This window comes from Paraburkholderia sp. WS6 (genome assembly GCF_030464835.1).
Classification (GTDB): domain Bacteria; phylum Pseudomonadota; class Gammaproteobacteria; order Burkholderiales; family Burkholderiaceae; genus Paraburkholderia; species Paraburkholderia madseniana.
Genome location: NZ_JALQCK010000010.1, coordinates 1 through 55,365 on the forward strand (window position 1 = coordinate 1; position 55,365 = coordinate 55,365).

At 62.1% G+C, this 55,365-nt stretch carries 55 protein-coding genes and 1 other RNA gene; 37 read left to right on the forward strand and 19 right to left on the reverse strand.

Annotation, left to right across the window (positions count from 1 at the left end; genetic code table 11):
- From M0D64_RS14170 to M0D64_RS14180, 3 genes are all read right to left on the reverse strand, one after another.
- On the reverse strand, positions 1 to 948 hold a 948-nt coding region (locus M0D64_RS14170), incomplete at its 3' end, for a 2Fe-2S iron-sulfur cluster-binding protein (protein ID WP_266258157.1).
- A gap of 14 nt (positions 949 to 962) precedes the next feature.
- Positions 963 to 2,534, reverse strand: a complete 1,572-nt coding sequence (locus M0D64_RS14175; protein ID WP_266258158.1) for an NADH-quinone oxidoreductase subunit NuoF — start codon at positions 2,532 to 2,534, stop codon at positions 963 to 965.
- Positions 2,531 to 3,016 (reverse strand): NAD(P)H-dependent oxidoreductase subunit E, encoded by a 486-nt coding sequence (locus M0D64_RS14180; RefSeq protein WP_266258159.1) that lies wholly within the window; start codon positions 3,014 to 3,016, stop codon positions 2,531 to 2,533. The genes M0D64_RS14175 and M0D64_RS14180 overlap by 4 nt, the downstream gene beginning before the upstream one ends.
- Positions 3,017 to 3,150: 134 nt before the next feature.
- Between M0D64_RS14180 and M0D64_RS14185 the strand changes: the two genes are divergently transcribed.
- Positions 3,151 to 4,230, forward strand: coding sequence for a substrate-binding domain-containing protein (locus M0D64_RS14185; protein WP_266258161.1), 1,080 nt, complete (start codon positions 3,151 to 3,153; stop codon positions 4,228 to 4,230).
- A gap of 109 nt (positions 4,231 to 4,339) precedes the next feature.
- Complete coding sequence (locus M0D64_RS14190) at positions 4,340 to 4,606, forward strand: hypothetical protein (protein WP_154566299.1); 267 nt, start codon at positions 4,340 to 4,342, stop codon at positions 4,604 to 4,606.
- 122 nt (positions 4,607 to 4,728) lie between these two features.
- On the opposite strand, the gene M0D64_RS14195 is transcribed toward M0D64_RS14190, so the two are convergent.
- The 5 genes from M0D64_RS14195 to ompA all read right to left on the reverse strand — a co-directional run bounded on the left by M0D64_RS14195 (position 4,729) and on the right by ompA (position 8,218).
- Positions 4,729 to 5,097: a hypothetical protein gene (locus M0D64_RS14195; RefSeq protein ID WP_154566300.1), complete on the reverse strand. Its 369-nt coding sequence runs from the start codon at positions 5,095 to 5,097 to the stop codon at positions 4,729 to 4,731.
- A gap of 245 nt (positions 5,098 to 5,342) precedes the next feature.
- Positions 5,343 to 5,712, reverse strand: a transfer-messenger RNA (tmRNA) gene (gene ssrA, locus M0D64_RS14200).
- A gap of 190 nt (positions 5,713 to 5,902) precedes the next feature.
- Positions 5,903 to 6,616: an HAD family hydrolase gene (locus M0D64_RS14205; RefSeq protein WP_154566301.1), complete on the reverse strand. Its 714-nt coding sequence runs from the start codon at positions 6,614 to 6,616 to the stop codon at positions 5,903 to 5,905.
- A 33-nt stretch (positions 6,617 to 6,649) separates the two neighbouring features.
- Positions 6,650 to 7,348: a bifunctional 2-polyprenyl-6-hydroxyphenol methylase/3-demethylubiquinol 3-O-methyltransferase UbiG gene (gene ubiG / locus M0D64_RS14210; protein WP_154566320.1), complete on the reverse strand. Its 699-nt coding sequence runs from the start codon at positions 7,346 to 7,348 to the stop codon at positions 6,650 to 6,652.
- 219 nt (positions 7,349 to 7,567) lie between these two features.
- Positions 7,568 to 8,218 carry an outer membrane protein OmpA gene (gene ompA / locus M0D64_RS14215; protein ID WP_097390093.1) on the reverse strand — a complete coding sequence of 217 codons (651 nt, stop codon included), beginning with the start codon at positions 8,216 to 8,218 and terminating at the stop codon, positions 7,568 to 7,570.
- A gap of 546 nt (positions 8,219 to 8,764) precedes the next feature.
- Here ompA and gyrA point away from each other — a divergent pair.
- Positions 8,765 to 11,353 (forward strand): DNA gyrase subunit A, encoded by a 2,589-nt coding sequence (gene gyrA / locus M0D64_RS14220; RefSeq protein ID WP_233468707.1) that lies wholly within the window; start codon positions 8,765 to 8,767, stop codon positions 11,351 to 11,353.
- A gap of 123 nt (positions 11,354 to 11,476) precedes the next feature.
- Positions 11,477 to 12,079, forward strand: coding sequence for a DUF2059 domain-containing protein (locus tag M0D64_RS14225; protein ID WP_154566303.1), 603 nt, complete (start codon positions 11,477 to 11,479; stop codon positions 12,077 to 12,079).
- An 18-nt stretch (positions 12,080 to 12,097) separates the two neighbouring features.
- Here M0D64_RS14225 and M0D64_RS14230 read toward each other — a convergent pair whose 3' ends face one another.
- Complete coding sequence (locus tag M0D64_RS14230; protein ID WP_266258303.1) at positions 12,098 to 12,610, reverse strand: hypothetical protein; 513 nt, start codon at positions 12,608 to 12,610, stop codon at positions 12,098 to 12,100.
- Between M0D64_RS14230 and serC the strand changes: the two genes are divergently transcribed.
- The 15 genes from serC (at position 12,500) to cysM (ending at position 28,398) form a co-directional block, all read left to right on the forward strand.
- On the forward strand, positions 12,500 to 13,546 hold the full coding sequence (gene serC, locus M0D64_RS14235; protein ID WP_266258291.1) for a 3-phosphoserine/phosphohydroxythreonine transaminase: 1,047 nt from the start codon (positions 12,500 to 12,502) through the stop codon (positions 13,544 to 13,546). The genes M0D64_RS14230 and serC overlap by 111 nt on opposite strands.
- A gap of 78 nt (positions 13,547 to 13,624) precedes the next feature.
- Positions 13,625 to 14,707, forward strand: a complete 1,083-nt coding sequence (gene pheA, locus M0D64_RS14240; protein WP_154566304.1) for a prephenate dehydratase — start codon at positions 13,625 to 13,627, stop codon at positions 14,705 to 14,707.
- 81 nt (positions 14,708 to 14,788) lie between these two features.
- Positions 14,789 to 15,901 carry a histidinol-phosphate transaminase gene (gene hisC, locus M0D64_RS14245; protein ID WP_266258163.1) on the forward strand — a complete coding sequence of 371 codons (1,113 nt, stop codon included), beginning with the start codon at positions 14,789 to 14,791 and terminating at the stop codon, positions 15,899 to 15,901.
- Between the two features lie 51 nt (positions 15,902 to 15,952).
- The gene (locus M0D64_RS14250; protein ID WP_266258165.1) at positions 15,953 to 16,894 is read left to right on the forward strand and encodes a prephenate dehydrogenase/arogenate dehydrogenase family protein; all 942 of its coding nucleotides are present in this window, start codon (positions 15,953 to 15,955) and stop codon (positions 16,892 to 16,894) included.
- Positions 16,895 to 16,912: 18 nt separating this feature from the next.
- Positions 16,913 to 18,217, forward strand: coding sequence for a 3-phosphoshikimate 1-carboxyvinyltransferase (gene aroA, locus M0D64_RS14255; RefSeq protein WP_266258166.1), 1,305 nt, complete (start codon positions 16,913 to 16,915; stop codon positions 18,215 to 18,217).
- 35 nt (positions 18,218 to 18,252) lie between these two features.
- Entirely contained in the window at positions 18,253 to 18,939 is a 687-nt protein-coding gene (cmk, locus tag M0D64_RS14260) for a (d)CMP kinase (protein ID WP_266258168.1), read from the forward strand.
- Positions 18,940 to 19,098: 159 nt separating this feature from the next.
- Positions 19,099 to 20,832, forward strand: a complete 1,734-nt coding sequence (gene rpsA / locus M0D64_RS14265) for a 30S ribosomal protein S1 (protein ID WP_063496917.1) — start codon at positions 19,099 to 19,101, stop codon at positions 20,830 to 20,832.
- A gap of 104 nt (positions 20,833 to 20,936) precedes the next feature.
- Complete coding sequence (locus M0D64_RS14270; protein ID WP_028200079.1) at positions 20,937 to 21,263, forward strand: integration host factor subunit beta; 327 nt, start codon at positions 20,937 to 20,939, stop codon at positions 21,261 to 21,263.
- A gap of 349 nt (positions 21,264 to 21,612) precedes the next feature.
- Entirely contained in the window at positions 21,613 to 21,906 is a 294-nt protein-coding gene (locus M0D64_RS14275; RefSeq protein ID WP_266258170.1) for a lipopolysaccharide assembly LapA domain-containing protein, read from the forward strand.
- 69 nt (positions 21,907 to 21,975) lie between these two features.
- A complete protein-coding gene (gene lapB / locus M0D64_RS14280; RefSeq protein WP_154566308.1) occupies positions 21,976 to 23,151 on the forward strand; it encodes a lipopolysaccharide assembly protein LapB in 1,176 nt (391 codons plus the stop codon).
- A 126-nt stretch (positions 23,152 to 23,277) separates the two neighbouring features.
- Positions 23,278 to 24,693, forward strand: a complete 1,416-nt coding sequence (locus M0D64_RS14285; protein WP_154566309.1) for a UDP-glucose/GDP-mannose dehydrogenase family protein — start codon at positions 23,278 to 23,280, stop codon at positions 24,691 to 24,693.
- Positions 24,647 to 25,654 (forward strand): D-glycero-beta-D-manno-heptose-7-phosphate kinase, encoded by a 1,008-nt coding sequence (gene rfaE1, locus M0D64_RS14290; protein ID WP_301717526.1) that lies wholly within the window; start codon positions 24,647 to 24,649, stop codon positions 25,652 to 25,654. Before M0D64_RS14285 ends, rfaE1 begins: the two co-directional genes overlap by 47 nt.
- 96 nt (positions 25,655 to 25,750) lie before the next feature.
- Positions 25,751 to 26,743, forward strand: a complete 993-nt coding sequence (gene rfaD / locus M0D64_RS14295; protein ID WP_266258171.1) for an ADP-glyceromanno-heptose 6-epimerase — start codon at positions 25,751 to 25,753, stop codon at positions 26,741 to 26,743.
- Between the two features lie 77 nt (positions 26,744 to 26,820).
- Entirely contained in the window at positions 26,821 to 27,219 is a 399-nt protein-coding gene (locus tag M0D64_RS14300; protein ID WP_266258172.1) for a helix-hairpin-helix domain-containing protein, read from the forward strand.
- Between the two features lie 276 nt (positions 27,220 to 27,495).
- Positions 27,496 to 28,398: a cysteine synthase CysM gene (gene cysM, locus M0D64_RS14305; RefSeq protein WP_154566313.1), complete on the forward strand. Its 903-nt coding sequence runs from the start codon at positions 27,496 to 27,498 to the stop codon at positions 28,396 to 28,398.
- A 162-nt stretch (positions 28,399 to 28,560) separates the two neighbouring features.
- Here the strand turns inward: cysM and mltB are convergent, their stop codons facing one another.
- Complete coding sequence (mltB, locus tag M0D64_RS14310; protein ID WP_266258174.1) at positions 28,561 to 29,709, reverse strand: lytic murein transglycosylase B; 1,149 nt, start codon at positions 29,707 to 29,709, stop codon at positions 28,561 to 28,563.
- A 281-nt stretch (positions 29,710 to 29,990) separates the two neighbouring features.
- On the opposite strand from mltB, the gene M0D64_RS14315 reads away from it, so the two are divergent.
- Positions 29,991 to 30,914 (forward strand): histone deacetylase family protein, encoded by a 924-nt coding sequence (locus M0D64_RS14315; RefSeq protein ID WP_266258175.1) that lies wholly within the window; start codon positions 29,991 to 29,993, stop codon positions 30,912 to 30,914.
- Positions 30,915 to 30,977: 63 nt separating this feature from the next.
- The gene (locus M0D64_RS14320; RefSeq protein ID WP_266258177.1) at positions 30,978 to 31,778 is read left to right on the forward strand and encodes an enoyl-CoA hydratase; all 801 of its coding nucleotides are present in this window, start codon (positions 30,978 to 30,980) and stop codon (positions 31,776 to 31,778) included.
- Positions 31,779 to 31,930: 152 nt separating this feature from the next.
- On the opposite strand, the gene M0D64_RS14325 is transcribed toward M0D64_RS14320, so the two are convergent.
- The gene (locus M0D64_RS14325) at positions 31,931 to 32,833 is read right to left on the reverse strand and encodes an alpha/beta hydrolase (protein WP_266258179.1); all 903 of its coding nucleotides are present in this window, start codon (positions 32,831 to 32,833) and stop codon (positions 31,931 to 31,933) included.
- A gap of 251 nt (positions 32,834 to 33,084) precedes the next feature.
- Here M0D64_RS14325 and M0D64_RS14330 point away from each other — a divergent pair, with 251 nt between their 5' ends.
- The 6 genes from M0D64_RS14330 (at position 33,085) to M0D64_RS14355 (ending at position 39,439) form a co-directional block, all read left to right on the forward strand.
- Positions 33,085 to 34,119 carry a methionine ABC transporter ATP-binding protein gene (locus M0D64_RS14330; RefSeq protein WP_154566318.1) on the forward strand — a complete coding sequence of 345 codons (1,035 nt, stop codon included), beginning with the start codon at positions 33,085 to 33,087 and terminating at the stop codon, positions 34,117 to 34,119.
- The gene (locus M0D64_RS14335; protein ID WP_054037200.1) at positions 34,109 to 34,762 is read left to right on the forward strand and encodes a methionine ABC transporter permease; all 654 of its coding nucleotides are present in this window, start codon (positions 34,109 to 34,111) and stop codon (positions 34,760 to 34,762) included. The genes M0D64_RS14330 and M0D64_RS14335 overlap by 11 nt, the downstream gene beginning before the upstream one ends.
- A gap of 34 nt (positions 34,763 to 34,796) precedes the next feature.
- Positions 34,797 to 35,597, forward strand: a complete 801-nt coding sequence (locus tag M0D64_RS14340) for a MetQ/NlpA family ABC transporter substrate-binding protein (RefSeq protein ID WP_266258181.1) — start codon at positions 34,797 to 34,799, stop codon at positions 35,595 to 35,597.
- A gap of 249 nt (positions 35,598 to 35,846) precedes the next feature.
- A complete protein-coding gene (locus tag M0D64_RS14345; protein WP_171925366.1) occupies positions 35,847 to 36,596 on the forward strand; it encodes an electron transfer flavoprotein subunit beta/FixA family protein in 750 nt (249 codons plus the stop codon).
- 13 nt (positions 36,597 to 36,609) lie between these two features.
- Positions 36,610 to 37,545 (forward strand): electron transfer flavoprotein subunit alpha/FixB family protein, encoded by a 936-nt coding sequence (locus M0D64_RS14350; RefSeq protein ID WP_266258182.1) that lies wholly within the window; start codon positions 36,610 to 36,612, stop codon positions 37,543 to 37,545.
- A 103-nt stretch (positions 37,546 to 37,648) separates the two neighbouring features.
- Positions 37,649 to 39,439, forward strand: coding sequence for an acyl-CoA dehydrogenase (locus M0D64_RS14355; protein WP_266258183.1), 1,791 nt, complete (start codon positions 37,649 to 37,651; stop codon positions 39,437 to 39,439).
- 152 nt (positions 39,440 to 39,591) lie between these two features.
- Here the strand turns inward: M0D64_RS14355 and M0D64_RS14360 are convergent, their stop codons facing one another.
- Positions 39,592 to 40,878, reverse strand: a complete 1,287-nt coding sequence (locus tag M0D64_RS14360; RefSeq protein ID WP_266258184.1) for a D-amino acid dehydrogenase — start codon at positions 40,876 to 40,878, stop codon at positions 39,592 to 39,594.
- 169 nt (positions 40,879 to 41,047) lie between these two features.
- Here M0D64_RS14360 and M0D64_RS14365 point away from each other — a divergent pair, with 169 nt between their 5' ends.
- Together M0D64_RS14365 and M0D64_RS14370 are read left to right on the forward strand one after the other, a co-directional pair.
- Complete coding sequence (locus M0D64_RS14365; protein WP_054036112.1) at positions 41,048 to 41,536, forward strand: Lrp/AsnC ligand binding domain-containing protein; 489 nt, start codon at positions 41,048 to 41,050, stop codon at positions 41,534 to 41,536.
- Positions 41,537 to 41,634: 98 nt separating this feature from the next.
- Positions 41,635 to 42,780, forward strand: a complete 1,146-nt coding sequence (locus M0D64_RS14370) for a PA0069 family radical SAM protein (protein ID WP_266258185.1) — start codon at positions 41,635 to 41,637, stop codon at positions 42,778 to 42,780.
- 16 nt (positions 42,781 to 42,796) lie between these two features.
- On the opposite strand, the gene M0D64_RS14375 is transcribed toward M0D64_RS14370, so the two are convergent.
- Both M0D64_RS14375 and M0D64_RS14380 read right to left on the reverse strand, forming a co-directional pair.
- Positions 42,797 to 43,264, reverse strand: a complete 468-nt coding sequence (locus tag M0D64_RS14375; protein WP_266258186.1) for a TM2 domain-containing protein — start codon at positions 43,262 to 43,264, stop codon at positions 42,797 to 42,799.
- A gap of 93 nt (positions 43,265 to 43,357) precedes the next feature.
- Complete coding sequence (locus M0D64_RS14380) at positions 43,358 to 44,422, reverse strand: sorbosone dehydrogenase family protein (RefSeq protein WP_266258294.1); 1,065 nt, start codon at positions 44,420 to 44,422, stop codon at positions 43,358 to 43,360.
- Positions 44,423 to 44,738: 316 nt separating this feature from the next.
- Here M0D64_RS14380 and rpsP point away from each other — a divergent pair, with 316 nt between their 5' ends.
- The 6 genes from rpsP (at position 44,739) to M0D64_RS14410 (ending at position 49,036) form a co-directional block, all read left to right on the forward strand.
- Positions 44,739 to 44,993, forward strand: coding sequence for a 30S ribosomal protein S16 (gene rpsP / locus M0D64_RS14385; RefSeq protein WP_006476550.1), 255 nt, complete (start codon positions 44,739 to 44,741; stop codon positions 44,991 to 44,993).
- 117 nt (positions 44,994 to 45,110) lie between these two features.
- Positions 45,111 to 45,845, forward strand: a complete 735-nt coding sequence (gene rimM, locus M0D64_RS14390; RefSeq protein ID WP_200564642.1) for a ribosome maturation factor RimM — start codon at positions 45,111 to 45,113, stop codon at positions 45,843 to 45,845.
- A gap of 24 nt (positions 45,846 to 45,869) precedes the next feature.
- A complete protein-coding gene (gene trmD, locus M0D64_RS14395; protein ID WP_266258187.1) occupies positions 45,870 to 46,637 on the forward strand; it encodes a tRNA (guanosine(37)-N1)-methyltransferase TrmD in 768 nt (255 codons plus the stop codon).
- A gap of 145 nt (positions 46,638 to 46,782) precedes the next feature.
- On the forward strand, positions 46,783 to 47,172 hold the full coding sequence (gene rplS, locus M0D64_RS14400) for a 50S ribosomal protein L19 (protein ID WP_012433948.1): 390 nt from the start codon (positions 46,783 to 46,785) through the stop codon (positions 47,170 to 47,172).
- Between the two features lie 93 nt (positions 47,173 to 47,265).
- The gene (locus M0D64_RS14405; protein ID WP_266258188.1) at positions 47,266 to 47,982 is read left to right on the forward strand and encodes a CoA pyrophosphatase; all 717 of its coding nucleotides are present in this window, start codon (positions 47,266 to 47,268) and stop codon (positions 47,980 to 47,982) included.
- Between the two features lie 115 nt (positions 47,983 to 48,097).
- Positions 48,098 to 49,036, forward strand: coding sequence for a CobD/CbiB family protein (locus M0D64_RS14410; protein WP_154560604.1), 939 nt, complete (start codon positions 48,098 to 48,100; stop codon positions 49,034 to 49,036).
- Between the two features lie 15 nt (positions 49,037 to 49,051).
- Here the strand turns inward: M0D64_RS14410 and M0D64_RS14415 are convergent, their stop codons facing one another.
- Genes M0D64_RS14415 through M0D64_RS14425 form a run of 3 tightly spaced genes read right to left on the reverse strand, consistent with a single transcriptional unit; the run spans position 49,052 to position 51,600 of the window.
- Positions 49,052 to 49,372 carry a DUF2007 domain-containing protein gene (locus M0D64_RS14415; protein WP_093640613.1) on the reverse strand — a complete coding sequence of 107 codons (321 nt, stop codon included), beginning with the start codon at positions 49,370 to 49,372 and terminating at the stop codon, positions 49,052 to 49,054.
- Between the two features lie 30 nt (positions 49,373 to 49,402).
- Positions 49,403 to 50,344, reverse strand: a complete 942-nt coding sequence (gene rsgA, locus M0D64_RS14420) for a ribosome small subunit-dependent GTPase A (protein ID WP_266258190.1) — start codon at positions 50,342 to 50,344, stop codon at positions 49,403 to 49,405.
- Positions 50,341 to 51,600: a M48 family metallopeptidase gene (locus M0D64_RS14425; RefSeq protein ID WP_171925363.1), complete on the reverse strand. Its 1,260-nt coding sequence runs from the start codon at positions 51,598 to 51,600 to the stop codon at positions 50,341 to 50,343. Before M0D64_RS14425 ends, rsgA begins: the two co-directional genes overlap by 4 nt.
- Before the next feature lie 190 nt (positions 51,601 to 51,790).
- Between M0D64_RS14425 and orn the strand changes: the two genes are divergently transcribed.
- Positions 51,791 to 52,408 (forward strand): oligoribonuclease, encoded by a 618-nt coding sequence (gene orn, locus M0D64_RS14430; RefSeq protein WP_154560607.1) that lies wholly within the window; start codon positions 51,791 to 51,793, stop codon positions 52,406 to 52,408.
- A 22-nt stretch (positions 52,409 to 52,430) separates the two neighbouring features.
- Here the strand turns inward: orn and mog are convergent, their stop codons facing one another.
- Together mog and yjgA are read right to left on the reverse strand one after the other, a co-directional pair.
- Positions 52,431 to 53,087 carry a molybdopterin adenylyltransferase gene (gene mog, locus M0D64_RS14435; RefSeq protein ID WP_266258191.1) on the reverse strand — a complete coding sequence of 219 codons (657 nt, stop codon included), beginning with the start codon at positions 53,085 to 53,087 and terminating at the stop codon, positions 52,431 to 52,433.
- Positions 53,068 to 53,679: a ribosome biogenesis factor YjgA gene (gene yjgA / locus M0D64_RS14440; protein ID WP_266258192.1), complete on the reverse strand. Its 612-nt coding sequence runs from the start codon at positions 53,677 to 53,679 to the stop codon at positions 53,068 to 53,070. Before yjgA ends, mog begins: the two co-directional genes overlap by 20 nt.
- A 234-nt stretch (positions 53,680 to 53,913) precedes the next feature.
- On the opposite strand from yjgA, the gene pmbA reads away from it, so the two are divergent.
- The gene (gene pmbA / locus M0D64_RS14445; RefSeq protein ID WP_054036131.1) at positions 53,914 to 55,284 is read left to right on the forward strand and encodes a metalloprotease PmbA; all 1,371 of its coding nucleotides are present in this window, start codon (positions 53,914 to 53,916) and stop codon (positions 55,282 to 55,284) included.
- Positions 55,285 to 55,365: the final 81 nt, after the last annotated feature.

Here is a 55,365-nt window from a genome sequence, read left to right on the forward strand (position 1 = left end):
CGCGTGGCCTTCGTTGGCCTGGCCGTTCTTGTGCGGCACCATCCGCACGACCTCGTTGCCCTTCATCTCAGCCTTGAACGAGCAGCCGACGCCGCAATACGCGCACGTCGTGACCACCGAATGCTCGGCCTGGCCGAGCATGATGACGGTCTTCTCCTGCAAGGTCGCGGTCGGACACGCGGCGACGCACGCGCCGCACGATACGCATTCCGATTCCATGAACGGCTTGTTTTCGCTTGCCGCCACGCGCGATTCGAAACCGCGCCCTGCGATGGTCAGTGCGAACGTGCCTTGCGTTTCTTCGCACGCGCGTACGCAGCGATTGCAGACGATGCACTTCGACGGATCGTACGTGAAGTACGGATTCGATTCGTCCCTCTTGTCCTTCAGATGGTTCGCGCCATCGAAGCCGTAGCGTACTTCGCGCAGGCCGGTGACACCTGCCATGTCCTGCAATTCGCAGTCGCCGTTGGCGGGACAAGTGAGGCAGTCGAGCGGGTGATCGGAGATGTACAGCTCCATCACGTTACGGCGCAGCGATTGCAGACGATCGGTTTGCGTGCGGACCTTCATGCCGGCTTCGACAGGCGTCGTGCACGAAGCGGGGTAGCCGCGCTTGCCTTCGATCTCGACCAGGCACAAACGGCACGAGCCGAACGGTTCGAGCGAATCGGTCGCGCAGAGCTTGGGCACGTTGACGCCGGCTTCGACGGCGGCGCGCATCACGGAAGTGCCGGCCGGAACCGTCACCGCCTGGCCGTCGATTTCCAGCGTGACGTCGACGTCGGCATGACGCGCGGGTGTGCCGTAGTCGGTGTCGTCAAAGAACGAGCGGGGCGCACGTTGCGCTTGTGCTTGCGATTTGCACGCGCAGTTACCGGAGCCGCAGCCGCCACCCAAGGGGACTTCCTTCGGGGCGCCAGCAGGGGAGTTGAGCACATCGGACATGTGAGGCTCCTGGGTCAGGCCGCAGCCGCTTTGGGCGCGTGGTCGTGTACGTTGTCGAGACCGAAGTCTTCGGGGAAATGGTCGAGCGCGGACAATACCGGGAACGGCGTCATGCCGCCCATCGCGCAGAGCGAACCGGACACCATCGTGTCGCACAGATCGCGCAGCAACTGCACTTGCCGCGTGGACGTATCGCCGTTGCGGATCCGTCCGATCACTTCGACGCCGCGCGTCGAGCCGATCCGGCACGGCGTGCATTTGCCGCACGATTCCAGCGCGCAGAAGTGCATCGCGTATTGCGCGAGTTCGGCGAGATTCGACGTGTCGTCATGCACGACGATGCCGCCGTGGCCGACCACCGCGCCGACGGCCGCGTACGCTTCGTAGTCCATGGGGATGTCCCACTGGCTTTCCGGCAAATACGTGCCGAGCGGGCCGCCGACCTGCACGGCGCGTGCCGGGCGTCCGCTTGCCGTGCCACCGCCGTAGTCGTAGAGCAGTTCGCGCAGCGTGACGCCGAACGCCAGCTCGACCAGGCCGCCTTGCTTCACATTGCCGGCGAGCTGGAACGGCAGCGTGCCGCGCGAGCGGCCCATGCCGAAGTCTTTATAGAACGCCGCACCGCGCGCGAAGATGATCGGCACCGTCGCGAGTGTGATGACGTTGTTGATCACCGTCGGCTGGCCGTAAAGGCCGACTAGCGCCGGCACCGGCGGCTTCGCGCGCACGATGCCGCGTTTGCCTTCGAGCGATTCGAGCAGCGCGGTTTCTTCGCCGCAGACATAAGCGCCTGCGCCTTTCGCCACGAACAGTTCGAAGCGGTGCGCCGCCGAGCCGAGCACGCTGTCGCCCAGCCAACCGGCGGCGCGCGCTTTGGCGATCGCGGCTTCGAGCGTCGCGATCGAGTGCGGATATTCGCTGCGCACGTAGATATAGCCGACTGTCGCACCGGTCACGACGCCCGCAATGATCATCCCTTCGATCAGCACGTACGGGTCGCTTTCCATCACGAGACGGTCGGAGAAGGTGCCTGAGTCGCCTTCATCCGCATTGCAGACGATGTATTTCTGCGCCGCTTTCGCGCCGCGTACCGTGCGCCATTTGATGCCGGCGGGGAAAGCTGCACCGCCGCGGCCGCGCAGGCCGGATTCGATCAGCGCTTCACAGGCGGCGTCGCCGTCGGTTTTCAATGCTTGCTTGAGACCTTCGAGGCCGCCGTGGGCGACGTAGTCGTCGACGGAAAGCGGATCGGTGATGCCGATGCGCGCAAAGGTCAGGCGCTGCTGCTTCTTCAGATACGGTATGTCATCGACCACACCGACACGGCGGGCGTGCTCGCCACCTTCGATGAAGCCGGCGTCGAACAGCGCGGCAACGTCGCTCTCTTCGACGTTCGCATAGCCAACTCGGCCTTCAGCCGTCGCAACTTCGACGAGCGGTTCGAGCCACAGCAAACCGCGTGAACCGTTGCGAACCAGTTCGATTGCAATGCCGCGGCGTGCGGCTTCGGATTCGATCGCTTGAGCCAGAGCATCGGCGCCGAGCGCGAGCGCCGACGAATCGCAGGGAACGTAAATGCGCGTCATGCCGTCACCTCCACGCATTTGTTGGCGGCGGCGAAGAGCGCGTCGAACTTTTGCGGTGTCACTTTCGCGTGCAGCGTGCCGTTGACCATCATCGCCGGCGACAGTGCGCATTGTCCGAGGCAGTAGACCGATTCCAGTTCGACCGTCGCGTCATGCCGATGCTCCGCATCAAAACGGCAGCCAGTCTGCGCCTCGATATGCTGTGCGAGCGCCTCGGTGCCCATGCTGCGGCATGCTTCGGCGCGGCACAGTTGCACCGTGACGGGTGCGGCGGGTTGCGTGCGGAAGTGATGGTAGTAGGTGATGACACCGTGCACTTCCGCGCGCGACAGGTTCATGGCACGTGCGAGAGGCGCAACCGTGTCGGGCGGCACGTAGCCGAGTTCGTCCTGAATGGCGTGCAGTACCGCTAGCAGCGACCTGCCCGGCTGCGCGTGACGCTGCACCAACTGCTCCGGCGCGACGGCGATGGAATCGTCCAAGTGGGGGCTCCTCCAAAGTCATATATGCACTTGTCATTCATAATGCGCGCACATATGCTTCGTATATTCGATATGGGATAGCCGAACAATAGGCGGGTGATACGCCTCGTGCAATAGGAAAGAGTTGAACATATATGATCAGGATCGAGTGCCAGGCGCAACTGGTTGTGAAGGGCCCGGATGGCCGTGAGGCAAGCCTGTCGGACGTCGTGCCGCTGCTGGCGCTGGTGGACGAATCCGGCAGCATCGCGCAGGCGGCGACGCTTAAGGGTTTGTCCTACCGCCACGCGTGGGGTTTGTTGCGCAGCATCGAGGAGCGTTTGGGTGGCCCGCTGATCGCGAAGGAGCGTGGGCGAGGTTCGGTGCTGTCCGAGCTCGGTCAGGCCGTGCTGCGCGCGCAGCGCCTGTGCGGCGAGCGGCTCGACGGCAACATGCAGGCGCTGGCGAGCGAAGTCGCCAGCGACCTGAACCGCTGGCTCGCGCCGGCCGCCGACGACGTGCGGATCTACGCGTCGCACGGTTACGCCGTGGCGGCGCTGGTGACGGCGCTGGTCGCAAACGACTTGCCGGTCGATATCAAATACCGCGACAGCGCGGACGCGGTGAGCGCGCTCGCCCGCGGCGAATGTGATCTGGCCGGCTTTCACTTGCCGCTAGGCGAGTTTCGCGCGGCATGCGCCGATACCTATCGGCGCTGGCTCGATCCGCAGCGTCACGTGCTCGTGCATCTGACGAAGCGCAAGCAGGGCCTCTTTCTCGGCAAGGGGAATCCAAAGGGCATCGGCGCCCTGAGCGATCTCGCGCGCGACGACATTCGCTTCGTCAATCGTCAGCCCGGTTCTGGGACGCGCATGCTGCTCGATCTCGCGCTACGAAAAGTCGGAGTCGATCCGGATCGGGTCAACGGCTATGCGTCGGCGGAACTCACGCACTCGGCGATCGCGGCGTTCGTGGCAAGCGGCATGGCAGACGTGGGTTTTGGCGTCGAGCCGGCGGCGCATCACTTCGGGCTCGACTTCATTCCGATCGTCGACGAAGACTATTACTTCGCCTGCGACCGCGCCCGCCTGGAGCGCGCGCCGCTCGCAACGGTGATCGGTTTGCTGCGCGGCGCGGCGTTTCGGCATGGCGTCGAACAGCTCGAAGGTTACGATCCACGCGACTGCGGCAAGCTGCTCGATCTCGATGTGGGACTTGGTCCAGGTGCGGTGTAAGCAACTGTAAACAAATTGGTGCCGTCGCCGCTGCGACGGGCGTTTGTTTGGGATAATCTCTATCCTTCCGCTTACGCCTTAACCGCGCGCTATGCCGCGCTGAACCGATATGAAAGTTCTTCTTCACGCATGTGCTGCGGCAGCGACGGCCGGGGTGCTTCTCGCCACCGCTTCGGTTGCTTTCGCACAGAATTCGCCGGGTGTGCCGGGCGGTATCCTGCAAGATCAGTTCCGTCTTGCCGAGCATCCGCAGATGCCATTTGCGGCGTCCGCGCCCTCGGACAAATTCCAGTCCAACAAAAAGTCAGCCATGCGCAAGCGCGGCGACAATGGCGATCCGAACGGGTGTAATTTGCAGTGTCCTAAAGACGAATAAGCGAATCAGCGCTTTCGTGTTCCGTTTTGTATTCGTTCGAGACGCCGGCTTGCAGCCGGCGTTTTCGATTGAGTGTTTTTACAAAGTCTCTCGGTTCTGGCCCGTCGTTCAGCGGCTATCGGTTATGGCTTTGCCGTGTGCCACATGTCCTTGAAGCCGTCCCCCTTCATGTCGCCCGCTTGCTTGTCGGCCGCGTAGCGATACAGTGGATGGCCTTTATAAGCCCATTGCTGTTTGCCGTCGGCCGACGGAATCACGGTCCAGTCGCCTGACGGCTTGTCCGACGAGCTCGCTACCGCAGCAGGCCAATAGCTCGTGCAGCCGCCGGTGCAGGCGCTCGTGCCGGGCGTGGTGTCTTTGTCGAAGGTATAGAGCGTCATGCCGTCCGCCGTGACGAAGCGGCCATCGACGATCTTCGGGGCTTCGGCAAAAGCAGTCTGCTGCAGTGCGAGGAGAGTCAGCGTGGAGAGGCAGAAGAGAGTCTTGCGCATGATGTCGGCTCCTGATTTTGGTGTTGGTCTCGCGCGGAACGCAGCGTGCGGTCGCGCGTGGGGAATAAACGATTGAAGGGATGCGTTTATTCCCTTGGCTTCACGCAGCTTTGATACGCGCCAGCAAAAAGGCCCGCTCGATGAGCGTGCCTTCTGTTTTATAGGTAGCCAACAAAAAACCCGCAAGCAGCAGGCCGCTTACGGGTTTTGAGTGAGTCTTGATGGTGCAGCTTCAAACGATGTTCTGGTGGAGGCGGCGGGAATCGAACCCGCGTCCAGAAGCACTCTACGACTAGTTCTACATACTTAGTTCTGTCATTTGATTTAACCACCACGACGCGGACGAACACGCTGCGTGACGGCGATTCACTAGATTTTCGACCTTGGCGTCGTGACGCCGCCAAGACTTAACTGACGTATATGACCTCTGTCGGTATTGCTACCGGTCTTGCGACTCTAGCCCGTCAGTGAACTAGGCAGAGGACGGCGGCCCTTAGGCTGCCAGTGCGAACGTTTCGTCGTTTGCAGTTACGTTTTTCCCATTGATTAACGAGGTGACGGGTCCTCGGTATGCCCTAGCCGCTTCGCAACCCCTGTCGAAACCAGGTCGCCCCCGCGGTTCGTTGCCCAAAATGTCTGGGCCAGACGGAGATTTTACAATAGTTTGACGGCCACGTCCTGGCTGATTGCCTTGATGTCTTGTCGTCCTGGTAGGCTGCTGCGCTGTCGTGGCGAAGCGGCAACGCGCCGCATTGCGTACGCCATGTCTGCCGCGTTCACTGTATGCGCTCAGCCGCTCAGCCCTTCACTCGATGTCGCGTAGCAGCTTCTGCAATTCCGAGGGCGAGTGCACGACATGCTGCGCGTGCCATTGCGTCGGCGGAATGTCGTTGCCGCAGTAACCGTAAGCGGCCGCGATGGTCTTCATGCCGGCCGCAAAACCCGCCTGCACATCGCGTAAGTCGTCGCCGACGTAGACGATGCGCTCCGGCACCACATCCAGCTCACGTGCGGCGTGCAACAGGGGCGCGGGGTGCGGCTTCGAATGCGGGGTCGTGTCGCCGCTCACCACGCAGCCGGCGCGCTCTTCGAGGCCGAGTTGCGCGATCAGCGGCTCGGTGAGCCTTGCTACTTTGTTCGTCACGATGCCCCAGCGCACGCCCCGCGCGTCGAGATCGTCGAGCAATTCGGGAATGCCGGGAAACAGCGTGGTCTCGATACACAAGTCTGCTTCATAGTTGGCGAGAAACTCCTCGCGCATCGACGCGAACTCGTGATCCTCGGGGCCGATGCCGAACGCCCCGCCGATCAGCCCGCGCGCACCCGCGGACGCGAGCGGCCGCAGGTCTTCGAGCGGCACCATCTGGAGGCTGCGATCATGGCGCATTTTGTTGACGGCGGCCGCAAGATCCGGCGCGGTATCGGCCAGTGTGCCGTCGAGGTCGAACAGGACAGCCTGGCAAAGACCGAGCGCGTCGTCGTTGTCTTCGCGTTGAGGCAGGGGCGTGGGATCGCTCATTGATTGGGTTGAGTCCGGGCAGGTCGGGGCGGATCAGACGTCGCGGCGGCAGGCGAGCATGTAGTTCACGCTCGTGTCGGCGGACAGCGTGAAATGCTTGCTGAGCGGGTTGTAAACGATACCTTTGATGTCGACCGTGCGCAGGCCGGCGGTGCGCACGAAGCTCGCCAATTCCGACGGACGGATGAAGCGCGCGTAGTCGTGCGTCCCCTTGGGCAGCATCCGCGCGATATATTCGGCGCCGATCACCGCAAACAGATACGACTTCACATTGCGGTTCAGCGTGGAGAAAAACACCCAGCCACCGGGTTTCACGAGCGTTTTGCATGCTTCGACAATGGCGGCCGGTTGGGGCACGTGCTCGAGCATTTCCATGCAGGTGACGACGTCGTAAGTGCCCGGTTCGCGGGCGGCCAGTGCTTCGGCGGCGATTTCTTCGTAACTGACGGTTACACCACTTTCAAGGCTGTGAAGATCCGCCACGCCGAGCGCCTGGGTCGACAGGTCGATTCCCTTCACATGCGCCCCCAATCCCGCCATCGACTCCGACAGAATGCCGCCGCCGCAGCCGATATCCAACACGGTTTTGCCGGCGAGATGCGCGTGTGCGTCGATCCAGCTCAGGCGAATCGGGTTGAGTTCATGCAGCGGTTTGAATTCGGCATTCGGGTCCCACCAACGATGCGCGAGGTCGCTAAATTTCTGCAGTTCGTGGGGATCGGCGTTGGTCATGGCGGAAGCTGCCTCGATGAGAGCGTTGAGCGGGCGCTCGAGGATAAACCCTGAGTATATAGGCCGAGCGACGGGGCGGCAAAATGCCGCCCCGTGGCTGGCGCATCCTGTTCCGGCAGCTCGGGCGCGTGCTCGGAGGAGAAGGCAAGCAGCGCCCATAGCAGCGGCATAAAAAAAGCCCCGCCGAAGCGGGGCTTTGATACTGCGGTAATTTGTAGCTTACTGCTTCGAAGTACCGACAACTTCGACTTCCACGCGACGATCCGGTGCGAGGCAAGCGACGAGTTGCTTGTGGTTCTTCTGGTTGCAACCGGTCGTGACCGGGTTGCGCTTGCCCTTGCCTTCCGTATAGATACGGTTGGATTCGATGCCCTTGCTCACGAGGTACGACTTCACAGCTTGAGCGCGGCGCAGCGACAGGCGGTCGTTGTACTTGTCCGAACCGATACGGTCCGTGTAACCCGTTGCAACGATGACTTCCAGGTTCAGCGAGCCGACCTTCGATGCCAGATCGTCCAGCTTTTCCTTGCCAGCCGGCTTCAGGATGGCCTTGTCGAAGTCGAACAGAGCGTCAGCTTGATACGTAATCTTTTGGCTCGTAATAGCCGGTGCAGGAGGTGCAACCGGAGCCGGCGGGGTCGGAGCCTGGGCAACCAGGGCGCCATCGCACTTAGCGTTGGCCGTTGCCGGCGTCCAGAATGCATCGCGCCAGCAAAGCTCGTTCGTGCCGTTCATCCACACGTATTCGCCGGTACCATTCACCCAGTTGTCGTTCGTAGCTTGTCGCGACGCCGGCACCGATTGCGCCATGGCGGATGCAGCCATAACTGCGGTAGCTGCAATGAACGCGAGCTTTGAAAGTTTATTCATATTTCTCCTCTCGAAATTGAGATTACCGCAGGTTTACTGCGAGCCTGTTGACGAAGACAAGTCATACATTGCTCGAAGTATAACATCGGTGTAGAACAAAAAACGTGCTGTGTAGACTTCGAGCAGTGTCTAACTCTTTGTGCGTTGGCATTTTGCCATATCGTTCCCTTCCAACGATAAAAAAATCTGCCCCCAATCAAATCACCCTCCAATTGTGGTGCATGCGCAACAGAAGCAATCCGCTGTAGGCGCCGCCAGTCATGGCTGAGCGGCGAATTGCCCCACGCACAAATCGAGCCTGCCCTGATTTCATCATGGGGCGTTCAGGCGCCGTTTCCGCTCGTCTGCTAATAGGTATACGTACCCCAGTCGGGGGCGGATGCGCGGCATGTTAGAATCGCGTGATGCGTTGCGCCTGCAATGCTTACGCGAAGGCGCGGCGAGTTGGGCTTCAAGCGAGCTTCACGCCGTCGCCTTGGCACGTAAAAGATACGGATAATGGATCAATTCGCCAAAGAGACTCTGCCAATCTCCCTAGAGGAGGAAATGCGCCGTTCGTATCTCGATTACGCGATGAGCGTGATCGTGGGGCGTGCGCTTCCCGATGTTCGCGATGGCCTGAAGCCGGTGCACCGGCGCGTGCTGTACGCGATGCACGAACTGAACAACGACTGGAACCGGGCGTACAAGAAGTCGGCGCGTATTGTCGGCGACGTCATCGGTAAATATCACCCGCACGGCGACACGGCTGTTTACGACACCATCGTCCGGATGGCGCAGAATTTCTCGCTGCGCTACATGCTGGTGGACGGTCAGGGCAACTTCGGTTCGGTCGACGGCGACAACGCCGCGGCAATGCGGTACACCGAAATCCGCATGGCAAAGATCGGCCACGAGCTGCTGGCCGATATCGACAAGGAAACCGTCGACTTCACGCCGAACTACGACGGCAGCGAAAACGAACCGGCCATCCTGCCGGCGCGTATTCCCAATCTGCTGATCAATGGCTCGTCCGGTATTGCGGTCGGAATGGCGACCAACATCCCGCCGCATAACCTCAACGAGGTTGTCGACGCATGTCAGCATCTGCTGAAAAACCCGGAAGCCACGATCGACGAACTGATCGAGATTATTCCGGCGCCTGACTTCCCGACCGCCGGCATCATCTACGGCGTGGCCGGCGTTCGCGACGGCTATCGCACCGGCCGCGGCCGCGTGGTGATGCGCGCGCTCACCCACTTCGAGGAAATCGACCGCGGTCAGCGCATGTCGATCATCGTCGACGAATTGCCGTACCAGGTGAACAAGCGCTCACTTCTGGAGCGCATCGCCGAACTGGTCAACGAGAAGAAGCTCGAAGGCATCTCCGACATCCGCGACGAATCCGACAAGAGCGGCATGCGCGTCGTGATCGAGTTGAAGCGCGGCGAAGTGCCGGAAGTGGTTCTCAACAATCTGTATAAGGCGACCCAGCTTCAGGACACCTTCGGCATGAACATGGTCGCGCTGGTCGACGGCCAGCCGAAGCTGCTGAACCTGAAGGAAATGCTGGCGTGCTTCCTGTCGCACCGCCGGGAAGTGCTGACGCGGCGCACTGTATACGAACTGCGCAAGGCCCGCGAACGCGGCCACGTGCTCGAAGGTCTGGCCGTCGCGCTCGCCAACATCGACGAGTTCATCGCGATCATCAAGGCCGCGCCGACACCGCCGATCGCCAAGCAGGAATTGATGGCGCGTCCGTGGGATTCGTCGCTGGTGCGCGAAATGTTGTCGCGCGCCGAGACGGAAAACGCGTCGGCCGGTGGTCGCGAGGCTTATCGCCCTGACGGTTTGAATCCGTCGTTCGGTATGCAGTCCGACGGCCTCTACCGCTTGTCCGACACCCAGGCTCAGGAAATCTTGCAGATGCGTCTGCAACGCCTGACGGGTCTGGAGCAGGACAAGATCATCGGCGAGTACCGCGAAGTGATGGCGCAAATCGCCGACCTGCTGGACATTCTGGCTCGCCCGGAACGCATTACGGCGATCATCGTCGAGGAACTGACGTCGATCAAAGCCGAATTCGGCGACGCGCGCCGCTCGAAGATCGAGCTGAACGCAACCGAGCTGAACACCGAAGACCTGATTACGCCGCAAGAGATGGTCGTGACCATGTCGCACGCCGGCTATGTGAAATCGCAGCCGCTGTCTGAATATAGTGCGCAGAAGCGGGGTGGTCGCGGCAAACAGGCCACGGCGATGAAAGAAGACGACTGGATCGATACGCTGTTCATCGCGAACACGCACGATCACATCCTGTGCTTCTCGAATCGTGGTCGCGTCTACAGCGTGAAGGTCTATGAGGTGCCGCAAGGTTCGCGGAACTCGCGCGGCCGTCCGATCGTCAATATCTTCCCGCTTCAGGACGGCGAGAAGATTACGGTTGTCTTGCCGGTAAAGGAATTTTCGGCTGACAAATTCGTCTTTATGGGCACCGCGCTAGGAACCGTAAAAAAGACGCCGTTGGAAGCCTTCAGCCGCGTGTTGCGCAAGGGTATTATTGCGGTCGGTCTGGATGACGGCGATTACCTGATCGGTGCCGCCATTACAGACGGCCAGCACGACGTGATGCTGTTCTCGGATTCGGGCAAGGCAGTTCGCTTCGACGAGAACGACGTGCGCCCGATGGGCCGCGAGGCGCGCGGCGTACGCGGCATGCAACTCGAAGACACCCAGAGCGTGATTGCGTTGCTGGTGGCCGGCGACGAGCAGCAGTCGGTGTTGACCGCGACCGAAAACGGCTACGGCAAGCGCACGCCGATCACTGAGTACACGCGTCACGGGCGCGGCACGAAGGGAATGATCGCGATCCAGACGTCGGAGCGTAACGGCAAGGTCGTCGCCGCCACGCTGGTGGATCAGGAAGCGCAGATCATGCTGATCACCAATACGGGCGTGCTGATTCGTACGCGCGTATCGGAAATTCGGGAAATGGGGCGCGCAACCCAAGGTGTTACACTCATCAGCCTTGACGAAGGGACCAAGCTTTCAGGTCTGCAACAGGTTGCTGAGGCGGAGGCCGATATCGATGTGGAAGGCGACACCGAAGGTCCTGCCGAAGGCGACAACGGCGGTGAAGACGGTGGTGCGGCCTGATTCGCGTCGGCAGCTTTCAGTCTCAGTTATTGGTTGAAAGCTGCGCAGGGAACAATGGCGTGTCGGGCCGATACGCATCCCGCGCAGCTTGCAGTTCAAGTTAATTTCTCTTAGGGAGTAATGATGCAAAAACGATTCAAACAACTGATGTTGCTGGCTGCTCTCGTGCCGACTTTCGCTATGGCTCAAGCTCTGCAGAGCTCGGCTCCGGCGGCCCCGGCTGCTGCCGCAGCACCGGTTGATCCGGCCAAGCAGGCTGCAATCAAGGACCTGCTGGATGCAATCGACGCACAGAAACTCGTCGGCGCGATCGGCAACAGTGCCCAGATGCAAGCCAAGCAGCTGGTTCCGGCTATCCTGTCGGACGCCCTGAGCGAAAACAAGACGATGACGGACAAGCAGAAGCAGGCTTCCGTCCCGACGCTGCAAAAGAACGCAGTGCCGAAGCTGGTTGATGGCGCAGGTCAAGTGTTCGCAACGGACAACTTCCGCCAGGATGCAATGCAAGCTCAGTACGACGCTTACGCGAAGTACTACAGCACGTCGGAAATCAAAGATCTGACCGCGTTCTACAAGAGCCCGACCGGCCGCAAGTTCATCCAGGTGCAAGACCAGGTTGGCCGCGACGTCGTGAATGGCTTGATGCAAAAGTACATGCCGCAATCGATCAAGGCAACGCGCGACCAGGCTGACAAGGAAGTCGCTTCGGTCAAGCCGGCTAAGTAAATTGGCTGGATGAGTTGGCTAAATGAGTTGACTAAATAAGCCAGCGAGTTGAGTCAAAAGGTCGAAAGGCTGCGCTGACATCGCGCTAGCCGCCGCTAGGCAAGCCATATGGCGTGCCGGGTTTGGCGGGTTGGCGGTGACAATGCGATAATGGCCGTTTGCGCACACGCGCAGGCGGCCATTTTCTTTTTGAGCGCGAAGATTTTGCCAAACGCGTGTTGCCAAACGCGTGTTGCCAATTGCGTGTCGCCCAATGCGCGTCGTCAAACTCTTGTTGTCGAGTTTCGCGTCGCAAATTTTGCAACGGCTGCCTTCGCGGCTGCTAACTTCGCCGATTTTTGCGCGATCTGTTCGTTTTTTCGCGCCAGCTTCCAGGATCTCACGATGCGCGTCTTTAATTTCTCCGCCGGCCCGGCTGCCATGCCCGAAGAGGTGCTGCGTCAGGCAGCCGAAGAGATGCTCAATTGGCAGGGCAGTGGCATGAGCGTGATGGAAATGAGCCATCGCGGCAAAGAATTCATGTCGATCCACGAGGAAGCGCTCGTCGATCTGCGCGAGTTGCTTGAAGTGCCCGCCAGCCACCGGATTTTGTTCCTGCAAGGCGGCGGCCTGGGCGAAAACGCGATCGTGCCGATGAATCTGATGGGCGCGAAAGCGCGGGCGGATTTCGTCGTGACGGGGTCATGGTCGCAAAAGTCGTTCAAGGAAGCGCAAAAGTACGGCACTGTGCATCTGGCGGCGAGCGGTCAGACGGCCGACGGCTTCACGCGCGCCCCGGCTCGCTCGGAATGGCAACTGTCGGACGATCCGGCGTACGTGCATCTGTGCACCAACGAGACGATTCACGGCGTCGAGACGTTCGAGATTCCCGACCTCGGCGATATTCCGCTGGTGGCGGACGCCTCGTCGCACATCCTGTCGCGCCCGATGGACATCGCCAAATATGGCGTGCTGTTTGGTGGCGCGCAGAAGAACATCGGCATGGCGGGTGTAACCGTGGTGATCGTCCGTGAAGACATGCTGGGTCGCGCGCAGTCGGTCTGCCCGTCGGCGTTCGAATGGAAAACCGTCGCCGAGAACAATTCGATGTACAACACGCCGCCCACGTACGCGATCTACATCGCGGGGCTGGTGTTCAAGTGGTTGAAGAAGCAGGGCGGCCTTGCCGCGATGGAAGCGCGTAACCTCGAAAAATCGAAGCTGTTGTACGACACGATCGATTCGAGCAGCTTCTATCTGAACAAGGTCGAGCGTGGCTCGCGCTCGCGGATGAACGTACCGTTTTTCCTCGCCGACGAGTCGCGCAACGAAGATTTCCTGGCCGGCGCGAAAGCGCGGGGAATGGTGCAGCTAAAGGGCCACAAGTCCGTCGGCGGCATGCGGGCGTCGATTTATAACGCCGTCCCGCTCGAAGGCGTCAAAGCGCTTGTCGAATACATGAAGGAATTCGAACAGCGCAGCGCCTGATTGTCGCGGACATTAAGGCGCGCGCATCCTTTCCAGCACGCATTTGTGCAGCAGCTACCGGCAGGGCCGTTTTCACGCATGGACGACGAACTCAATACCCGACTCAAACCCCTTCGCGAACGCATCGACGCGCTCGACGCGCAACTGATCGCGCTTCTCAATCAGCGTGCCGCGGTGGCGCTCGAAGTGGGCGAGGTGAAGAAGCATTTCAACGCACCGGTGTTCCGCCCCGAGCGCGAGCAGCAGGTGATCGCGCGCTTGCAGGATATGAGCGACGGTCCGCTGGCCAGCGAGCATATCAGCGCGATCTGGCGCGAGATCATGGCCGCGAGCCGCGCGCTCGAAAAGAGCATCAAGGCCGCGTATCTCGGCCCGGTTGGCACGTATAGCGAACAGGCGATGCACGAGTACTTCGGTCAGTCGATCGAAGGCCTGCCGTGTCCGTCGATCGACGAAGTATTTCGCTCGGTCGAAGCAGGCGCCGCCGAATTTGGCGTTGTGCCGGTCGAGAATTCGACCGAAGGCGCGGTGTCGCGCACGCTCGATCTGCTGTTGCAAACCCAGCTCACGATCGGCGGCGAACTGGCGCTGCCGATTCACCACAATCTGTTGACGCTGGGCGGCGGCCTCACCGGCGTGACCCGCGTATGCGCGCATGCACAGGCGCTCGCCCAGTGCCAGGGCTGGCTCGCGACCAACGCGCCGCACCTCGAGCGCCAGGCGGTGTCGAGCAATGCCGAAGCCGCGCGCATGGCAGCGGACGATCCGACGGTCGCCGCGATCGCCGGCGATCGCGCCGCCACGCATTACGGTCTGCAGGTCGCGTATGCCCTCATCCAGGACGATCCGCACAACCGCACGCGTTTCGTGATGATCGGCAAGGAGCGCACCGGCGTCAGCGGGAGCGATCAGACGTCGTTGATCGTTTCGGTGGCGAACGAGCCGGGCGCCGTGTTCAAGTTGCTGGAGCCGTTGGCGCGCCACAGCGTTTCCATGACCCGTTTCGAGTCGCGCCCGGCGCGCGTCGGCACGTGGGAGTACTACTTCTATATCGACGTCGAAGGCCATCGCGACGAGCCGGCGGTTGCCGCCGCACTCACCGAACTCGGTCAGAAGGCCGCGTTCCTGAAGATACTCGGCTCGTATCCGCGTGCTCGTTGATGTCGGCCCAGGTGCGTGCATGTCGCCTGGGCGCGCCTGTCGCAGATTCACTTACTACTAATTAGTCGTTCGGAGATTTTCATGACAACGTCCTTCGGTCCTTCCTATGTGCGCGCGATCGCGCCTTACATCGCCGGCAAGCCGATTTCGGAAGTGGCCCGCGAGTTTGGCCTCGACGAAGCGACCATCGTGAAGCTCGCGTCGAACGAAAATCCGCTCGGCATGCCGGAATCGGCGCAACGCGCCATGGCGCAAGCGGCCAGCGAACTCGGCCGCTATCCGGACGCGAATGCATTCGAACTGAAGGCAGCGCTGAGTAAGCGCTACGGTGTGCCGGCCGACTGGGTCACGCTCGGCAACGGCAGCAACGACATTCTCGAAATTGCCGCGCATGCGTTCGTCGAGAAGGGCCAGTCGATCGTCTACGCGCAATATTCGTTCGCGGTCTACGCGCTCGCCACGCAAGGCGTGGGCGCAAATGCGATCGTCGTACCGGCCGTCAAATACGGCCACGACCTCGATGCGATGCTCGCCGCGATTACCGACGACACTCGCCTGATTTTCGTCGCGAACCCGAACAACCCGACCGGCACGTTCATCGAAGGCGCGAAGCTCGAAGCGTTTCTCGACAAGGTGCCGCGCAACGTGGTCGTCGTGCTCGACGAGGCGTACACGGAATATCTGCCGGAAGAGAAGCGCTACGACTCGATCGCGTGGGTGCGCCGTTATCCGAATCTGCTGGTCTCGCGCACGTTCTCGAAGGCGTTTGGCCTGGCGGGCCTGCGTGTCGGCTTCGCGATTGCGCAGCCTGAATTGACCGATCTGCTGAACCGTCTGCGTCAGCCGTTCAACGTGAACACGCTGGCGCAAGCCGCGGCGATCGCGGCGCTGAACGACAAGGCGTTTCTGGAAAAGAGCGCGGCCCTGAACGCGCAAGGCTATCGTCTTTTGACCGAAGCCTTCGACAAACTCGGCCTCGAGTATGTGCCGTCGGACGGCAATTTCGTGCTGGTGCGCGTCGGCAATGACGACACAGCCGGCAACCGCGTCAACCTCGCGTTGCTGAAGCAGGGCGTGATCGTTCGTCCGGTCGGCAACTACGGTTTGCCGCAATGGCTGCGCATCACGATCGGCCTGCCGGAAGAAAACGAAGCGTTCCTCGCGGCGCTCGAAAAGACGCTCGCCACCGCGTAAGCGGTTGACCTTGACCCGCGCGCCTCACTTTATGAAAGGCGCGCTTTTTCAGTGACCGACGTGGCCGCGTTTTCTTTTAATAAGCTGGTGATTTTCGGTGTCGGCCTGATCGGCGGATCGCTCGCGCGCGCGCTGCGTGAACGCGGCGAGGCGGCAGGCGCGCGAACCGTGGTCGGTGTCGGGCGTTCGTCTGCGTCGACGGCGCGCGCGCTCGAGTTGGGTGTGGTCGATGAAACCGCGGCGTTGAGTGACGACGCGGCGTTGCGTGCGGCGTTGTCCGGTGCGGATTTCGTGCTGCTTGCCGCACCTGTCGCGCAGACCCAGTCGCTGCTCGAACGCATTGCGCCGTTTCTCGACGCAGGCACGATCGTCACCGATGCCGGCAGCACCAAGTCCGACGTGGTGGCTTCCGCGCGCGCGGCGCTCGGCGCACGCATCGGCCAGTTCGTGCCGGGGCATCCGATTGCCGGCCGTGAGGCGAGCGGCCCGGATGCGGCGTTGCCCGATCTGTACGTGAATCGCAATGTCGTGTTGTGTCCGCTGCCGGAGAATGCGCCGGAAGCGGTCGAGCGCGTTGCCGCGATGTGGCGTGCAACCGGCGCCTGTGTGCGGGAGATGACGCCCGAGCAGCATGACCGCGTGCTCGCATCGGTCAGCCATTTGCCGCACGTTTTGTCTTTCGCGCTGGTCGAGCAGATTCTCAATTCGCCCGACGCCGCGCTGAAATTCTCATTCGCGGCCGGCGGCTTCCGTGACTTCACGCGCATTGCCGCGTCGAGCCCGGAAATGTGGCGCGATGTGTGCGTGGCGAATCGCGCCGCGCTGCTCGACGAGCTGGATGCCTACACAGCGGTGCTCGCGCGCTTGCGCGCGGCGATCGAAGCCGGCGACGGCGCCGCGCTTGAAGCCGTGTTCGCGCGCTCGCGCGTCGCGCGCAGCGAATGGCAGGAACAGCGCACTGCGGGGGCCGCCCTCGGCGACGCCTCGAAATAACCGGAACTGGACTCAATCATGGAATTCCTCGATCTCGGACCATTTTCCCGTGCGTCCGGCACGGTTCGTTTGCCCGGCTCGAAAAGCATTTCGAATCGTGTGCTGCTGCTCGCGGCACTCGCCGAAGGCGAAACGACGATCACGAACCTGCTCGACTCAGACGACACCCGCGTGATGCTCGACGCGCTCGAAAAGCTCGGTGTGCGCCTGAAGCGCGAAGGCGACACCTGTGTCGTGAGCGGCACGCGCGGCGCGTTCACGGCGCGCACGGCCGATCTGTTTCTCGGTAATGCCGGCACGGCGGTGCGTCCGCTGACCGCGGCGCTCGCGGTGAATGGCGGCGACTATCGCATTCACGGTGTGCCGCGTATGCACGAGCGGCCGATCGGCGATCTGGTCGACGGTTTGCGGCAGATCGGTGCGAAGATCGACTACGAAGAGAACGAAGGCTATCCGCCGCTGCGGATTCGGCCGGCGCAAATCACAGCCGACGCGCCGATCCGGGTGCGCGGCGACGTGTCGAGCCAGTTCCTGACTTCGCTGCTGATGACGTTGCCGCTGTTGCGCACGGAAAGCGGCGTGACGACCGTACAGGTGGACGGCGAGCTGATCTCGAAGCCGTACATCGAGATCACGATCAAGCTGATGGAGCGCTTCGGCATCAAGGTCGAGCGCCATGAATGGCACCGGTTCATCGTGCCAGCGGGGCAGCGCTATCAGTCGCCGGGCACGATCATGGTGGAAGGCGACGCGTCGTCGGCGTCATATTTTCTCGCGGCCGGCGCGCTCGGCGGCGGGCCGTTGCGGGTGGAAGGGGTCGGCCGGTCCAGCATTCAGGGCGACGTCGGTTTCGCCGATGCGCTCATCAAGATGGGTGCGAACCTGCAAATGGGGGACGACTGGATCGAAGTGCGTGGTGTCGGCAACGACAACGGCAAGCTCGATCCGATCGACATGGACTTCAACCTGATTCCCGATGCTGCGATGACGATCGCCGTCGCCGCGCTGTTCGCTGACGGCACGACCACGCTGCGCAACATCGCGAGCTGGCGTGTGAAGGAGACCGACCGGATCGCCGCCATGGCCACCGAGCTGCGCAAGGTGGGCGCGAAGGTGCAGGAAGGCGAGGATTTTCTCGTCGTCACCCCGCCCGGAAAACTGATTCCGAACGCTTCGATCGACACCTACGACGATCACCGCATGGCGATGTGCTTCTCGCTGGTGAGCCTGGGCGGCGTGCCGATCCGGATCAACGACCCGAAGTGCGTCGGCAAGACGTTCCCTGACTATTTCGAGCGCTTCACCGCGCTCGCTCAACCCTGATTCGCTCCTGAATCGACTGACGTGCGACTTTTTCGATGAAACCGATCCGTCCCTTTCACCAAACGCCCGTCATTACGATCGACGGCCCCAGCGCCTCGGGCAAAGGCACCGTGGCCGCGCTGGTTGCCGCGAATCTCGGCTTCCATTTGCTGGATAGCGGCGCGCTGTACCGGCTCGCCGCGCTGGCCAGCATGCGCTACAACATCGTGGCGGATGACGTCGACGCGCTTGTAAAACTGATCGACGATCTGCACATCACCTTTCGCGAGGGGTTGGCGCAGCTCGACGGCGCCGACGTATCCGCGGACATTCGTGCCGAGGAAGTTGGCAGCCGGGCCTCGGCGATTGCCGTGCACGCGCCCGTGCGAACCGCGCTGGTGGCCCGTCAGCGGGCTTTCCGTAAGGAACCGGGGCTGGTCGCCGACGGCCGCGACATGGGCACGGTGATCTTCCAGGACGCCGTGCTGAAGGTGTTCATGACGGCCAGCGTCGAGGCCCGTGCGGCGCGCCGGCATAAGCAATTGATCCAAAAAGGATTTTCTGCTAATATAGAGGACTTGCTCCGGGATTTGCGTGAGCGCGACGAGCGTGACAGTCAGCGCACGGCCGCGCCGCTCAAGCCCGCAGCGGATGCAAAGCTGCTTGATACCTCCGCATTGTCGGTCGACCAGGCGGTCGAACAGGTGGTGCAGTGGTATGAAGCATGGGTCCCGCATGCCTGATGTCCGAGTGGCATCTGAGCAGTGGGCGCAGTAGAAGCAGCGTTGTCAGTAGGTGCTCCGCGAGTGTCGTGGAGCGTGTATTAACCCCTTAACCCCGCGTGGCATTCGCATTCTTGCCGTTGTAGCTGACCGTCCGGCCAGCCGGGCACCGCGAGAACCATGCAAATTTTGATTTTTATGTCCGACCTGCAAACTTCCAACCCGAATACCGAATCTTTTGCGGCTCTGTTCGAAGAGTCGCTGACCAAGCAAGACATGCGCGCTGGCGAGGTGATCTCCGCCGAAGTCGTGCGTGTTGACCACAACTTCGTGGTCGTCAACGCTGGTCTCAAGTCCGAAGCCTACATCCCGCTCGAAGAGTTCCTGAACGACGCGGGCGAGGTAGAAGTGCAGGCGGGCGACTTCGTTTCCGTCGCGATCGACGCGCTGGAAAACGGCTATGGCGACACGATCCTGTCGCGCGACAAGGCGAAGCGCCTGGCTTCGTGGCTGTCGCTGGAAAAGGCTCTCGACAACAACGAACTCGTGACCGGCACGATCACGGGCAAGGTCAAGGGCGGCATGACCGTCATGGTCAACGGCATCCGCGCGTTCCTGCCGGGTTCGCTGGTTGACACGCGTCCGGTCAAGGACACGACCCCGTACGAAGGCAAGACGCTGGAATTCCGCGTCATCAAGCTCGACCGCAAGCGTAACAACGTCGTGCTGTCGCGCCGTGCCGTGATTGAAGCGACCCAAGGCGAAGAGCGCGCAAAGCTGCTCGAAACGCTGAAGGAAGGCGCGATCGTGGAAGGCGTGGTGAAGAACATCACCGATTACGGCGCGTTCGTGGACCTCGGCGGTATCGACGGCCTGCTGCACATCACCGACATCGCATGGCGTCGTGTGCGTCACCCGAGCGAAGTTCTGTCGGTTGGCCAGGAAGTCACCGCGAAGATCCTCAAGTTCGACCAAGAGAAGAACCGCGTTTCGCTGGGTATCAAGCAACTGGGCGACGATCCGTGGGAAGGCATTTCCCGCCGTTACCCGTCGGGCACGCGCCTGTTCGGTAAGGTCACCAACATCACCGACTACGGCGCATTCGTCGAAGTCGAATCGGGCATCGAAGGCCTGGTTCACGTGTCGGAAATGGACTGGACGAACAAGAACGTTGCACCGTCGAAGGTTGTTCAGCTGGGCGACGAAGTCGAAGTCATGGTTCTCGAAATCGACGAAGACCGCCGCCGTATCAGCCTCGGCATGAAGCAATGCAAGCCGAACCCGTGGGACGACTTCAGCCGCAACTTCAAGAAGGGCGACAAGCTGCAAGGCGCAATCAAGTCGATCACCGACTTCGGCGTCTTCATCGGTCTGCCGGGCGGCATCGACGGTCTGGTTCACCTGTCGGACCTGTCGTGGAGCGAAACGGGCGAAGAAGCAGTTCGCAAGTACAAGAAGGGCGACGAAGTGGAAGCGATCGTTCTCGGCATCGACGTCGAGAAGGAACGCATTTCGCTGGGCATCAAGCAGCTCGAAGGCGACCCGTTCAGCAACTTCGTTGCAATGAACGACAAGGGTTCGATCGTCGACGGCGTGGTCAAGACGGTGGACGCGAAGGGTGCTGTGGTTACGCTGTCGGCGGAAGTCGAAGGCTACCTGCGTGCTTCGGAAATCGCACAAGACCGCGTGGAAGATGCTCGCAACGTGCTGAAGGAAGGCGACAAGGTCAACGCGATGATCATCAACATCGATCGCAAGTCGCGTGGTATCAACCTGTCGGTCAAGGCCAAGGATTCGGCTGAGCAACAGGAAGCGATCCGCGGCCTGGCTTCGTCGGATTCGAGTTCGGCTGCTACCGGCACGACGAACCTCGGCGCGCTGCTGAAGGCCAAGCTCGACGGTCAGAACCAGTAATTGAGGAACGCCCCCAAACCTGCCGCCTGGCGGCAGGTCCCCCGCGAGGGGGGGTATAACAACACGGGGGCGGCCCGGCGTTTTCTTGCGAGGTCTGCTGCAGTATGACCAAATCGGAATTGGTCGCCCAGCTGGCTACGCGATTTCCGCAACTTGTACTTAAAGATGCGGATTTCGCGGTGAAGACGATGCTTGATGCGATGTCGGAGGCGCTTGCCAACGGTCATCGCATTGAAATTCGCGGCTTCGGCAGCTTCGGCCTTAATCGTCGTCCCTCCCGCGTCGGGCGTAATCCGAAGTCGGGCGAGAAGGTGCTGGTACCTGAGAAGTACGTACCGCATTTCAAGCCGGGCAAGGAATTGCGCGAACGGGTAGATCGACGTTCGGGCGAGCCGCTGAAGGCCGACGAGCCGGATGACGACGACCTGTAAATGCTTCGCTGTGCGCTTCGCAGCATGGCATTGGTAGCGTCAGCGGCCAAAGCCAGACGGCAAAAGACCAGAAAAAGCGCCTTCGGGCGCTTTTTTTTCGTCCGCATCTTTTGACCGTTTTTTCGTCCGCTTTTTCGCCCCTGACGCGCCGCACATTCTTCAATCGAACACACCTGCCCATGCATCCTCTTACGGCAAGATAAACCTCGCCTAAATCCTCTATCAGCCAGTTCCTGCCCAGTCGCGAGGGCATCCATTACAATACGGGTCACTTCGGCGCGGGCAACACCGTGGCGCGACGCGTCATCAAGCCGGCGTCACCCCGCAACTGCCGTCAAGAGACCTATTCATGAAATTTATCGTCTGGCTGATCCGTGTGCTGGTGTTCGTGCTCCTGCTGGTGCTCGCACTCTCCAATACACAAACTGCTACGCTGAATTTCCTCGCTGGTTACGCGTGGTCGGCGTCTTTGATTCTGATCGGCCTCGCGTTCTTCGTGGTGGGGCTGCTGGCCGGGCTGGTGTCGTCAATGCCGGGCATGGTGCGCCTGCGCATGGAGAATGGCCGGCTCAAGCGCGAGTTGCGTGTGGCGCGCGAAGCCCCGGTGGTGGTCGAACAACCGCCTATGCCGCCGCTGATCTAAGTTGTCTTCTGCCGCGCTTCTGAAGCGCGGCTTTCCGCTCCCGCTTTCCCGCACATTTGCATTAATCGCATGGATCTAGACTTCTGGTGGCTGCTTGTCATACCCGTCGCTTTTGCGTTCGGCTGGATGGCTGCGCGCTACGACCTCAAGACGCTGCTGTCCGAAAGCGCCAACCTGCCGCGTTCGTACTTCCGCGGCCTGAATTTCCTGCTCAATGAGCAGCCTGACCAGGCGATCGACGCGTTTATCGAAGTCGTCAAGCTCGACCCGGAAACGATCGAGTTGCATTTTGCGCTGGGGAATCTGTTCCGCCGCCGCGGCGAGACGGACCGCGCGATTCGCGTGCATCAGAACCTGCTGAGCCGCACTGATCTGCCCGTCACCGAGCGCGATCACGCGCTTTACGAACTGGGTCAGGACTTTCTGAAGGCGGGTTTGCTCGACCGCGCCGAAGAGACCTTCCGCTCGCTCGAAACCGGCAACTACGCTTTGGGTGCGCAGCGCGCGCTGCTCACCATCTACCAGATCGAGAAAGACTGGGTTAAGTCGATCGACGTCGCACGCCATCTGGAAACAATGGGCGCCGAGTCGCTCGACAAGGACATCGCGCAGTTTCATTGCGAGCTAGCCCAGGAAGCACTCCAGCAGAAAAATGCAGACGAGGCACGCCGTCAGCTAGGTTTTGCATTGAAGGCGAACCCGACCAACGTACGCGCCACGATCCTGTTCGGCGACGTCGACGCGACGGCCGGCTCGCAAGAGGCGGCTATTACCCAATGGCGGAGAGTCGAGGAACAGAATCCCGCCTACCTGCCGCTCGTCGCGGAAAAGCTGATGAAGGCCTATGAGGTGCTCGGCCGCCCGCAGGATGGCGCCGATCTGCTCATGACGTGGGTCGACCGCTATCCGTCGAACGATCTGCTCGACGTGACCTATCAGCACATTGCGGCGATACGCGGGCCCGACGCCGCGCATGCGCTGGCACGCTCGCAGATGCAGAAATCGCCGAATCTGGCGGGTATGACGCGTCTGCTGGAAGCGCAGGAGGCCGTCGCGGAAGAGCCGCGGAAGAGCGAGCTCGAACTGATGCGTACGCTGATTCGCCAGCGCACCAAAAATCTGCCACGGTATACGTGCCAGAATTGTGGTTTCAGGGCGCGGCTGTTCTACTGGCAGTGTCCGGGTTGCAGCGGCTGGGAAACCTATGCGCCGCGTCGCGTCGAACCGATCACGGCGTCGAACTGATAGCGAATGGAATTGCATAGCCGCGCCGCAACGACGGCGGCCCGCCAGGCGAATTAGGCCGGGTGGGATCATGACGGCCTTGTTCACTACGAGAAACCCTCACCGGAAACCTCTACCGGAAAGCGTATGAAAATCACCATTATCGGCACGGGCTATGTTGGTCTCGTCACCGGCGCGTGCCTCGCCGAAATCGGCCATGACGTCTTCTGTCTCGACGTCGATCCGCGCAAGATCGAAATCCTCAACAACGGCGGCGTGCCGATCCACGAGCCGGGTTTGCTGGAGATCATCGCCCGTACGCGTGCGGCGCGCCGCATCACGTTTTCGACGGATATCGAAGCGAGCGTGGCGCACGGCGAGGTGCAGTTCATCGCTGTCGGCACGCCGCCAGACGAAGACGGTTCGGCCGATCTGCAATACGTGCTCGAAGCAGCGCGCAACATCGGCCGCACAATGAACAGCTTCAAGGTGATCGTCGACAAATCGACGGTGCCGGTCGGCACCGCGCAACGCGTGCGTGCGGTGGTCGAAGAGGAACTGGTCAAACGCGGGCTTGCCAATAGCGAGCAGCACCGCTTCTCGGTGGTGTCGAACCCTGAGTTTCTGAAGGAAGGCGCGGCGGTAGACGACTTCATGCGTCCCGATCGCATCGTGCTCGGCAGTGACGAAGACGAGGCCGGCCTGCGCGCGCGCGAGCTGATGAAGCGTCTGTACGCGCCGTTCAACCGCAATCACGAGCGCACGCTGTACATGGATGTGCGCTCGGCTGAGTTCACGAAATACGCTGCCAATGCGATGCTCGCCACGCGCATCTCGTTCATGAACGAGATGTCGAATCTGGCGGACCGGGTCGGTGCGGATATCGAGGCGGTGCGTCGCGGCATCGGCTCGGACCCGCGCATCGGCTATCACTTCCTGTATGCCGGCGCTGGCTACGGCGGCTCGTGCTTCCCGAAGGACGTGCAGGCGCTGATCCGCGCCGCCAGCGAAAGCGGCCACAATCTGCGCATTCTCGAAGCGGTCGAGGAAGTGAACTACAAGCAGAAAGACGTGTTGGTGCACAAGATCACGGGCAAGCTCGGTGAAGATCTGAGCGGCCGTACGTTCGCCGTGTGGGGCCTCGCGTTCAAGCCGAATACCGACGACATGCGCGAGGCGCCGAGCCGTCGCGTGATCGCTGAATTGCTGGCGCGTGGCGCTCAGGTTCGCGCGTACGATCCGGTGGCGGTGGCCGAAGCGCGCCGCGTGTTCGCTATCGATCTGCACGATGCGCCGGAGCAGCAAGCGCGTCTCACGTTCACGAGCACCCAGGACGAAACGCTCACCGGCGCCGACGCGCTGGTGGTCGTCACCGAATGGAAGGAATTCAAGAGCCCGGATTTCGTGCACCTGAAATCGGTGCTGAAGTCACCGCTGATTTTCGACGGCCGCAATCTGTACGAGCCGGACGCGATGACCGAACTCGGCATCGACTATCACTCGATCGGACGACCTTATGCCCAGCCCTCTGAATTTCCGGCCGATGTCTCCAGCAATGCCTGAGGCCGCTCAGTCCACACCCACGTCCGCACTGACCATGGTGCCGCGCGAACGCCTTGGCGCGGCGCGCGTGCTGGTGGTCGGCGACGTGATGCTCGATCGCTACTGGTTCGGCGACGTGAACCGTATTTCGCCGGAAGCGCCGGTGCCGGTCGTGCATGTGCAGCGCCAGGAAGACCGCCTCGGCGGCGCCGCGAACGTGGCGCGCAATGCGGTGGCGCTCGGCGCGCAAGCGGGTTTGCTGTGCGTGGTCGGCCATGACGAGCCCGGCGAGCGCATCGTGCAACTACTCGCCGAAAGCGGGGTGGCGCCGCATCTGGAACGCGATCCGGATTTGCTCACCACCATCAAACTGCGCGTGCTGTCGCGTCAGCAGCAGTTGCTGCGCGTCGACTTCGAAAACTCGCCCGCGCACGAAGTGTTGCTCGCGGGCCTTGCGCGTTTCGACGACCTGCTGCCGTCGCACGACGTGATCCTGATGTCCGATTACGCGAAGGGTGGTCTCACGCACGTCACGCAAATGATCGCCAAGGCGCATGCGGCGGGTAAGCCGGTGCTGGTCGATCCGAAGGGCGACGACTGGGAGCGCTATCGCGGCGCCACGCTGATCACGCCGAATCGCGCCGAGTTGCGCGAGGTGGTCGGGCAGTGGAAATCCGAGGAGGATCTGATCGCGCGCGTGACCAAACTGCGTACCGATCTCGAGTTCAAGGCGCTGCTGCTGACGCGTTCGGAAGAGGGCATGACGCTCTTCGCCGACGACGGCATCCTGCACACTTCGGCGGTTGCGCGCGAAGTGTATGATGTATCGGGCGCGGGCGACACCGTGATCGCCACGCTCGCCGCCATGCTCGGCGCGGGTCTTACGCTGGTCGAGGCGGTCGGGCTCGCGAATCGCGCAGCCGGCATCGTGGTCGGCAAACTCGGCACCGCCACCGTCACCTACGACGAACTTTTTCATTGATGCCGCCCGCCGGGTTCCCTGCTTTGCGCTTCAGTTTCAGCGGCGCAAAAGAGGAACCCGCGAGGCGTCAACTGAGCCCATTACCGCAGGATCATCATGACCCTCATCGTCACCGGCGCGGCCGGCTTTATCGGCAGCAATCTCGTCAAGGCGCTCAATGAGCGCGGTGAACAACGCATCATCGCGGTCGATAACCTCACACGTGCGGACAAGTTCAAGAATCTCGTCGACTGCGAGATCGACGACTATCTCGACAAGACCGAATTCGTCGAACGCTTCAAGCGTGGCGATTTCGGCAAAGTGCGCGCGATTTTCCACGAAGGCGCCTGCTCGGACACGATGGAAACCGACGGCCGCTACATGATGGACAACAACTTCCGCTATAGCCGCGAAGTGCTCGACGTCTGTCTCGCGCAGAATATCCAGTTTCTGTATGCGTCCTCGGCGGCCACGTATGGCGGTTCGAGCCGCTTCGTCGAAGAGCGCGAAGTCGAGCAGCCGCTGAACGTGTACGGCTATTCGAAATTCCTGTTCGACCAGGTGATTCGCCGCGTGCTGCCCACCGCGAAGAGCCAGATTGCCGGCTTCCGCTATTTCAACGTGTACGGGCCGCGCGAGACGCACAAGGCGCGAATGGCGTCTGTCGCGTTTCACAACTTCAACCAGTTCCGCGCGGAAGGCAAGGTCAAGCTGTTCGGCGAATACAACGGCTATGCTGCCGGCGAGCAGACGCGCGACTTCGTCTCCGTCGAAGACGTGGTGAAGGTCAACCTGTTTTTCTTCGACAATCCGGACAAGTCGGGCATCTTCAACCTGGGCAGTGGCCGTGCGCAGCCGTTCAACGATATCGCGAGCACGGTGGTCAACACGCTGCGTACGTTGAACAACGAGCCGCCCTTGTCGCTCGCGGAGCAGGTGCAGCGCGGGCTGATCGAATACATTCCGTTCCCGGATGCGTTGCGCGGCAAATACCAGTGCTTCACGCAGGCCGACCAGACGAAGCTGCGTGCCGCCGGTTACGACGCGCCATTCCTGAGCGTGCAGGAAGGTGTCGATCGCTACGTACGTTGGCTATTCGGCCAGGTGTAAATCTTTCGGATACCTCTTTAAACTGGAATCTCCCGGTTGGTGATGGTCGCCAACCGGTTGTACGAGGGAGATTCCATATGTTTCGAAAAATTCTGGTTACCGCGGCCATGCTGGCCGCTTTCGGCCACGCGTATGCGGCGGTCGACGTCAACATGGCTAACGAGGATGCGCTGCGTGGCATCAAGGGCATCGGTCCTGCCAAAGCGAAAGCCATTCTCGACGAGCGTGCAGCGCATGGTCCGTTCAAGGACCCGGCCGATCTCGGCAAGCGCGTCAAAGGCATGGGCGGGCATACCGTCGAGCGCCTGCAGGCGGAGGGTCTCGCTGTCGGTCCGGCTGGCGCGGCTGCTAACCCGCAGGCTGCGGCGTCTGCACAGAGCAAAGGCGCGGCCGCTGCGGGCAATGGCGCCAACGCGGCCAACTCGACTAGCGCGGCCGCAACCCCAAAGAACGCCACTGTGGCGGTGAAGAAATAGCCTGACGCGGGCCGTGCGCGCGAGGCGGGTCACCTCTCTCGCGCCCGGTCCGTTACCGTCGTTCCCCTTCATGGTCGGAGTGGGTAAGAACACTCCTTCAGCTGTCATGCAGATGACTGGCTCCCGCGGTTCTCAGCCGCGGGCTTTTTGCGTTGCGCGCGCTCGTCCGCCAGCACCTGCATCCATGCGGGCAGAAGGGCCGCACGGCAGCCGTGCGCACGGTGGTTTAGAATCGATGGATTGAAGACTTCGCGCATCGACAGCACCAGACCCGATATGGCTTACAAAACGATTGAAGATACGATCGGCAATACGCCGCTCGTGCAACTCGTCCGGCTCCCTGACGACGAGATCCGCAGCCGCAATAATGTGATCCTTGCGAAGCTCGAGGGCAACAATCCTGCGGGCTCGGTGAAGGACCGTCCGGCGCTGTCGATGATCAAGAAGGCGGAAGCGCGTGGACGCATCAAGCCGGGCGATACGCTGATCGAATCGACCAGCGGCAATACCGGCATCGCCTTGGCGATGGCTGCGGCGATCCGCGGCTACAAGATGGTGCTGATCATGCCGGAAGACCTGTCCGTGGAGCGCCGTCAGAGCATGGCCGCGTACGGTGCGCAGATCGTGCTGACACCGGTGACGGGCGGCATGGAATACGCACGCGATCTGGCCGAACAGATGCAGCGCGAAGGCAAGGGCATCATCCTCGACCAGTTCGCGAACCCGGACAACCCGGCTTCGCACGTCGAAGGCACCGGTCCAGAAATCTGGCGCGACACCGAAGGGCGCATCACGCACTTCGTCTCGTCGATGGGCACGACCGGCACGATCATGGGCGTGTCCACCTATCTGAAGGAACAGAATCAGGCGATCGAGATCATCGGCGCGCAGCCGGAAGAGGGTTCGCGCATTCCGGGCATTCGCAAATGGCCGGAAGCCTATCTGCCGAAGATTTTCGATCGTAGCCGTGTGGACCGCGTCGAGAACGTGAGCCAGGCCGCAGCCGAAGCGATGGCGCGGCGTATGGCCTCGGTCGAAGGAATCTTCGCCGGCATCTCGTCGGGCGGGGCCTGTGAAGTGGCGTTGCGTGTCGCGCGTCAGGTCGAGAATGCGACGATCGTGTTTATCGTTTGCGATCGGGGTGACCGGTATCTGTCGACAGGTGTGTTCCCGGCTTGATTGCGCTGCGGCGCATTGGGTGGCCCTCAAAACGAGTTGGCCAATGCGAGTTGGTCAATGAAAAAGCGCCGGACTAACCGGCGCTTTTTTTGTCACTTGCTACCCGTTCGTGATGCGGTGAGTGTCTGGCAACCAAGTGCCTGACAACCGCCGCCGCTCAGCTCATTGCGAGGCTGCGACCGGCGGCGCAGCATTGCTGCTGGCGTTCGCCGCGTCGCTTGCTTCCATCTGAGCCTTGACCCGCTCGCCCAATTGATAAACCGCGAGCGCGTAAAAGAAGCTACGGTTATAGCGCGTGAGCACATAGAAGTTCTTCAGGCCCAGCATGTACTCGGTGCCACGCCCCGGCGACGGCAGATCCACCACCGTCACCGGCGTGCCGGCTTCCGACGCGATATCGACGCCCGTCTCGTTCAGCAGCAGTCCGGCACGAAGCAATTGGTCCAGCGGCCAATGCGGCTCCGGCTTACCGTCGGCGGCCGCTTGCGCTACGCCCAGGCTGCCGGCGTCCGTACCGATCTTCCACACCACGGGCCGGCCGTTTTCCCAGCCGTTCTGGCGCAGATAATTCGCCACGCTGCCGATCGCATCCGCCTGGCTTGTGCGCAGATCGATCTGCTTGTTGCCGTCGTAGCTCACCGCGTATTGCACGATGCTGCTCGGCAGAAACTGCGGAATGCCGATCGCGCCGGTGTAGGAGCCGAGCACGGTGGTTGGATCGATTTGCGAATCGCGCGTCCAGACCAGGTAATCTTCGAGATTCTTGCGGAAGGTCGCCTGGCGATCCGCGCGATTGGCGGTGTTCGGATAGTCGAAGCTGAGCGTGGTCAGCGCGTCGAGCACGCGGAAGTTGCCCATGAAGCGCCCATAGATCGTCTCCACGCCGATGATGCCGACGATCACTTCCGGCGGCACGCCGAACTCTTCATAGGCGCGTTGCAGCGTGGCCTGGTTGGCGCGCCAGAAGCGCACGCCGGCGTTGATACGCACCTGGTCGAGAAAGCGCGACTGATACACGCGCCAGTTCTTGATCGTCGGGGAGGGCGACGGTGTGACGAGCTTGACCGCGGTAGCCGAATAGCTCGCGCGAGCGAACAACGCATGCAATGCGGCTTCGTCGAAGTCATAGCGCGCGGACATGTCGCTGATGAACGCGTCGACATTCGGGTTATTCGCGTAGCGCTGCGGAATGATCTCTTCTTCGAAGGTTTGCCCTTGCGGCACTGCCGGTTGCGGTTGGCTTTGCGCGAGCAGCACCGGCGGCTTCTTCGCGGCGCTTTGGGCCATCGCCGGACTGGTTGCCATGAACATGCACGATGCGACGGACAGTGCGGCGGCTAGGGTCTTCGTGCGTAGCCGGTTTCGTGCAGACAGAGCAAGCTTGACGGTCATAGTGAGCTAGGGGCGCAGTGCGAAAGAGACAGGGGGAAACGGACAGGGCAGTATACCCGACGCTTTCTGCAAAACTGTGCCCAGCACGTCACAGTCGCATGGTGTGGTAACTTGGCAAATGTTGGCGCGCCCAGTGTGTGCGCCCATGGACGGAGACACGCCGCGCGCGCTGAGAAAGCGCCGCGCCGCAGACGAGAATCATGGCAACAGCCTTTTATTCCCACGCAGATTGTTTGCTGCACGATATGGGGCAATGGCATCCCGAATGCCCGGCGCGCCTGCAGGCAATCGAAGATCAATTGATCGCGAGCCGCATCGACTCGCTGATCGAGCGCGAGTCGCCGCCGCTCGCCGATGAAGCCGCGCTGCTGCGCGTGCATACACAAGCCCACGTCGATTACATCCGCAGCCGTTCGCCCATGGAGGGTCTCGCCGAAATCGATCCCGACACGTCGATGAACCCGCACACGTTGCAGGCCGCGTTGCGCGCCGCCGGCGCCGCGGTGGCCGCGACCGACGCCGTGATCGAAGGCCGCTACGACAACGCGTTCTGCAGCGTGCGTCCGCCGGGACATCACGCGGAGCCGGCGCGTGCAATGGGCTTCTGCTTCTTCAACAACGTCGCGATCGCCGCGCGTCACGCACTTGAAGTGCATGGCATGCAGCGCGTGGCGATCATCGACTTCGACGTCCATCACGGTAACGGCACCGAAGCAGCCTTTTCGGGCGATTCGCGCGTGCTGATGTGCAGCATCTTCCAGCACCCGTTCTATCCGTTCAGCGGCGCTGACAATCAGGCGCCAAACATGTGCAATGTGCCGATGCCGGCACGCTCGAAAGGCATGGCGGTGCGCGAGGCGGTCGACATGATGTGGCTGCCGCGCCTGCATGAATTCAAGCCGGAGATGATCTTCATCTCGGCCGGCTTTGATGCGCATCGAGAGGACGATCTTGGCAACATGGGTCTCGTCGAAGACGACTACGCATGGATCACCGATCAGGTGCGCGAGATCGCGAAGCGCTATGCGCAGGGACGGATCGTCAGTTGTCTCGAGGGCGGGTACAACCTGTCGGCGCTGGGGCGCAGCGTGGTGGCGCACGTGCGCTCGCTGGCCGGGATCTGAGTTGTCACGCGACAAAAGCTGCGCGAACGTCGTGAAATGCACGAATTCAACGAGGAGCGAGCCATGAATGCCGAGGTGCGCAGTGCGTCGCTGGTCGAAATCGAACACGACGCCTACGGCGTGCCGGGTGTCGTCCGTTTGACGATGAACCGGCCCGATGCCTTCAACGCGCTCTCCGAAGCCTTGCTCGACGAATTGCAATCGACGCTGACAGCGCTGGCGGACTCCAACGCGCGGGTGGTGGTGATCGCCGGCGCCGGTCGCGCGTTCTGCGCGGGGCACGATCTGAAGGAAATGCGCGCGGCGCCGTCGCTGGCTTACTATCAGGCCTTGTTCGCGCGCTGCACGAAACTGATGTTGACGATCCAGCGCTTGCCGCAACCGGTGATCGCGCGTGTGCACGGCATCGCCACGGCGGCCGGCTGCCAACTGGTCGCGATGTGTGATCTGGCAGTCGCTGCCGACACCGCGCGCTTTGCCGTCTCGGGTGTCAATCTGGGTCTTTTCTGCGCGACGCCTTCGGTGCCGCTGTCGCGCAATTTGTCGCGCAAGGCGGCGCTCGAAATGCTGCTCACCGGCGATTTTATCGACGCTCTCCAGGCGAAGCAGCAGGGACTGGTGAATCGCATTGCGCCGGCGGACGCGCTCGATGCAGAGGTCGCGCGGCTCGCGAAGAGCATCTGCGCGAAACCCGTCGAAGCGGTGAGCGCCGGCAAGGGGCTGTTCTATCGCCAGCTCGAAATGGGGATCGAAGCAGCGTACCAGTTAGCCGGCCAGACCATGGCTTGCAACATGATGGACGACTCCGCGCTCGAAGGCGTGCAGGCGTTCATCGACAAACGGGCGCCTGACTGGAAGCGCTAGCCGGGCTGGGCCGTTCTTGTCGAAGTCCGCCCCCGTATCACTCGTCCGGATACTTGAGCGTTCTAAATGCCGGCCAATGCTGAAACTTGGAGCGTCGTCCTCGCGTCGACCCACTGAACTCCGTTTGCCCATGTCGACACGCCGTCCGGCGCTCAGGTTTTTGGCAAACGCTTTTCGATCCAATTGATCAGTGCGCCGATCACCCGATCCCGGTCGAGATCGTTCATCGTCTCGTGGTAGCTGTCTTCGTGCATCGTGAGCGTTTTGTCCGGCGAACCCGCATGCGCGCCGAAATCACGGCTGCCTTCGGGCTCGGTGAGCTTGTCGGCAGTGCCGTGATACACCAGCAGCGGCACGCGTAGTCCCGCACGGCCGCGTTCGATGCGCGCCATCGCCAGTAACAACTCCGCACCTGTACGCGCGGGAATCGCGCCGTGATGGACCAGAGGGTCATTGCGATTGGCGTTCACCACGGGCTGAAGGCGCGACAGCAAAGCAGCGTCGATTTTCATCGCCGGGAAGGTCGGCCAGATGCGGCTGATCACCTGGCTTACCTTGAGCATCCAGCGCGGCACATCGCGGCCGGGCGCGAGCGCGGGGCTCGACAGGATCAGACCGCTTAGCCGACGCCCGCTTGCCTCGAGTCGCTCGATCGCGTAAAGCGCAGCAACTGCGCCGCCCATGCTGTGGCCCATCAGGAACAGCGGTGCACAACTGGTTGCCGCTTCATCGAGCAAGGCCTGTGCGTCGAGCAGATAGTCGTCAAACCGGTCGACCCACACGCGTTTGCCCGGCGCATGCCCATGTCCGCGCAAATCGATAGTGACGAGTTCGATGCCGGCCGAGTTCAGCCGATCCGCCAGTGCTGCGTAACGCCCGGCGTGCTCCGCGAGCCCGTGCACCAGCGCGACCGTGCCGCGCAGCGGTGTCGTGGCGGGCCAGCGATACAACGGCAGTTCGATGCCGTCGCTCGTCGTGACCGTGGAGCGCAGCGCGGCGCCGCCTTTTGGCGCGGCCGCTGCGGGACGCACGTTGCCGGATCGGGTTGTTTCCATAGCTGCCGTTTATCCTGGATGGGGCCTGATTTCGATTCGCCCGATCATAGTCGCAGCAGGTGCGCACGCGCGAGCATCTCGCGCCGGGCACGCCTCTAATGCTCTGTGGTTATGAAAAGATCGAAATTGATTATTAAAGGGAATGACGACGCTGCGGTAGAATTGCGGCCTCAAATCCCAATAAAAGCAACGGCGGCCGCTTGTCGGGAGCGCATAACGCTCGTTGGCAAACTCCGCCGTTTCGTTTTTCCATGATCGAAATACGCAATATCTCTCAGCGGTTCGCCGGACCCCGGGGCTGGGTCGAAGCGCTGCATAACGTCAATCTGTCGATTCCGGCGGGTGAGGTGTTCGGCATCATCGGCCGCAGCGGTGCCGGCAAGAGTACGCTCGTGCGCACCATCAACCTGCTGACGCGGCCGAGCGAAGGCAACATCGTCGTCAGCGGCCGTGATCTGACGACGCTGCCCGCCGCGCAGTTGCGCGAGGCGCGTCGCGAAATCGGCATGATTTTCCAGCACTTCAACCTGCTGTCGTCGCGCACGGTGTACGAGAACGTGGCGTTGCCGCTCGAACTCGCCGGCATGAAGCGCGATGAGATCGAGGCGAACGTGCTGCCGCTGCTCGAGCTGGTCGGCCTGTCGGCGCAGAAGGATCGTTATCCGGCGCAGATCAGCGGCGGGCAGAAGCAGCGTGTGGGCATCGCGCGTGCGTTGGCGAGCAAGCCGAAGGTGTTGCTCTCCGACGAAGCGACGTCGGCGCTCGATCCCGAAACCACGCGCTCGATCCTCGATCTGCTCAAGCGCATCAATCGCGAACTGAACCTGACGATTGTGCTGATCACGCACCAGATGGACGTGATCAAGCAGGTCTGCGACCGCGTCGCGGTGCTGGATGCCGGCCGTGTGGTCGAAGAGGGCAAGGTCATCGACGTGTTCCTGCAACCGCATCATGAAGTGACGCGCGCGCTGATCGGCGACGTGATCGCGCAGGAACTGCCGCCCGCGATGAAGGCACGCGTGGCCGAACGCCTGAAGACCGGCAGCGGCCACTTGCTGCGGTTGGCGTTCACCGGCTCGGGTGTCGATCAGCCGATCCTGTCCGAAACGATTCGCCGCTACGAACTCGACTTCAACATCCTGCACGGCCAGATCGACGAGATCCAGGGGCAGGCGTTCGGCTCGCTCGCGGTGCTCGCGGGAGGCGAACCGGCGAAGGTCGCACAGGCGCTGACCTATCTGCGCGAACAGGGTGTGGTGGTAGAGGAGCTGTCGTATGTTGAGTGAAATGTTCGATATGTTCGTCCAGTCGTTCTGGGAAACGCTCGTGATGGTGGGCATCTCCGGACTGGTCGGTGCGGCGGTCGGTTTGCCGCTGGGCGTGCTGCTGTATCTGACGGACCGTCAGGGCGTGTTGCAGAACATCGCCGTGAATCGCGTAATGGGCGTGATCGTCAATGCCGTGCGTTCCACGCCGTTCATCATCTTGCTGGTCGCCGTGATTCCGTTCACGCGCCTCGTGGTGGGTTCGTCGATCGGTACGGCTGCGGCCGTGGTGCCGCTGACGATCGCCGCGGCGCCGTTCATTGCGCGTCTGGTCGAAACCGCGCTGCGTGAAGTCGATCGCGGTCTGATCGAAGCGGCGCAGGCGATGGGCGCGACCACCAGCCAGATCGTTTTCAAGGTGCTGTTGCCGGAGTCACTGCCGGGTGTGGTCGCCGGTTTGACGATCACGTTTGTCTCGCTGGTCGGCTACTCGGCGATGGCTGGTGCGATCGGCGGCGGCGGGCTCGGCGATCTGGGCATTCGTTACGGGTATCAGCGTTTCTTGCCGGAAGTGATGGTGACGGTCGTGGTGATCCTGATCGTCTTCGTGCAACTGGTGCAGTCGTTCGGGGATTGGCTCGTGCGTCGTTTGAGCCATAAGTAAACAACAGAATCGATAGATTCGGAAAAGGTCCATCATGCTACGTCGTTTCATTCTCAAGCTGGCCGCCACACTCGGCGCCGCGTCGCTGTTCGCTGCCGCCACCACGGCTCACGCTGAAGACACGATCAAGGTCGGCGTCACCGGCGGCCCGCACGCGCAGATCATGGAAGTCGTGAAGACGGTCGCGGCGAAGAATGGTTTGAACATCAAGATCGTCGAGTTCTCCGACTACGTGCAGCCGAACGCGGCGCTCGCCGGTGGCGACCTGGACGCAAACAGCTACCAGCATGACCCGTACTTGCAGGCCCAGGTGAAGGACCGCGGCTACAAGCTGATTCGTGTTGCCGATACGGTCACGTACCCGATGGGCATCTATTCGAAGAAGGTGAAGACGCTGGCTGAATTGCAGCCGGGCGCGAAGATCGCCGTGCCGAACGATCCGACCAATGGCGGCCGGGCACTCCTGTTGCTGCAGAAGCAAGGTCTGCTGAAGCTGCGCGCGGACGCGGGTCTCAAGGCGACGCCGCTCGATGTCGTCGACAACCCGAAGAAGCTGAAGATCGTCGAACTCGACGCAGCGCAGATCCCGCGCTCGCTGAACGACGTGGACGCCGCCGCGATCAATACGAACTTTGCGATGGAAGCGGGTTTGAAGCCCAAGCAGGACGCCATCGCGATCGAAGACCCGAAGGGTCCGTACGTGAACATCATCGCAATCCGCGAAGCTGACAAGAGCAAGCCGTGGGTTGCGAAGCTGGTCGCGGCGTATCATTCGCCGGAAGTGAAGCAGTTTGTTGAAAGCAAGTTTGGTGGGGCGGTGATCACCGCCTGGTAATCTGATAGCCGGTTTCTCGACCGTTTCGCGTATCAAAACACGATGGCAATGCAAAATTAGAGTCGTAGGTCTTAACCCGGGGTTGCCTCCCGGGTTTTTTTGAGACTAAAATAGAACGATCGTTCGTTATTGCCGTCACGCCGCTGAGGAGCGATATCCTTCTGCTAGAGCGCCCGCGACAAGGCTGCCATGAGGGCAGTCGCTATAATGTCCGTTGGGTTGACGTATTCGTAACTTTGGAGCGTGTGCATGAAAATCCTGGTGCCAGTCAAGAGAGTGGTCGATTACAACGTGAAAGTCCGGGTGAAATCGGACGGCACGGGCGTCGACATCGCGAACGTGAAAATGTCGATGAATCCGTTCGACGAAATCGCGGTTGAAGAAGCCGTTCGTCTGCGCGAAGCGGGCGTGGCGACCGAAGTGATCGCCGTGTCGGCAGGCGTCACGCAAGCGCAGGAAACGCTGCGCACGGCGCTGGCAATCGGCGCGGACCGCGCAATCCTGATCGAGTCGGGCGAAGAACTGCAGCCGCTGGCGGTCGCCAAGCTGCTCAAGGCGCTGGTTGACAAGGAACAGCCTGGGCTGGTTATTCTCGGCAAGCAGGCCATCGACGACGATTCGAACCAGACCGGCCAGATGCTGGCTGCACTGGCGAACCTGCCGCAAGCTACCTTCGCCTCGAAGGTTGTCGTCGCTGACGGTAAGGCTACGGTGTCGCGCGAAGTGGATGGTGGTGCTGAAACGCTGTCGCTGACGCTGCCCGCTGTGATCACGACCGATCTGCGCCTGAACGAGCCGCGCTATGTGACGCTGCCGAACATCATGAAGGCCAAGAAGAAGCCGCTGGAAGTCATCAAGCCGGAAGACCTCGGTGTTGATGTGACGCCGCGCCTGAAGACGCTGAAAGTCGTCGAGCCGCCGAAGCGCTCTGCCGGTGTGATGGTGCCGGATGTGAAGACGCTGGTCGAGAAGCTGAAGACCGAAGCCAAGGTGCTGTAAGGAGACGGACGAAATGACGAATCTGGTTATTGCAGAACACGACAACGCGTCGATCAAGGCCGCGACGCTGAACACGATTGCAGCCGCGCAAAAGATTGGTGGCGATATCCACGTGCTGGTCGCAGGGCACAACGCACAAGCCGCGGCGGATGCGGCAGCGAAGATTGCTGGTGTTTCGAAGGTCCTGCTGGCCGACGCGGCGCAACTCGAAGCGGGCCTGGCGGAAAACGTCCAGGCAACCGTGATGAACATCGCGAAGGACTACACGCACATCCTGACGCCGGCGACCGCCTACGGCAAGAACATCGCGCCGCGCATCGCCGCGAAGCTCGACGTCGCGCAGATCAGCGACATCACCGCAGTGGACAGCGCCGACACGTTCGAGCGCCCGATCTACGCAGGCAACGCTATCGCCACGGTTCAATCTCAAGACCCGATCAAGGTCATCACGGTTCGCACGACCGGTTTCGACCCGGTGGCAGCAGAAGGCGGCAGCGCAACGGTCGAGAAGATCGAAGCGGCAGCCGACACGGGTCTCTCGCAGTTCGTGAGCCGTGAGGTGACGAAGCTGGATCGTCCGGAACTGACGTCGGCGAAGATCATTGTCTCGGGTGGCCGGGGCCTGGGCAACGGCGAGAACTACACGAAGGTTCTGGAGCCGCTGGCCGACAAGCTGAACGCAGCGCTGGGCGCCTCGCGCGCAGCCGTCGACGCAGGCTTCGTGCCCAACGACTATCAGGTCGGCCAGACCGGCAAGATCGTCGCGCCGCAACTTTACATCGCTGTCGGCATCTCGGGCGCGATCCAGCATCTGGCCGGCATGAAGGACTCGAAGGTCATCGTGGCGATCAACAAGGACGCGGAAGCGCCGATTTTCAGCGTCGCTGATTATGGTCTGGTGGGTGACCTGTTTACGCTCGTACCGGAACTCGTTAGCGAGCTCGGCTAAGCGCCTCAGCGCCGGTTAAAAGGCGTCTGGCAGCACACGAGAGGGCGCAGGACCTATCAAGTCCGGCGCCCTTTTTTTATCGACAGGCAGGAGGAGAACTGAAATGAGCTATACGGCGCCCATCAAGGACATGCTGTTCGTGATGAAAGAACTGGCCGGTCTCGAAGATATCGCGACGCTGCCGGGCTTCGAAGATGCAAACCTCGACACGGCTCAGGCCGTGCTCGAAGAATCGGCGAAACTATGCGGCGAAGTGCTGGCGCCGCTGAACGTCGAAGGTGATCGCAATCCGAGTAGCTGGAAAGACGGCGTGGTCACCGCCACGCCCGGTTTCAAGGACGCATTCCGCCAGTTCGGCGAAGGCGGCTGGCAAGGCGTACAACATCCGGTCGACTACGAAGGCCAGGGTCTGCCCAAGCTGATCGCCACCGCCTGTATCGAGATGCTGAACGCGTCGAACCTGTCGTTCGCGCTGTGTCCGCTGCTCACGGATGGCGCCATCGAGGCGCTGCTCACGGCGGGCAGCGAAGAGCAGAAGCAAACCTACGTGCCCAAGCTGATTTCCGGCGAGTGGACCGGCACGATGAACCTGACCGAGCCGCAAGCCGGCTCCGATCTCGCGCTGGTGCGCACGCGCGCCGAGCCGCAGGGCGATGGTTCGTTCAAGCTGTTCGGCACGAAGATTTTCATCACGTGGGGCGAGCACGACATGGCGAAGAACATCGCCCATCTCGTGCTGGCGCGCACGCCTGATGCACCGGAAGGCGTGAAGGGTATTTCGCTTTTCATCGTGCCGAAGTTTCTCATCAACGAAGACGGCTCGCTCGGTGAGCGTAACGACGTGCATTGCGTGTCGATCGAGCACAAGCTCGGCATCAAGGCGAGCCCGACCGCAGTGCTGCAATTCGGCGATCACGGCGGCGCGATCGGTCATCTGATCGGCGAAGAAAATTGCGGCCTCGAGTACATGTTCATCATGATGAACGCGGCGCGTTTCGCGGTGGGCATGCAAGGTGTTGCCGTGTCGGATCGCGCGTATCAGAAGGCTGTGGCGTATGCGAAGGATCGCGTGCAAAGCCGCCCGGTGGATGGCTCCGCGAAACAATCGGTGGCGATCATTCAGCACCCGGACGTGCGCCGCATGCTCGCGACGATGCGTGGTCTCACTGAAGCGTCGCGCGCGTTGGCCTATGTCGCCGCAGCTCACTGCGATATCGCGCATCGTCATCCCGACGAAGCGAAGAGCGCCGAGCATCAGGCGATCTACGAATACCTCGTGCCGATCGTGAAGGGCTGGAGCACGGAGCTGTCGATCGACGTGACGAGCCTCGGCGTGCAGGTGCATGGCGGCATGGGCTTCATCGAAGAAACCGGCGCCGCGCAGTACTACCGCGACGCGCGCATTCTGCCGATCTACGAAGGGACGACCGCGATCCAGGCCAACGATCTGATCGGCCGCAAGACCGTGCGCGACGGCGGCAAGGTGGCGAAGGCGCTGCTGGCCGGCGTGGCTGAAACGATCGAAGCACTCGGCGCGCAACAAGGCGCTGCGTTCGAATCGATGAAAAAGTATCTGGGCCAAGGGCATCGTTCGCTGAGCGCTGCGGTCGATTTTGTAGTCACTAACACGAAGAGCGATCCGAACGCGGTGTTCGCCGGCAGCGTGCCGTATCTGAAGCTGGCGGGCGTTGTCCTGGGCGGCTGGCAGATGGCGCGTGCGTTGCTCGTGGCGGCTGAAAAGCGCGCTGAAGATCCGTCGTTCTATGGCGCGAAGATCGCCACCGCGCAGTTCTATGCTGAGCATGTGCTGCCGCTGGCTTCGGCGTTGGAAGCTTCGATCGTCAGCGCGAAGGGTGGGGAGAGTGTGCTGGCGTTGTCGGAAGATCAGTTCTGATGTTGCGCTGCTTCTATTGAGCGATGTAGCAAAAACTCGTGTGTAAAAAGAAAAACGGCGCCCTTTTCGAGGCGCCGTTTTTCTTTGTCAGGCCGGTCCGTCTACGATGACAAACCGGCATAACCGCTCGCGAAGCGTTAAAACATTAAACCTTAGGCATAAGCCGGACGATGCGCACCGCCCATCTCGCCGAGATAGCGATGCACCGACAGATCATCCGCCTTGATAGCCGGCTGCTTGCTCGACATCACATCGGCCAGCAGTTGACCCGAGCCGCACGACATCGTCCAGCCCAGCGTGCCGTGGCCCGTGTTCAGGAACAGGTTCGGTACGGGGGTGCGGCCGACGATCGGCGTGCCGTCCGGCGTCATCGGACGCAGGCCGGTCCAGAACGTAGCCTTCGACGTATCGCCGCCGCCCGGGAACAGATCGTTCACGCACAGTTCCAACGTTTCGCGGCGCGCCTGGCGCAGCGACTTGTCGAAGCCGACGATCTCCGCCATGCCGCCGACGCGAATCCGGTCGTCAAAGCGTGTGATCGCGATCTTGTACGTTTCGTCGAGCACGGTCGAAATCGGCGCGGATGCTTCGTTGACGATCGGCGCGGTGATCGAATAACCCTTGAGCGGGTAGACCGGAATCTTCACGAGACCGGACAGGAATTTGGTCGAGTACGAACCGAGCGCTACGACAAACGAATCCGCGCGCACCAGTTCGTCGCCGCACTGCACGCCTGCGATGCGGTCGCCCGCCATGGCGAGGGAGTCGATCGGCGTGTTGTAGCGGAATTTGACGCCCAGTTGCTCTGCCATCGCGGCGAGGCGCGTGGTGAACATCTGGCAGTCGCCGGTTTCGTCGCCCGGCAGGCGCAGGCCGCCCGTCAGCTTGTGCGAGACCGCGGCGAGCGCCGGTTCGGCTTGCGCGAGTTCGGCCGGCGACAGCAGTTCATACGGCACGTTGGCGTCCCGCAGCACGGCGATGTCTTTCGCGGCGCCGTCGAACTGCTGTTGCGTGCGGAACACCTGCAGCGTGCCGCCGGTGCGGCCTTCGTACTGGATGCCGGTTTCGGCGCGCAGCGCCTGCAAACAATCGCGGCTGTATTCGGCGAGGCGGACCATACGGCCCTTGTTCACCGCATAACGCGCCGACGTGCAGTTCTGCAGCATCTGCCACATCCATTGCAACTGGAATTGCGTGCCGTCGAGGCGGATCGCCAGCGGCGCATGTTTCTGGAACATCCACTTGACGGCCTTCAGCGGCACGCCCGGCGCGGCCCACGGCGACGCGTAGCCAGGCGAGATCTGGCCGGCATTGGCAAAGCTGGTTTCGAGCGCTGGGCCGGCCTCGCGATCGATGACGGTCACTTCATGACCGGCGCGCGCGAGGTAATAAGCACTCGTCACTCCGACAACACCACTGCCCAAAACGACGACTCGCATAGCTGCTCCAGGATGTTCAATAAGAGGTCTGAGGGCGGTGCGCTTGTCGATTCGTTTGAATTCGTTCGATTAACGAGGTGTAACGCGGATCGCCCAGTGATAACCGCTATACTATTAACAGTCAGGTAGGTTTTGTTATTGTATTTTCAAGATTTTCAGCAAAAACACCATGCGTACACAGCGCCAACCGATCCGGGCTCTCGACAAACTCGATCACAAGATCCTGCGGCTCCTGCAGCAGGACGGCCGGATGGCGATGAAAGACCTCGCCGAACAGGTCGGGCTGTCCGTTACGCCGTGCATCGAGCGCGTCAAGCGGATGGAGCGCGACGGCGTGATCACCGGCTATCACGCACGGGTGAACCCGGCTGAACTGGGCGCGGCGCTGCTGGTGTTCGTCGAGATCACGCTCGATCACAAAAGCGGCAACATGTTCGACCAGTTCCGCCGCGAGGTGCAGAAGATCCCCGAGGTGCTGGAGTGCCACCTCGTCTCGGGCGACTTCGACTATCTGATCAAGGCGCGCATCGGCGAAATGGCCGACTACCGCAAACTGCTGGGCGACATCCTGCTGCAACTGCCCGGCGCGGTGCAGTCGAAGAGCTACGTGGTGATGGAAGAGATCAAGGAAACGCTGACGATTGCGGTTGGCGATTAGCTCGCGCGGGAGTTGCGTAGCTGGACTCGACAAACGGCGTAAACACTGTATATTTATACAGGTGTTTTGCGCCGTTTTGCATTTTGCGTGCTCCAGCCGTGACCGATTCCGACACCCACTCCGCCAACGAATTTCCTATTGCTCCGCCCACGCCTCGCAAGGGGCGCGGCGCGGTGACGAACCTGCAAGGCCGTTACGAAGTCGATCAGCGTGAAGTGGTGGACGACGGCTGGCTTTCGTCGCCTGAGGAAGACGGCGAGCCCAAGGTCTTACGCACGCAGGTTTTCGAAGAGCGGGCCAAGACCATTCTCACGCGCAACGCTTCGCCGGATATTCCGTTCAGCGTGTCGCTGAACCCGTATCGGGGCTGCGAACATGGCTGCATCTACTGCTTCGCGCGGCCCACACATAGTTATCTAGGGCTGTCGCCGGGACTCGACTTCGAAAGCCGTATCTACGCGAAGATCAATGCGCCTGAATTACTCGAGCGCGAGTTGTCGAAGAAGTCCTATGTCCCGGAGCCGATCGCGCTTGGCGTCAACACCGACGCCTGGCAACCCGTCGAGCGCGATTTGTGCCTCACGCGACGCGTGGTCGAAGTGCTCAGCGAGCGCGGCCATCCGTTCGCAGCGATCACCAAATCGTCGCTGATCGAGCGGGATATCGATCTGCTCGCGCCTATGGCGGCGCGCGGGCAGTTCATGGCGGCGATCACCATCACCACGCTGGACGCCGATATCGCGCGTACGCTGGAGCCGCGTGCGGCCACGCCGTCGCGTCGGTTGCGCACGATCCGTACGTTGAGCGAGGCGGGCATTCCAGTTGGCGTCAGCATCGCGCCGGTGATTCCGTTCGTCACCGAGCCGGACATGGAGCGCGTGCTGGAAGCGTGTGCAGAGGCAGGTGCAAGCAATGCGAGCTACATCGTGCTGCGTTTGCCGTGGGAAGTTGCGCCGCTATTCAAGGATTGGCTCACGGCGCATTTCCCCGATCGGGCTGACCGGGTAATGAGCCGCGTGCGCGATATGCGGGGCGGGAAGGACTACGACTCGAACTTCGCCACTCGAATGAAGGGAGAAGGCTTGTGGGCGGACCTGTTGAAGCAGCGCTTCCACAATGCTGTACGCCGGCTCGGGCTAAACCGGCGCGATCGCGGCATTCTCGATATGTCGCATTTTCGCCGGGTTGAGCCGGTGCGCACTGAACCGCCGCCGCCCGACAATCCACAGTTGAGGCTTTTTTAGCGCGGCGCGCAGTGAGTTATTGCGACAGCGCCTTGGCGGCCTGGACCTGACCTTCGAAGTAAGTCTGGAACGAGATCGCGAGGCCCGTCATCAGCAGGAACGCGCCGATCAGCAGCGAAAAGATCACGATGAAAATGACGGTCCAGCCAGAGCGGCTTTTGCGCTGGGTTTGCGCGTTGAACTGCGCGTCCCATTTTTCATCCGGGCGCAGGCCATAGACGATCGCGGCCAGAAAGGCTGAGAGCAGCGAAACGGCGCCGAAAAACGCGAGCACCCAGCCGAGCATCGAGGCCCGTTCGCTCGCCACCACCAGCATGGCGCCCGGAATCCCGATCAACGTGCCGAGCAAGTGCGCCCAGCCGTAGATGTCGCGCATGCCGTACAGATAGAGGCGGTGGGCGCCGAGGCTGCCGAAGAAGAAGGCCAGCGCGGCGGTAATCGTCTTGGATCTGAAATACGAGGAAGTCGAAGCAAGGGTGGACATGTAGGCGAGGGCAGAGTGACAGGCTGTCGAAAAGGAGCGGGGCGTCGGTGGGCGTGGGCTGACGCGCATTCTACGCCCGCAGCGCGCTTACGGCTAAGGCTGAGGCGCGGAATAGGTCACGCGATAGACCGCGCCGGCGTAGTCGTCGCTGATCAGGAGTGAGCCGTCGGGCATCGGCTGCACGTCGGCGGGGCGGCCCCATACCGCTTCGCCCGGCTGGAGCCAGCCTTCGGCAAAGACCTCCTGGTGCGCGTTGCTGCCGTCCGGGTTGGTAATCACCCGCACGACGCGGTAGCCGACCTTCTTGCTGCGATTCCACGAGCCGTGTTCGGCGATAAAAATATTGTCGCGATACGCGGCCGGGAACATCGAGCCACTGTAAAAGCGCATTCCGAGCGAGGCGACGTGCGCGCCGAGTTTGACAACCGGCGGTGTGAAGGCGCTGCATGGATGGTCCTTGCCGAATTCGGGGTCGGGCGTGTCGCCGCCATGGCAGTACGGAAAGCCGAAATCCATGCCTGCACGCGGCGCGCGGTTGAGTTTGTCGTCCGGTACGTCGTCGCCCATCAGGTCGCGGCCGTTGTCGGTGAACCACAACTCATGCGTCACCGGATGCCACGCGAAGCCGACGGAGTTGCGAATGCCGCGCGCCACGACTTCATAATGGCTGCCGTCCGGGTCCATGCGGCCGATCATCCCAAAGCGGTCGCGGTCTTTCAGGCAGACGTTGCAGGGCGCGCCTTGCGGCACGTACAGCTTGCCATCCGGGCCGAAAGCGATGAATTTCCAGCCATGATGGGTCTCTGTCGGTAGTGTGTCGGTGACCACGACCGGCTTGGGCGGGTCATTCAGATGGGCGTCGATCGCGTCAAAGCGTAGAATTTTCGACACTGCGGAGACGTACAGCGTGCCATCCCGCCACGCCACGCCCGCCGGCGTTTCCAGGCCGGAGGCGACCACGTGGCGAGCCGTGACGCGTCCACTCTGCAATTCGAGCGCGTAGACGTGGCCGTCAAGGCTGCCTATATAAAGAACGCCCTTCGGTGAGAGCGCCATGGCCCGCGCGCTCGGTACGGCGTCCGAGAGGACCTCGATGTGGAAGCCGGGCGGCAGTTTGATGCGCTCGACCGGTAGCGCGGCCAGCACCGGCAGGGCCATGGCGGCGAGCAACAAGGCAGCGCCTGCTCGCAGGGCCTGAACGCGGGCGGCACGCGAAAGGCCTGTAATCAGCGAAAAGCGGGCAACTCGCCGAAAGACGGCGAATGAAGCGAGAAAAAACGCAGATGGCGGCAGGCGTTTCACGGGCGCTCCGTCAGGTAATTCGGGCGTCTCGGCGCGATTCGAGGCCTGTGCCTGTATGGACGGCACAACCCCGTCGTGCAGTTTATCCCGGTAAGTGTTTGTTATGGCGTCGGTTTCCCGCTATAATCGCGTGTTTCAGTCGTTCCGAACCCCGGTTTTCAAGGATTCTAGTATGGTCATCATCCGCTTGGCTCGTGGCGGCTCCAAGAAGCGCCCGTTCTACAACATCGTCGCAACCGATTCGCGTAACCGTCGTGACGGCCGCTTCATCGAACGCGTTGGCTTCTACAACCCGGTCGCTACGAAGGGTGAGTCGCTGCGTATCGCTCAAGACCGCCTGACGTACTGGCAAGGTGTTGGCGCACAACTGTCGCCGACCGTTCAGCGTCTCGTGAAAGAAGCGCAAAAGGCGCAGCCGGCTGCTTAATGGTAGCTAGCATGCGTATCGTCGTCGGTTCGGCCGGCGGCTCGCGCAGCTTGCGTGAGCAGTCCGATGCGCGAGTTTTGCTGAAGCAGACGTCGAAGTTGGCAGCGAGGTTCTCTTATGTCTGAACGTGATTCCGGCAATTCAGGTCGCGTAAAGGCAAAAGCGGCAGCCCCGCGCGCGAAGACGTCTGGTCAGGCGCCGTTCGGTGCATTCGTTCGCAAGCCGGTCGAAGCGGCCGAAGGGCAGGCGAAAGCCAAAGTTGCAAACGCCGCTTCCAGCGCAGCAGAAATGCGGGCGGAAACGGTGGAAAGCTGGCCGGCCGATGCGGTCGAGGTCGGTGCAATCGTCGACGCTTACGGCCTCAAAGGCTGGGTCAAGGTAGCCGCGCATGCGGATGCCGGGCACGGCGGAGACGCATTGCTAAGCGCGAAGCGCTGGTGGTTGCTGAAAGGCCACGAGCGCAAGTCGGCGCCGTCATTACAGGCAAAAACGCATAGCGACAGTATCGTTGCCCATCTGGGCGGCGTAGCTGACCGCGATGTGGCACTGGCACTGCGCGGCACGCGCGTTTATATCAGCCGCAGCGAATTTCCGGCCCTCGGGGCCGATGAATTCTACTGGGTCGACCTGCTCGGCCTGGATGTGGTGAACGTTGCCGGGGTCCACCTCGGCAAGGTTGCAGACATGATCGACAACGGTGCGCACTCGGTGTTGCGCATCGAATATCCGGATACCGACAAAAGCGGTAAGCCGGTCACCGGCGAGCGTTTGATCCCGTTCGTCGGCGTCTTTGTCAAAACGGTGGATCAGGCGGCGAAGCAGATCATCGTCGACTGGGAAACCGATTACTAAATAACTCGCTGACTGGAGAGAGCGATGCAGTTCGATGTCGTGACGCTCTTTCCTGACATGTTTCGTGCGCTGACCGACTGGGGTATCACCAGCCGTGCGGCGAAGCAGGAGCGCTACGGGTTGCGCACGTGGAATCCACGCGATTTCACTACGGACAATTACCGCACAATCGACGATCGCCCCTACGGCGGCGGCCCCGGCATGGTCATGCTGGCCAAGCCGCTGGAAGACGCGATCGGCGCAGCGAAGGCGGCGCAGGCGGAGCAGGGCATCGGCGCGTCGCGCGTCGTGATGATGTCGCCGCAAGGCGCCACGCTGAATCACGATCGTGTCATGCAGTTCGCGGCCGAGCCCGGTCTGATCCTGTTGTGCGGGCGCTATGAAGCGATCGATCAGCGTTTGCTCGACCGTGTCGTCGACGAAGAGGTCAGCCTCGGCGACTTCGTGCTGTCCGGCGGCGAATTGCCGGCCATGGCGTTGATGGATGCCGTGGTGCGGCAGTTGCCCGGCGTGCTGAACGACTCGCAATCGGCGGTGCAGGATAGTTTCGTCGACGTGCTGCTGGATTGTCCGCATTACACGCGTCCGGAGGAATACGACGGCGTGCGTGTGCCTGATGTGCTGCTTGGCGGCCATCATGCGGAAATCGAAGCGTGGCGTCGGCGTGAAGCCTTGCGCAACACGTTGAACAAACGGCCCGATCTGATCGTGAAGGCCAGAAAGAACAGGATGTTGAGCCGTGCCGACGAGGCATGGCTTACGAGTCTCGCGAAGGAAGTGTCGAAGGCGTAAAGCCTTGGGCTTTCGAGCGGACATAGGCGGTGCCGCACATGCGTGTACGGCGCCAGATGTGAACCCATCCTCTATCGGGGCCGTAGCCGAGCAGTTTTCTGTGAGGCAGGTACGAACGCCGACAAGATGGACATAGGAGTCAGTGATGAATCTGATTGCAATACTCGAGCAGGAAGAAATCGGCCGCGCCCTCGGCGAGAAGACCATCCCCGAATTCGCCCCCGGCGATACGGTGATCGTCAGCGTGAACGTGGTTGAAGGTACGCGTAAGCGTGTTCAGGCTTACGAAGGCGTCGTGATCGCCAAGCGTAACCGTGGTCTGAATTCGTCGTTCATCGTCCGCAAGATTTCGTCGGGCGAAGGCGTCGAGCGTACGTTCCAGACGTACTCGCCGCTGCTGGCAAGCATCGTCGTGAAGCGTCGTGGCGATGTGCGTCGTGCGAAGCTGTACTACCTGCGCGACCGTTCGGGCAAGTCGGCTCGAATCAAGGAAAAGCTGGTCGCAAAGAAAGACCGCGCTGCTCCGGAAGCGTAAAAGCTGTAAGAAAAAGCACCCCTCGCGGGTGCTTTTTTGTTTGCCAGGTCAAAATAGCGGAATGTCCCCTATCCGCTCATTCCGAGAGACCCGTTGATCCGCCCCGCCTTTGAGCCTGAAACTCTACCTGTCGAAGCGACGGGTGCCGATCTGCCACCGGTGGTTGCCGGGCGCCTGACGCCCGACGGTCTGCGTGCGCGCTTCGAGCAGCGTCTGAGTTGGACGCCTGAGCCGATTATCGAGGCACCGTGGCGCGATCAGCACGTCGATCCGCGCGTTGCCGCCGTGCTGGTGCCGCTGGTCGTACGCGACAACGGCCTCACCGTGCTCCTGACTCAACGTGCCGACCATCTGAACGACCACGCCGGCCAGGTGAGTTTTCCCGGCGGCCGTCACGAACCGTTCGACGCGGATGCAACCGCCACGGCGTTGCGCGAGGCGCAGGAAGAGGTCGGTCTCGATCCGTCGCGCGTTGAAATTCTCGGTGCGTTGCCCGACTATCTGACGGGCACCGGTTTTCGTGTGACGCCCGTAATCGGTCTGGTGCATCCTCCCTTCACGTTGAAAGCGGATGCGTTCGAGGTGGCCGAAGTCTTCGAAGTGCCGCTCGCTTTTCTGATGAATCCCGCGCATCACGAAGAGCGCGTGTTTCGTTACGAAGGTGGCCAGCGTCGCTTTTTCGCCATGCCCTATCCGCGGGCCGCGTCGGCGGAAGCTGCAGATCGCGAGGAGCAGGTGGGCGGCCACTATTTCATCTGGGGCGCGACGGCGGCGATGCTGCGCAACTTTTATCGCTTTCTCGCGGCTTGAATCGCCGCGGGTTGTGCACTTGTTGGGTGTTTGTCAACGTCCGTGCTCAGTGGCATCCGACCCTGTGCTATCGTTATAAAACAATCGTAAAAACTCGAAAAGCACGGCGCATCGCATGACTTTTTTCTCCGTATTGCTGGCTCTGATTATTGAACAGGTCCGCGCGCTGTCGCTGAACAATCCGGTGGCGGCATTGCTTCAATACCATGCGGAGTCGGCAGCGCACGGATTCGATGCCGGCAAGCCCAAGCATGGTCTGCTCGCGTGGCTGGTGGTGGTGGTGCCCTGGACGCTGGCCGTCGCGCTCATCTACTACGTGCTGTATCACATTCACTTCGCGCTGGCGTTCCTGTGGAACGTCGCGGTGCTGTACTTCACGCTCGGTTTCCGGCAGTTCAGCCATTACTTCACGGATATCCACCTCGCGTTGAACAACGACGACGTCCCGCGCGCGCGTGAAATCCTGAATGAATGGACCGGGCTCGACACCGTCGACATGCCCGTCAGCGAGATCGTGCGTCATACGTTGATTCACGCGGTGGTCGCCTCGCATCGGCATGTGTTCGGCGTGTTCTTCTGGTTTTTGATTCCGGTCGGGCCGGCGGGCGCGGTGCTGTATCGCATCGCCGAGTATCTGGCGCGTGCATGGGCACGGCCGGCCGACGATCGCACCGCGGCGTTTTCGAGCTTCGCGCAACGTGCTTTCTTCGTGATCGACTGGGTGCCGGCGCGGCTCACGTCGCTGGGCTTTGCTATTGTCGGCAATTTCGAAGACGCGATTTATGCATGGCGCAACCACGCGCGTCAGTGGCCGGATGCGAACGACGGCGTGTTGCTGGCCGCGGGTAGCGGCGCGTTGGGCGCGCGATTGAGCGGGCCGCTTGCCGAACCCTCGAGCCTCGATGCGCTGACCACCGGCGACGGCGGCCCGATGTCAGTCGGCGACGACTGTACGCCGCGCACGCTGCAATCGGCGGTGGGTCTGGTGTGGCGTGCGGTGGTGCTGTGGATGATTTTGCTGCTGATGCTGACGATCGCGGTGTGGCTTGCCTGATGCGCCCCAACCGCTTCACCCATCCAGCGGATCACGCGCCGTCCCGCACTGCCAGCACACCGTGAACTGCGCCTCGAGCGTCTCCCCGCACTGACGGCATCGCCACGAAGGCGACCCCGCGGCTGGGCCATGCGAAGCCGCATCGATCAACCGCCGCGCCATCACTTCGTCGCGTTCATCCACAAGCCACAGCTCCGGCGCGCATTGATCCGCCGGAATATCGCCGAGCGCGCCGTTCAGATAACGGTTATGCAACTCGCAAGCGATACCCGCCGTCTCCAGCACATTGACCCAATGCTGTCCGATGATCAGATTCGGCGCGCGCATCAATTTCATCGTGAATCCATGGTTTGACAGCGGCGCGCGTTAGCGCACGATCTGGCTGGCCTCGTGCACCAGTTGCGCATACAGGGCATGCCGTTCGCGCCGGATCCCGCCATCGGCGACCGCTTCGAGAATCGCGCAGCCCGGCTCCTGCAAATGATGGCAGTTGTAGAAGCGGCAGTTCGGCAGCAACGGCCGGAACTCGGGAAACGCGCGTTCGAGCCGGCCTTCGGTTAGATGATGCAGGCCGAATTCCTGGAAGCCCGGCGAATCGATCAACGCACCGCCCTCGGCACCAGGCAAAGGGTAGAGCCGCGTGAAGGTGGTGGTGTGCCGGCCGCTGTTCAACGCGGTCGAGATCTCGCGCGTCGCGACTTCGGCATCCGGGATCAGCAGATTCACCAACGTCGATTTGCCCATGCCCGACTGGCCGAGCAGCAGCGTCGAATGACCTTGCAGATGCTCGAGCAAAGCGGGGCGCGCGGCATCAGGCTGTGTCCTGATCGACACTTCGACCACGGTGTAGCCGAGCGCGCGGTACGGCTCGAGCCGCTTGCGCGCACCCTCCAGCGCGCCGGTCACGTCGATCTTGTTCAGCACGATCAACGGCTTCAACTCGTTTGCCTCAGCGGCGACCAGCGCGCGGCCGAGCAGGTCTTCGCTGAAATGCGGCTCGGTTGCGAGCACGATCAGCAACTGGTCGAGATTCGCGGCAAAGAGTTTCGACTTGTACTGATCCGAGCGATACAGCAGATTGCGCCGCTCGCCGATCTCGACGATCACACCCTGATCCGCCGAAGTCGGTTCGTAAATCACGCGATCGCCGACCGCCACTTCGCTGCGCTTGCCGCGCGGGAAGCATTGAAGCATCGGACTGCCGTCTTCCGGCGCGACCAGGTAGTGCCGCCCATGAGCGGCAATCACCAGACCGCCTACGCGCGTGCTGGACGGCGCGCGCGGCGCTTTCGGGGAGCGGCCGCTCATGCGTGCCGCAGCAGGCGGTCGATCCGCTGCGACGCCGGCGGATGCGAGTAATAGAACGCGGTGTAGAGCGGATCGGGCGTCAGGGTCGACGCGTTGTCCTCGTACAGCTTGACGAGCGCGTTGACGAGGTCTTGCGCATCGGTTTGCGTCGCGGCGAAGGCATCGGCCTCGAACTCGTGCTTGCGCGAGCTGAGGCTGCCGAGCGGCGTGACGAAGAACAGGAACACCGGCAGCGCGAGGAAGAACAGCACCAGCGCGAGGCCGCTATTGCCGCCGATCAGCGACGGCCGCACGCCCAGTCCTTCATAGAACCACACGCATTGCGTCAGCCAGCCGAGCAGGGCGAGCATCACGAGGCTGATCGCGAACATGACGACCATCCGCTTGATCACGTGACGGCGCTTGAAGTGGCCGAGTTCGTGCGCGAGCACCGCTTCGATCTCGTTGCCCGACAGGCGCGCGAGCAGCGTGTCGAAGAACACGATCCGCTTGGCCGCGCCGAAGCCGGTGAAATACGCATTGCCGTGCGCCGAACGGCGGCTGCCGTCCATCACGAACAGACCCTTGGCGGCGAAACCGCAGCGCTGCATCAGGGCTTCGATGCGGCTTTTCAGCGCTTCGTCCTTGAGCGGCTCGAACTTGTTGAAGAGCGGCGCGATAAACGACGGGTACAGCACCAGCACGAGCAACTGGAACGCGACCCACACGATCCACGTCCACAGCCACCACAGGCTGCCCGCCTGGTTCATCAGCCACAGCACGACGAACAGCAGCGGCAGGCCGAACGCAGCGCCGAGCAGGACGCCCTTGAGACGGTCGAGAAAGAAAATACCCTTGCTCATGCGGTTGAAGCCGAAGCGTTGCTCGACCACGAATTGCCGGTAGTACTCGAACGGCAGATCGATCACGCTGGTAATCGCGATCACCGCCGCGACCAACGCGATCTGGCCGGCGTAGCCGCGGCCCAGCCAGTCGGAGATCGCGAGATCGAGCGCCTGCACGCCGCCCAGCAGCGTCAGCCCGATCAGCACGGCCGCGCCGACGACGATCTCGATCATGGTGAGGCGCGTGCGTTCGACGGTGTAGTCGGCGGCGCGCTGGTGCGCGGTGAGCGCGATGGTACCGGCAAACTGGCTCGGCACCTGCTCGCGATGGCCGGCGACGAAGCGGATCTGCCGCGACGCGAGCCACAGCTTGGTGCCGACCATCGCCACGACGGCGACGACGAACAGAACAGTGAAGTACAGGGTAGGCATCCGGGGATTCCGTGGTATCTATGCGAGAATTATATGTTTCTTCCCGCCCGGCGGCGGGGGGATAAGATCAAACCCGGCTCAAACCCGGCCCATGCAGGCCCAAGCCGGCTCAAACCAATCTCATACGAACAATCGCTGCGGCAAGCGCGCTTCCGGAGAAGCCGTCTGCCCGGCCATCAGGGTTGCCTTCATGACTGACATCCTCGACTCCACCGAACAGCCGCCGCTCGTGCGCAGCGACATGAATCTCGTCTGGCTGGACATGGAAATGACCGGGCTCGAGCCGGACACCGACCGCATCATCGAAATCGCGGTGGTCGTGACGAATTCGACGCTCGACCGCCTGGTCGAAGGGCCGGTGCTGGCGATTCATCAGAGCGACGAAACGCTCGCCAAAATGGATCAGTGGAATCAGAACACGCATGGCCGCTCGGGGCTGATCGACCGCGTGAAGGCGTCGACGGTGAGCGAAGCGGACGCCACGGAACAGATTCGCGACTTTCTTAGCGCTTATGTACCGCCCGGCAAATCGCCGATGTGCGGCAACTCGATCTGCCAGGACCGCCGCTTCATGGCGCGCTGGATGCCGGATCTGGAGCGCTTCTTCCACTACCGCAATCTCGACGTCAGCACGCTGAAGGAACTGTGCCGCCGCTGGCAGCCGGCGATCTACAAGGGTTTCCAGAAACGCGCCATGCATACGGCGCTGGCCGACATCCATGAATCGATCGACGAACTGAAGTACTACCGCGAGCACTTCCTGATTCCGGCGGCCTCGCAGGTGCCGGAAACGCCGGCCGCGGAATAATCCATCAGCCGTCGTTTCAGCTTCAACCCTGCCGGGGCGTGCGCACCGCGTTCTTCGGCCGGAACGCTTTCACCACGTCGGCGTTCGTTTCCACATACGGGCCGCCGATCAGGTCAATGCAGTAAGGCACCGCGGCGAAAATCCCCGGCACCTTCACGGCGCGGCCAGCGTCTGCGTCACGCAAACCTTCCAGCGTTTCCTTGATCGACTTCGGCTGCCCTGGCAGGTTGATGATCAGCGCCGCGTGATCCGCAGTTTCGCGGATCACCGCCACCTGGCGCGACAGAATCGCGGTCGGCACGAAATTCAGGCTGATTTGCCGCATCTGCTCGCCGAAACCCGGCATTTCCTTCGTCGCCACCGCCAAAGTCGCTTCCGGCGTCACGTCACGGCGCGATGGGCCGGTGCCGCCGGTGGTCAGCACCAGATCGCAACCCACTTCATCGACCAGTTCGATCAGCGTGGCGGAAATGGTGGGCGCATCGTCCTGAATCAGGCGGCTGACCACCTGGAACGGCGAGATCAGGGTGGCGCCGAGCCATTCCTGCAGCGCCGGTATGCCTTTGTCCTCGTAGACGCCTGTCGACGCGCGATCGCTGATCGACACGAGGCCGATCACGATTTCGTCCGGATGATTACGGACCAGATTACGCGCCGGCTTATTCGTCGCGGTCGTCATCGTCGTATTCCAGCGCGTCTTCCGCTTCGGAATCAGTCTCGGCAGGCGGGCCGTCGGCGTTCTTGATCCACTGGAACAGCTCGCGGAAGTAGCGCGGCGGCTTGCTTTGCTGCGCTTCCTTGCGGGCGTTGCGGATCAGCGTGCGGCCCTGCTGCGGGTCGGCGTTCGGGTGCTGGCGGATGAATTCGGTCAGCGCGGCGTCGTCGGCGAGCAGTTTCTCGCGGGTGCGCTCGATCCAGTGCAGCTTGGCCGTTTCCGCCTTGTTGACGCCGTTATAGGTGTCGAGCGCGGTGCGCAGGGCGGCGGTTTCCTCGTCCAGCAGCGAGCGCATTACGCGCCCGACGTACTGCACCTGGCGGCGCTTGCCTTCGTGATCGGTGATACGGCGCGCTTCGCGCACGGCGTCGTCGAGCTTTTCGGGCATCGGCATGCGCTTGAGCGCGTCTTTCGGCAGGGCGATCAGCGCCGAGCCCAGTTCCTGCAGCTCGTGCATTTCGCGCTTGAGCTGGGACTTGCTGGGACGGTCGTAGCCGTTCTCGTCGACTTCCGGCTCGGCGGATTCGATGGGTTGAATGCGGGTTTTGCGTGTCATACCGATATTGTAGCGTGCCGCGCACGCCGGGCCCGCCGTGCTGCTGTGCACAAGTGCGCTCGCCGGCTCCGGCGGACGCGGCGAATGCCAGGTACGGCTTCGCAACCCTTGCTATGATCGCGGGATGCGTGACTACGCAAACGCGCACGCAAATGCACTTGCAAATGCGCACGCATGGGCGTGGCATGGGCGAACACACAGGGCCGCTCGGCCCCGAACAGGACGGCAACGACAATGGCAGCAGACATGGACGTCAAGCAGCGCTTTTTTCCGCACACCCAGGATGAACTGAAGGAAATCGCCTCGGACATCCTTCGTCACGCGAAGTCGCTCGGCGGCACCGACGCGGCGACCGAGATCTCCGAAGGCGACGGCCTGTCCGTCTCCGTGCGGCGCGGCGAAGTCGAGACGATCGAACACAACCGCGACAAGATGGTCGGCGTGACGGTGTTCATCGGTAACAAGCGCGGCAACGCGAGCACCTCGGATTTTTCGTCGCAAGCTTTGAAGGACACGGTCGCGGCGGCGTACAACATCGCCCGCTTCACCGCGGAAGACGACTGCGCGGGTCTTGCCGAAGCAGACCTGCTCGAAACCGCGCCGCGCGATCTCGATCTGTATCACCCGTGGAATCTGACGGCCGACGAAGCGGTGGAAATTGCCCGCCGCTCGGAAGACGCCGCGTTCGCCACCGATCCGCAGATCAAGAACTCGGAAGGCGCGAGCGTCTCGGCGCAGCATTCGCAATTCGTGCTGGCCACTTCGCGCGGCTTCCTTGCGGGCTATCCGTACTCGCGCCACTACATCGCCTGCGCGCCGATCGCCGGCAGCGCGCGCAACATGCAGCGCGACGACTGGTACACGTCGACCCGCAGCGCGGCCGACCTCGCCGATCCGGAAGCGGTGGGCCGCTACGCCGCGCAACGGGCGCTGTCGCGCATCGGCGCGCGCGGGCTCGACACGCGCAAGGTGCCGGTGCTGTTCGAAGCGCCGCTCGCCGCCGGCATTCTCGGCGCGTTCGTCCAGGCCACGAGCGGCGGCGCGCTGTACCGTAAGACCTCGTTCCTCGTCGATAGCCTCGGCAAGCCGGTGTTCGCGCCGCACGTCCAGGTGGTCGAAGATCCGCACGTCGCGCGTGCGATGGGCAGCGCACCGTTCGACGAAGAGGGCGTGCGTACGAAACAGCGTTCGGTGGTGAAGGACGGCGTGGTGGAAGGCTACTTCCTGTCCACCTACTCGGCGCGCAAGCTCGGCATGCAGACAACCGGCAACGCCGGCGGTTCGCACAATCTGTCGCTGCGCAGCTCGAAGACGCGCCCGGGAGACGACTTCGAAGAAATGCTGAAGAAGCTCGGCACGGGCCTGTTGCTGACCGAACTGATGGGGCAGGGCGTGAACTACGTGACGGGCGACTATTCGCGCGGCGCGTCGGGCTTCTGGGTCGAGAACGGCAAGATCCAGTATCCGGTCGAGGAAATCACGGTGGCGAGCACCTTGCAGGAGATGTTCCGCCATATCGTCGCGATCGGCGCGGATACGATCACGCGCGGCACCAAGGAAACGGGCTCGGTGCTGATCGAACGGATGACGATCGCCGGGCAGTAAGCGGTTCGATCAGGCGCCGACCGGCTGCGCAGCAGGGCTGCACAACGGCGCTGCAAACAGAAACGCCACGCGAGCAACCGC

What these genes read in the sequence shown, in the direction of transcription:
- mog (WP_266258191.1), bottom strand. Translation starts at nt 53,087, where the DNA reads ATGACGACCGCGACGAATAAGCCGGCGCGTAATCTGGTCCGTAATCAT.
- pheA (WP_154566304.1), top strand. Translation starts at nt 13,625, where the DNA reads ATGGACGACGAACTCAATACCCGACTCAAACCCCTTCGCGAACGCATC.
- M0D64_RS14365 (WP_054036112.1), top strand. Translation starts at nt 41,048, where the DNA reads ATGCGTACACAGCGCCAACCGATCCGGGCTCTCGACAAACTCGATCAC.
- M0D64_RS14355 (WP_266258183.1), top strand. Translation starts at nt 37,649, where the DNA reads ATGAGCTATACGGCGCCCATCAAGGACATGCTGTTCGTGATGAAAGAA.
- M0D64_RS14275 (WP_266258170.1), top strand. Translation starts at nt 21,613, where the DNA reads ATGAAATTTATCGTCTGGCTGATCCGTGTGCTGGTGTTCGTGCTCCTG.
- M0D64_RS14350 (WP_266258182.1), top strand. Translation starts at nt 36,610, where the DNA reads ATGACGAATCTGGTTATTGCAGAACACGACAACGCGTCGATCAAGGCC.
- M0D64_RS14335 (WP_054037200.1), top strand. Translation starts at nt 34,109, where the DNA reads ATGTTGAGTGAAATGTTCGATATGTTCGTCCAGTCGTTCTGGGAAACG.
- M0D64_RS14315 (WP_266258175.1), top strand. Translation starts at nt 29,991, where the DNA reads ATGGCAACAGCCTTTTATTCCCACGCAGATTGTTTGCTGCACGATATG.
- M0D64_RS14360 (WP_266258184.1), bottom strand. Translation starts at nt 40,878, where the DNA reads ATGCGAGTCGTCGTTTTGGGCAGTGGTGTTGTCGGAGTGACGAGTGCT.
- rsgA (WP_266258190.1), bottom strand. Translation starts at nt 50,344, where the DNA reads ATGAGCGGCCGCTCCCCGAAAGCGCCGCGCGCGCCGTCCAGCACGCGC.
- cysM (WP_154566313.1), top strand. Translation starts at nt 27,496, where the DNA reads ATGGCTTACAAAACGATTGAAGATACGATCGGCAATACGCCGCTCGTG.
- cmk (WP_266258168.1), top strand. Translation starts at nt 18,253, where the DNA reads ATGAAACCGATCCGTCCCTTTCACCAAACGCCCGTCATTACGATCGAC.
- rfaE1 (WP_301717526.1), top strand. Translation starts at nt 24,647, where the DNA reads ATGCCCAGCCCTCTGAATTTCCGGCCGATGTCTCCAGCAATGCCTGAG.
- M0D64_RS14225 (WP_154566303.1), top strand. Translation starts at nt 11,477, where the DNA reads ATGCAAAAACGATTCAAACAACTGATGTTGCTGGCTGCTCTCGTGCCG.
- M0D64_RS14270 (WP_028200079.1), top strand. Translation starts at nt 20,937, where the DNA reads ATGACCAAATCGGAATTGGTCGCCCAGCTGGCTACGCGATTTCCGCAA.
- trmD (WP_266258187.1), top strand. Translation starts at nt 45,870, where the DNA reads ATGCAGTTCGATGTCGTGACGCTCTTTCCTGACATGTTTCGTGCGCTG.
- M0D64_RS14415 (WP_093640613.1), bottom strand. Translation starts at nt 49,372, where the DNA reads ATGAAATTGATGCGCGCGCCGAATCTGATCATCGGACAGCATTGGGTC.
- gyrA (WP_233468707.1), top strand. Translation starts at nt 8,765, where the DNA reads ATGCGCCGTTCGTATCTCGATTACGCGATGAGCGTGATCGTGGGGCGT.
- ompA (WP_097390093.1), bottom strand. Translation starts at nt 8,218, where the DNA reads ATGAATAAACTTTCAAAGCTCGCGTTCATTGCAGCTACCGCAGTTATG.
- aroA (WP_266258166.1), top strand. Translation starts at nt 16,913, where the DNA reads ATGGAATTCCTCGATCTCGGACCATTTTCCCGTGCGTCCGGCACGGTT.
- M0D64_RS14410 (WP_154560604.1), top strand. Translation starts at nt 48,098, where the DNA reads ATGACTTTTTTCTCCGTATTGCTGGCTCTGATTATTGAACAGGTCCGC.
- rfaD (WP_266258171.1), top strand. Translation starts at nt 25,751, where the DNA reads ATGACCCTCATCGTCACCGGCGCGGCCGGCTTTATCGGCAGCAATCTC.
- M0D64_RS14340 (WP_266258181.1), top strand. Translation starts at nt 34,797, where the DNA reads ATGCTACGTCGTTTCATTCTCAAGCTGGCCGCCACACTCGGCGCCGCG.
- M0D64_RS14330 (WP_154566318.1), top strand. Translation starts at nt 33,085, where the DNA reads ATGATCGAAATACGCAATATCTCTCAGCGGTTCGCCGGACCCCGGGGC.
- M0D64_RS14175 (WP_266258158.1), bottom strand. Translation starts at nt 2,534, where the DNA reads ATGACGCGCATTTACGTTCCCTGCGATTCGTCGGCGCTCGCGCTCGGC.
- M0D64_RS14320 (WP_266258177.1), top strand. Translation starts at nt 30,978, where the DNA reads ATGAATGCCGAGGTGCGCAGTGCGTCGCTGGTCGAAATCGAACACGAC.
- hisC (WP_266258163.1), top strand. Translation starts at nt 14,789, where the DNA reads ATGACAACGTCCTTCGGTCCTTCCTATGTGCGCGCGATCGCGCCTTAC.
- pmbA (WP_054036131.1), top strand. Translation starts at nt 53,914, where the DNA reads ATGGCAGCAGACATGGACGTCAAGCAGCGCTTTTTTCCGCACACCCAG.
- M0D64_RS14345 (WP_171925366.1), top strand. Translation starts at nt 35,847, where the DNA reads ATGAAAATCCTGGTGCCAGTCAAGAGAGTGGTCGATTACAACGTGAAA.
- rpsA (WP_063496917.1), top strand. Translation starts at nt 19,099, where the DNA reads ATGCAAATTTTGATTTTTATGTCCGACCTGCAAACTTCCAACCCGAAT.
- M0D64_RS14300 (WP_266258172.1), top strand. Translation starts at nt 26,821, where the DNA reads ATGTTTCGAAAAATTCTGGTTACCGCGGCCATGCTGGCCGCTTTCGGC.
- M0D64_RS14195 (WP_154566300.1), bottom strand. Translation starts at nt 5,097, where the DNA reads ATGCGCAAGACTCTCTTCTGCCTCTCCACGCTGACTCTCCTCGCACTG.
- M0D64_RS14380 (WP_266258294.1), bottom strand. Translation starts at nt 44,422, where the DNA reads ATGGCCCTGCCGGTGCTGGCCGCGCTACCGGTCGAGCGCATCAAACTG.
- mltB (WP_266258174.1), bottom strand. Translation starts at nt 29,709, where the DNA reads ATGTTCATGGCAACCAGTCCGGCGATGGCCCAAAGCGCCGCGAAGAAG.
- M0D64_RS14190 (WP_154566299.1), top strand. Translation starts at nt 4,340, where the DNA reads ATGAAAGTTCTTCTTCACGCATGTGCTGCGGCAGCGACGGCCGGGGTG.
- orn (WP_154560607.1), top strand. Translation starts at nt 51,791, where the DNA reads ATGACTGACATCCTCGACTCCACCGAACAGCCGCCGCTCGTGCGCAGC.
- M0D64_RS14185 (WP_266258161.1), top strand. Translation starts at nt 3,151, where the DNA reads ATGATCAGGATCGAGTGCCAGGCGCAACTGGTTGTGAAGGGCCCGGAT.
- M0D64_RS14285 (WP_154566309.1), top strand. Translation starts at nt 23,278, where the DNA reads ATGAAAATCACCATTATCGGCACGGGCTATGTTGGTCTCGTCACCGGC.
- serC (WP_266258291.1), top strand. Translation starts at nt 12,500, where the DNA reads ATGCCCGAAGAGGTGCTGCGTCAGGCAGCCGAAGAGATGCTCAATTGG.
- M0D64_RS14205 (WP_154566301.1), bottom strand. Translation starts at nt 6,616, where the DNA reads ATGAGCGATCCCACGCCCCTGCCTCAACGCGAAGACAACGACGACGCG.
- ubiG (WP_154566320.1), bottom strand. Translation starts at nt 7,348, where the DNA reads ATGACCAACGCCGATCCCCACGAACTGCAGAAATTTAGCGACCTCGCG.
- lapB (WP_154566308.1), top strand. Translation starts at nt 21,976, where the DNA reads ATGGATCTAGACTTCTGGTGGCTGCTTGTCATACCCGTCGCTTTTGCG.
- M0D64_RS14325 (WP_266258179.1), bottom strand. Translation starts at nt 32,833, where the DNA reads ATGGAAACAACCCGATCCGGCAACGTGCGTCCCGCAGCGGCCGCGCCA.
- M0D64_RS14375 (WP_266258186.1), bottom strand. Translation starts at nt 43,264, where the DNA reads ATGTCCACCCTTGCTTCGACTTCCTCGTATTTCAGATCCAAGACGATT.
- rplS (WP_012433948.1), top strand. Translation starts at nt 46,783, where the DNA reads ATGAATCTGATTGCAATACTCGAGCAGGAAGAAATCGGCCGCGCCCTC.
- rimM (WP_200564642.1), top strand. Translation starts at nt 45,111, where the DNA reads ATGTCTGAACGTGATTCCGGCAATTCAGGTCGCGTAAAGGCAAAAGCG.
- M0D64_RS14425 (WP_171925363.1), bottom strand. Translation starts at nt 51,600, where the DNA reads ATGCCTACCCTGTACTTCACTGTTCTGTTCGTCGTCGCCGTCGTGGCG.
- yjgA (WP_266258192.1), bottom strand. Translation starts at nt 53,679, where the DNA reads ATGACACGCAAAACCCGCATTCAACCCATCGAATCCGCCGAGCCGGAA.
- rpsP (WP_006476550.1), top strand. Translation starts at nt 44,739, where the DNA reads ATGGTCATCATCCGCTTGGCTCGTGGCGGCTCCAAGAAGCGCCCGTTC.